General features: G+C 65.5%; 42 protein-coding genes (2 of these 42 cut by a window edge). 20 read left to right on the top strand and 22 right to left on the bottom strand.

Features of this window, described 5'->3' with window-relative positions; all coding sequences use genetic code 11:
• Positions 1–465, top strand: partial view of a hypothetical protein gene (locus O9280_RS13050; RefSeq protein WP_298343503.1) — the 3' portion only. 63 nt of this gene lie to the left of the window's left edge; the window shows 465 of its 528 coding nt (coding positions 64–528); its start codon lies off the left edge, out of view; it ends in the stop codon at positions 463–465.
• Between the two features lie 418 nt (positions 466–883).
• Here the strand turns inward: O9280_RS13050 and O9280_RS13055 are convergent, their stop codons facing one another.
• Positions 884–1,222: a hypothetical protein gene (locus O9280_RS13055; protein WP_298343506.1), complete on the bottom strand. Its 339-nt coding sequence runs from the start codon at positions 1,220–1,222 to the stop codon at positions 884–886.
• A 1,708-nt stretch (positions 1,223–2,930) separates the two neighbouring features.
• Here O9280_RS13055 and O9280_RS13060 point away from each other — a divergent pair.
• Positions 2,931–6,833, top strand: coding sequence for a DUF4365 domain-containing protein (locus O9280_RS13060; RefSeq protein ID WP_298343508.1), 3,903 nt, complete (start codon positions 2,931–2,933; stop codon positions 6,831–6,833).
• A gap of 221 nt (positions 6,834–7,054) precedes the next feature.
• On the top strand, positions 7,055–7,675 hold the full coding sequence (locus O9280_RS13065; protein WP_298343510.1) for a tyrosine-type recombinase/integrase: 621 nt from the start codon (positions 7,055–7,057) through the stop codon (positions 7,673–7,675).
• Between the two features lie 208 nt (positions 7,676–7,883).
• Here the strand turns inward: O9280_RS13065 and O9280_RS13070 are convergent, their stop codons facing one another.
• The 7 genes from O9280_RS13070 to O9280_RS13100 form a co-directional block, all read right to left on the bottom strand.
• On the bottom strand, positions 7,884–8,840 hold the full coding sequence (locus tag O9280_RS13070; protein WP_298343513.1) for a hypothetical protein: 957 nt from the start codon (positions 8,838–8,840) through the stop codon (positions 7,884–7,886).
• A 62-nt stretch (positions 8,841–8,902) separates the two neighbouring features.
• A complete protein-coding gene (locus O9280_RS13075; protein ID WP_298343515.1) occupies positions 8,903–9,088 on the bottom strand; it encodes a hypothetical protein in 186 nt (61 codons plus the stop codon).
• Position 9,089: 1 nt separating this feature from the next.
• Positions 9,090–9,248 carry a hypothetical protein gene (locus O9280_RS13080; protein ID WP_298343518.1) on the bottom strand — a complete coding sequence of 53 codons (159 nt, stop codon included), beginning with the start codon at positions 9,246–9,248 and terminating at the stop codon, positions 9,090–9,092.
• Positions 9,249–9,258: 10 nt separating this feature from the next.
• Positions 9,259–9,444 carry a hypothetical protein gene (locus O9280_RS13085; RefSeq protein ID WP_298343521.1) on the bottom strand — a complete coding sequence of 62 codons (186 nt, stop codon included), beginning with the start codon at positions 9,442–9,444 and terminating at the stop codon, positions 9,259–9,261.
• 132 nt (positions 9,445–9,576) lie between these two features.
• Entirely contained in the window at positions 9,577–10,062 is a 486-nt protein-coding gene (locus tag O9280_RS13090; protein ID WP_298343523.1) for a helix-turn-helix domain-containing protein, read from the bottom strand.
• 84 nt (positions 10,063–10,146) lie between these two features.
• A complete protein-coding gene (locus tag O9280_RS13095; RefSeq protein ID WP_298343526.1) occupies positions 10,147–10,338 on the bottom strand; it encodes a hypothetical protein in 192 nt (63 codons plus the stop codon).
• Between the two features lie 197 nt (positions 10,339–10,535).
• Positions 10,536–10,772: a hypothetical protein gene (locus tag O9280_RS13100; protein WP_298343529.1), complete on the bottom strand. Its 237-nt coding sequence runs from the start codon at positions 10,770–10,772 to the stop codon at positions 10,536–10,538.
• Between the two features lie 835 nt (positions 10,773–11,607).
• On the opposite strand from O9280_RS13100, the gene O9280_RS13105 reads away from it, so the two are divergent.
• Entirely contained in the window at positions 11,608–16,515 is a 4,908-nt protein-coding gene (locus tag O9280_RS13105) for a type ISP restriction/modification enzyme (protein ID WP_298343536.1), read from the top strand.
• 123 nt (positions 16,516–16,638) lie between these two features.
• Here the strand turns inward: O9280_RS13105 and O9280_RS13110 are convergent, their stop codons facing one another.
• The 8 genes from O9280_RS13110 to O9280_RS13145 form a co-directional block, all read right to left on the bottom strand.
• Complete coding sequence (locus tag O9280_RS13110; RefSeq protein ID WP_298343538.1) at positions 16,639–17,094, bottom strand: hypothetical protein; 456 nt, start codon at positions 17,092–17,094, stop codon at positions 16,639–16,641.
• Positions 17,078–19,090 (bottom strand): hypothetical protein, encoded by a 2,013-nt coding sequence (locus O9280_RS13115; protein WP_298343540.1) that lies wholly within the window; start codon positions 19,088–19,090, stop codon positions 17,078–17,080. The genes O9280_RS13110 and O9280_RS13115 overlap by 17 nt, the downstream gene beginning before the upstream one ends.
• Positions 19,087–20,796, bottom strand: a complete 1,710-nt coding sequence (locus O9280_RS13120; protein WP_298343543.1) for a hypothetical protein — start codon at positions 20,794–20,796, stop codon at positions 19,087–19,089. Before O9280_RS13120 ends, O9280_RS13115 begins: the two co-directional genes overlap by 4 nt.
• The gene (locus O9280_RS13125; RefSeq protein WP_298343546.1) at positions 20,789–22,159 is read right to left on the bottom strand and encodes a site-specific integrase; all 1,371 of its coding nucleotides are present in this window, start codon (positions 22,157–22,159) and stop codon (positions 20,789–20,791) included. The genes O9280_RS13120 and O9280_RS13125 overlap by 8 nt, the downstream gene beginning before the upstream one ends.
• Complete coding sequence (locus O9280_RS13130) at positions 22,159–22,566, bottom strand: hypothetical protein (protein ID WP_298343549.1); 408 nt, start codon at positions 22,564–22,566, stop codon at positions 22,159–22,161. Before O9280_RS13130 ends, O9280_RS13125 begins: the two co-directional genes overlap by 1 nt.
• A 791-nt stretch (positions 22,567–23,357) precedes the next feature.
• Positions 23,358–23,477 carry a beta-eliminating lyase-related protein gene (locus O9280_RS13135; RefSeq protein WP_298343551.1) on the bottom strand — a complete coding sequence of 40 codons (120 nt, stop codon included), beginning with the start codon at positions 23,475–23,477 and terminating at the stop codon, positions 23,358–23,360.
• A gap of 19 nt (positions 23,478–23,496) precedes the next feature.
• Positions 23,497–24,027, bottom strand: a complete 531-nt coding sequence (locus O9280_RS13140) for a cytochrome b (RefSeq protein ID WP_298343557.1) — start codon at positions 24,025–24,027, stop codon at positions 23,497–23,499.
• Positions 24,028–24,100: 73 nt separating this feature from the next.
• Complete coding sequence (locus tag O9280_RS13145) at positions 24,101–25,846, bottom strand: hypothetical protein (protein ID WP_298343560.1); 1,746 nt, start codon at positions 25,844–25,846, stop codon at positions 24,101–24,103.
• Positions 25,847–26,204: 358 nt separating this feature from the next.
• Here O9280_RS13145 and O9280_RS13150 point away from each other — a divergent pair, with 358 nt between their 5' ends.
• The 6 genes from O9280_RS13150 (at position 26,205) to O9280_RS13175 (ending at position 36,575) form a co-directional block, all read left to right on the top strand.
• A complete protein-coding gene (locus O9280_RS13150; protein WP_298343563.1) occupies positions 26,205–29,015 on the top strand; it encodes a TonB-dependent receptor in 2,811 nt (936 codons plus the stop codon).
• A gap of 130 nt (positions 29,016–29,145) precedes the next feature.
• Positions 29,146–30,573: a putative basic amino acid antiporter YfcC gene (gene yfcC / locus O9280_RS13155; protein ID WP_298343566.1), complete on the top strand. Its 1,428-nt coding sequence runs from the start codon at positions 29,146–29,148 to the stop codon at positions 30,571–30,573.
• On the top strand, positions 30,566–31,702 hold the full coding sequence (gene iadA / locus O9280_RS13160; protein WP_298343569.1) for a beta-aspartyl-peptidase: 1,137 nt from the start codon (positions 30,566–30,568) through the stop codon (positions 31,700–31,702). Before yfcC ends, iadA begins: the two co-directional genes overlap by 8 nt.
• 109 nt (positions 31,703–31,811) lie before the next feature.
• A complete protein-coding gene (locus tag O9280_RS13165; protein WP_298343571.1) occupies positions 31,812–32,906 on the top strand; it encodes a hypothetical protein in 1,095 nt (364 codons plus the stop codon).
• 58 nt (positions 32,907–32,964) lie between these two features.
• Entirely contained in the window at positions 32,965–36,183 is a 3,219-nt protein-coding gene (locus O9280_RS13170; protein WP_298343573.1) for an ATP-binding protein, read from the top strand.
• Positions 36,180–36,575: a response regulator gene (locus O9280_RS13175; RefSeq protein WP_298343575.1), complete on the top strand. Its 396-nt coding sequence runs from the start codon at positions 36,180–36,182 to the stop codon at positions 36,573–36,575. The genes O9280_RS13170 and O9280_RS13175 overlap by 4 nt, the downstream gene beginning before the upstream one ends.
• 232 nt (positions 36,576–36,807) lie before the next feature.
• Here O9280_RS13175 and O9280_RS13180 read toward each other — a convergent pair whose 3' ends face one another.
• The 4 genes from O9280_RS13180 to O9280_RS13195 form a co-directional block, all read right to left on the bottom strand.
• Complete coding sequence (locus O9280_RS13180) at positions 36,808–39,423, bottom strand: methyl-accepting chemotaxis protein (RefSeq protein WP_298343577.1); 2,616 nt, start codon at positions 39,421–39,423, stop codon at positions 36,808–36,810.
• A gap of 160 nt (positions 39,424–39,583) precedes the next feature.
• Entirely contained in the window at positions 39,584–42,061 is a 2,478-nt protein-coding gene (locus tag O9280_RS13185) for a methyl-accepting chemotaxis protein (RefSeq protein WP_298343582.1), read from the bottom strand.
• Positions 42,062–42,118: 57 nt separating this feature from the next.
• A complete protein-coding gene (locus O9280_RS13190) occupies positions 42,119–42,511 on the bottom strand; it encodes a hypothetical protein (protein WP_298343727.1) in 393 nt (130 codons plus the stop codon).
• 188 nt (positions 42,512–42,699) lie between these two features.
• Positions 42,700–43,089, bottom strand: coding sequence for a hypothetical protein (locus tag O9280_RS13195; protein ID WP_298343585.1), 390 nt, complete (start codon positions 43,087–43,089; stop codon positions 42,700–42,702).
• Positions 43,090–43,245: 156 nt separating this feature from the next.
• Here O9280_RS13195 and O9280_RS13200 point away from each other — a divergent pair, with 156 nt between their 5' ends.
• From O9280_RS13200 to O9280_RS13225, 6 genes are read left to right on the top strand one after another with little or no spacing between them, the layout of a single operon-like run.
• Positions 43,246–44,592, top strand: coding sequence for a hypothetical protein (locus O9280_RS13200; protein ID WP_298343587.1), 1,347 nt, complete (start codon positions 43,246–43,248; stop codon positions 44,590–44,592).
• A gap of 47 nt (positions 44,593–44,639) precedes the next feature.
• Positions 44,640–45,281 (top strand): SCP2 sterol-binding domain-containing protein, encoded by a 642-nt coding sequence (locus O9280_RS13205; RefSeq protein ID WP_298343590.1) that lies wholly within the window; start codon positions 44,640–44,642, stop codon positions 45,279–45,281.
• Positions 45,281–46,945, top strand: coding sequence for a ubiquinone biosynthesis regulatory protein kinase UbiB (gene ubiB / locus O9280_RS13210; RefSeq protein WP_298343729.1), 1,665 nt, complete (start codon positions 45,281–45,283; stop codon positions 46,943–46,945). Before O9280_RS13205 ends, ubiB begins: the two co-directional genes overlap by 1 nt.
• Entirely contained in the window at positions 46,942–47,727 is a 786-nt protein-coding gene (locus O9280_RS13215) for a pseudouridine synthase (RefSeq protein WP_298343593.1), read from the top strand. Before ubiB ends, O9280_RS13215 begins: the two co-directional genes overlap by 4 nt.
• Positions 47,728–47,736: 9 nt before the next feature.
• Positions 47,737–48,678 (top strand): hypothetical protein, encoded by a 942-nt coding sequence (locus tag O9280_RS13220; RefSeq protein ID WP_298343595.1) that lies wholly within the window; start codon positions 47,737–47,739, stop codon positions 48,676–48,678.
• 5 nt (positions 48,679–48,683) lie between these two features.
• Positions 48,684–49,616, top strand: a complete 933-nt coding sequence (locus O9280_RS13225) for a hypothetical protein (RefSeq protein WP_298343596.1) — start codon at positions 48,684–48,686, stop codon at positions 49,614–49,616.
• Here O9280_RS13225 and O9280_RS13230 read toward each other — a convergent pair.
• Entirely contained in the window at positions 49,600–50,892 is a 1,293-nt protein-coding gene (locus O9280_RS13230; RefSeq protein ID WP_298343600.1) for an acetyl-CoA C-acetyltransferase, read from the bottom strand. The genes O9280_RS13225 and O9280_RS13230 overlap by 17 nt on opposite strands.
• 16 nt (positions 50,893–50,908) lie before the next feature.
• Positions 50,909–51,892, bottom strand: a complete 984-nt coding sequence (locus O9280_RS13235; RefSeq protein WP_298343604.1) for a class I SAM-dependent methyltransferase — start codon at positions 51,890–51,892, stop codon at positions 50,909–50,911.
• A gap of 63 nt (positions 51,893–51,955) precedes the next feature.
• Between O9280_RS13235 and O9280_RS13240 the strand changes: the two genes are divergently transcribed.
• From O9280_RS13240 to O9280_RS13255, 4 genes are all read left to right on the top strand, one after another.
• On the top strand, positions 51,956–52,858 hold the full coding sequence (locus tag O9280_RS13240) for a hypothetical protein (RefSeq protein WP_298343607.1): 903 nt from the start codon (positions 51,956–51,958) through the stop codon (positions 52,856–52,858).
• Positions 52,859–53,049: 191 nt separating this feature from the next.
• A complete protein-coding gene (locus O9280_RS13245) occupies positions 53,050–53,937 on the top strand; it encodes an ABC transporter substrate-binding protein (protein ID WP_343228760.1) in 888 nt (295 codons plus the stop codon).
• Complete coding sequence (locus tag O9280_RS13250; protein WP_298343612.1) at positions 53,934–56,750, top strand: ATP-binding protein; 2,817 nt, start codon at positions 53,934–53,936, stop codon at positions 56,748–56,750. Before O9280_RS13245 ends, O9280_RS13250 begins: the two co-directional genes overlap by 4 nt.
• Positions 56,747–57,671 carry the beginning of an EAL domain-containing protein gene (locus tag O9280_RS13255; RefSeq protein WP_298343615.1) on the top strand. 1,277 nt of this gene lie beyond the right edge of the window, so only the first 925 of its 2,202 coding nucleotides appear in the window; it begins with the start codon at positions 56,747–56,749; its stop codon lies beyond the right edge, outside the window. Before O9280_RS13250 ends, O9280_RS13255 begins: the two co-directional genes overlap by 4 nt.

Raw genomic sequence — 57,671 nt, forward strand, 5'->3', positions numbered from 1 at the left:
GTTGCTAGCGAAGTTCGAGCCGAGATCTTCGGCATCGCACTCGGAGGCCCCAAAGCCGAAGTAATCGAATTGCTTCGTTCACGAGGAGCCAATCCCCGGCGCATTGGTCGAGGCGAAGTTCCGCCTGGCGAGATTTACGGCGTGGATTCTTCGAAGCTTGATCTCGTTGGTTTGCGCGAAACGATTGTCCTCTTCGATAATCGGGGCAGCCTAGTCGGCGCCCTCCTCATCGTGGACAAGACGTCGTTCGACGCCGTTCTTGCTGACCTTTCAGGCAAGTACGGTCGCCCGAGGGGAGAGCGGTCCTCGGCCGACGAGTATCGATTTACCTTCTCTGTTGGCACTGACTCGATCTCGATCGACGCTAATCCGACCTCTCCTTCTCCGACCATGTCGATCTTCTGGCGCACGGCGGAGTACCAAGAGGGCCTTGACGCAAACCGGATGAGCCGACGGGGGCAGTGACTCGCTCAGCGAGTATCGAATCCAGGCACATGCTCCACCGTGCGGTGGTACTGTTCCGATGAGCAGTGCCTTTAGATGGAGCCAAGTGACGACTCGACATCTCCGTTGAACGGCCGCCAAGACCATTCGGCCTGACGACAAGACGACTTAACTCGACCAGAAGCGACTACTCGCCCCTTGCGTCTAGCTTTAAGTCCTTGCCCTGATCAAGACGTGGGCGCGGATCCCGATGTCCCCACGGTTCTGAATAGCAGGTCTGTTTGAAGGCCGATCGCTCAGTCGAATGACCGGTGTGGGTCGGCTTGAGCCAACCAGCCGTCGGGCCGAGTTCGGCCAGAAGTGGACGTTCGACACGCGGCACATGCTGCAAAGAGATTCCGCAGCCGGCATGCCATCCTCTACTTTGAAGAGCCGGGCTTCACTTGACCGCAATGGCCTCAAGTTGCTCGTAGTAGCCGCTAATTGCGTCAACGAAGCCCTTCGCTGCCACGCTCTTCCTCTCCAGCGCTTCATGCGAAATTCTACGGCTATCAAGCTTTATCCAATCCCCGACCAAGTCATACATGTGGATCTCGTATATCGCCAGTATCCCCGCGAGGTTGTTTGCGATGTGATCCTGCGTCTCACGGATGAAAGGATTGAAAGAACGGAGGTCGCTGACGTTCCAGGAGTCTTGCATTTCCGCTAGCGAGTCAAAAACATTGTGATCAATCTTGAATGCCAATTCTGACCGCTCGCCAAAGATGTAAGCGAACACGCGCGAGTAGTTGCGCAAGTACTTTCGTACGAGCTCGACTTCATCGTCGGAATAATCGCACGAGGCATATTTTTGGTAGAGCTTGTCGCGATATGTCCTTAGTTCAATTTGCGTGTAGTTCTTGGTCTGACTAGTCCTCGAGTCGAACTTGTCATGATGCTCAAGGCATAGCCACGCGAGGTTTTCAAGGCGACTGTCTGAGTGATTCCCGTTCAGATGGGCTATCTGCCCAGGGCGCTCGGATTCATTGCCGTCAAGAAAAACGCAGAGTGGGCACCTTCTTCTACTCTTGATGGCTACGTCGGCTTGCACGGCAGCGTGTATGGGCTTTCTTGCCAAGGTTAATGTCCTTCTAAACGAGCCACTTCAGAGGCGTAGAAGCTAACGATTGATCTAAGTGGTTGCATCAATCTTGGGGCGATTGGTCGACCCACTTGAGCGAGCAGTTGGGCGGATTGTCTAACGCCCTACAAACGTATCACCCCACCAAATCGACGAACTGGAAGTCGCGCCAGGTCAAGATCGTACTTGGCTCGTACGTACTCGAGAACGGCATCGCAATCACTCCTAGGTAAGTCGCAGTCCGCTATCAAGCACTCCAGGGCGGCCTCTTCTGCCTCAACGTCAACTACTGCATTTGGCCCAATGCTCGCGACAAGCGAAGAGGCTTTCAGTCTGCCATTTCGCGATGAATGGGGGTTGATGAGGAGGGAGTAGTTGATATTGTCGCGGTCGACTTGCCGCGAGACGATGGCAGCATCTAACTCGGCCCGATATCGCCAAAAGTCGCTTTCACCGAAAAAGTGACATAGGTAAGACCTTCCGCCTGAGCCGCGATCAATTAGGTACTCAGAACCAAGCAGAGAATTCTGAACCTGCATTTGGTCAGATTCATCGTCGAAGCCCTCGCATTGAACCCACACGACTCGAAACGTCGTCTCCAGCTCCAGTCGCAGTTGGTGGGCGGCGTCGCGAACTACGGACTGGATTGCTGCGTCCCTAGTCAAGCCGAACGGAACGAGCTGGTGAATTGCACGCGGCCCGGATTCTGTGATGGCGTGAAGCACACGATCACTGTCCCGCTGCTTCAGCTCAATGGCATACGTTTCTGAGCCCCCGACGCTGCGCAAGTCGGGCGTTCTCGCGTTCGCCTGTGTAGGAACTCGTTCAACTTCTAAGCCAAATTGATGGAGAAGATGAATGGCACAACGTGTAAATTCTTCCTCTGGCATCGGCATCTTGAAACCTCGCAGGAACTTCGAATCTCTGCTTCAAAGAACTGAACCACCTTTCTGCCCGCTGAGAGGCGAGGCGAGCCTGCCGCCTGGCGTCGGCCTCGTCAATGGCGAGGAGAGCGACGTCGCCAAACGAGGATTCGATTGGGTTTTGCCGCATCACCCGGCCAAAAGCGAGGAAATCGCATCGTGTGTGCATATCCAGTGCCGACTTGCCGGTAGATGCCAGGGCAGCGAGCTCGCCTCGCACACAATCGGACAATGAGGCGACCGCAAGTCTTCTCATGACATATAGGCGTGCCCAGCAGGTTTGAGCCAGCGCTCTTCGTCCCGGCTTGAAACGAGCGGCTCCGTCAGGTCGGATTGCGGCACGGCATTGTTATGTCATCACCTGCCACCAGGGGTAGTACGCTATCCCCTAGCTCTGGATCAACTAATCACGTTTTCCTCCCACTACAAGCCGGGGATTTTAGATGCGAAAGCCGGGTTACTCCGTTTCCCAGAAAATTGGGACACTCGGAAAGCGCGTATTTGTTGGGGGTCACCCCGACTCCTGGCTCACAGAAAGTGAGCCTGCCCAGAACTCTGACTTCGGCTTCGACATGAGCATGTGGCTAGAGGCGCTCGGCGAGATTCGTGGTCGGTTTTCGGTCCAGATCAAGTCCGGCGCAAGCACGCAGTTTGCTGGCCCCGAGACCGAGCACTACATCCAAGTCGAACTGACCCCGGAGACATGCAACCTTTACCTTCAGGATGGGCAGCCGGTTCTCTTGGTCTTTGTGGCGCTTCAGGACGAAACAAGCACTTCCGGCGCGCAGATGTACTACCTCTGGATTGAAGAAGAGCTGCGGAAGCGGTTAGGAGGCCGCCTACAGTTCGACGAATCAGATCCAGACAACATGACCTTGCGCGTGCCCGTGGCTAACCGACTGACAAAAGACTTGGATGTTTCCGCCCATCTTGATGCCTACTGGACGCATACAAGAATCTCAAATCAGCTTAGAAGCCCGGAAGGAATCGGAGCGCTGAGAACGGTCTCTTCGCTGAGCCCTCGCGCACAGTCCGCCTTGACGGCTACTGACCACAAGAGTTTGGATCGTTGGCTCACACATGAAACCATGACGGGAGACAACCTCTGGCCGACTCCAAAATCAGGAACAGCCGTTGCAAAGATTAAGCAGCTGAATGATGCCCTGAATAACGGCAGCGCAACTGAAGCCGACCGGTTCATCGAAGAGCTTAACCGAGAACAGTTGGAAGACGTCGAAGTACTGGCGGAATTCAGATATCAAGAGGGTAGGCGTGCCTTCCTCGAGGGGAGGCCGGAGCACGCGCTAGATCGTTTTGCTGCCGCGGGAGCGCTTCAGCCAGAGAGCGCGAAGTTCTACGCCGCTGAGCTCGAGGCTGCGGTCGCTTCTAACTTGGGATCCACGCCGCGAATTCCGCCCGAACTTCTGTCAAGAGCAGGCCGCTTTGAGTCAGAAGAAGAAGTTCGATTTCAACTCGTCCGAGTTTTCGCCCTTGAGGAGAACTATGGTAAAGCGGAGGAGCTGCTCTCAAGCCTAACGGGGCCGAACAGAGCCAAGGCGGAGACTCTCTATTTCGCAATCAAAGACGACTGGTCGGCGGCACTGTCTTCTGCAGATCGCGGTCTTTCCATGTATGCGGACACGCGTACCACCAAGTTTCTGAAGATATTGCGGCTTCGGGCCCTGCTCAACATCGTCACCGACGGACAAGGCAGCATTCCTATTGGGGGCCGACCAGACCTCAAGGTCTCGGACGCCTTAGCTCTTCGCGATTCCACTCTAGAATCACTGCGTGAAGCCCAAGAGTCTGGGTGGCCAGCAAACTCCGAGATGATCCTGGACTGCGCATCTGCGGTTTGCGTGACGTTCGGACCAGATCGAGAGCTGTTGAATCTGTTGTCTGACTTTGCGCAGAAAAGGCCAAGTTTGCGATATGCGCAAGAGGCATTGGCGCGTATTGCGACCTTCATTGATGAACCGTCAACTGCAATCGCTGCGCTCAAAAGGATCGAAGACCCCGATCCTGCAGATCTGGCTAGGCTTGTTCTTCTGTACAGCGAGTTCGGTTCGCACACAGAGGCTGTTGATCTAGCACTTGCGCATTTAATCGACAAGCCGCACGAAACTCTCGTAGATGTGGCTGTCGCAACGGCAGCCGTATCTGCTTACCGTCTCGGCTCTACCGCAGAGGAAACAAAGCTTCGCGCGTTTGTTGCAAAGGGCGACATCGCCTCACAGTCGCTACTTCAGTTCATTACGAACTCGCTCAAGGATCCCGAAGCTCGCGAACAAAACTTAGACCGCCTCTGGGAGGATGCGATGCGAGGCGGCGGCAACGAGACATTACAGGACAATTTGCTCCAGTATCTAAGGCCAGATCGCGAAGTTGACATCGATCGGATCCTGCAGATCTGCACTAGCACCTTGTGCAGGAGAAATCTCACGGAAATGGAGTCTGCAAAGTTCTCCGCCGCTCTCCTGAGGCGCGAGCGGTTCCAAGACCTAATCGACTTCACCGCCCGCGCGCAAGAGTTCTACCCAAAAAACGAGAATGTAGGGCTTGCCAGAGCCATTGCCTTAGAGAAAATTGGCCAGCCGTCCGCGGCGGAACGGGTTCTTCGGCGATTTGATCAGTCGTTTCGCACGGATCTTGTCAGCGCACGCACGCAGCTTCTGCTTCGAATCGGAGATGTAGACGCGCTCATTTCCCTAACGAAGCGCGCCCTCGCGGCGGCAACTGATCGTGCAGATCGATTCCACTACCACCGCACACTTGCAACTCTGTATTCGAGAGGAGACCGCTCGCAATACCTAGAGTCAGTGTGGCGTCTCGGCGAGGCCGCAGACAAGGAGGTCGAAACAGAGGAAGGTACTTTCCTTCTGCACTTCTTGATGGCGACAGCCGACGCTAGTGTTGAGGTCTCACAGCATAGAGTTCAAGAGTTCCAGGAGAGGGTTAATCGCTTCACAGAGAAGTTCCCCAGCTCATCAATGATTCGCGTTGGTCACATCTCGGAAGATGCGAGCCCGGAAGATCTCTTGTCGCAGCTGCAGCGAATGGCGGGCATTTCCGAAGAGCGCGCGAGGACGCTACAGAAGGCGCGAGCGTTCGGTGCGCGGAGCGGATCACATATTCCGTTCGCGTTCCGACCCCGCACTTACGCCCCATACGCTTCCAATGTACCGGACTTGCTACGTATATCCATGAATTCCTGGCATACGGGTGAGTCGTCAAGAATCATCGTCGGAGACGCTGCATTTCCTCGAACTAAACCGTCGTTGCCGCCGATCTTGGATCTCGTTTCCCTGTTTCTTCTGGTAGATCTTGGCCTTTTCGAAAAGCTGTTAGCGGTTTGGACGGCCGTAGCTATTCCGAAGGAGTCGCTTGCACATCTATCGGAGCTTATGTTCGGCCCGCTCGATGCAGGAAGTTCAGATCTGATAGACAAAGTCACCGAAGCTATCCGCCGGAATCACTCTGCAATAGTGCAACCGGGACCACTCATTGGGGAGGAGCGCCAATACCCTCAGGGCGAATTGGCGACCATAAAGGCCGAGGTCGAATCTAGGCGCCACGAATATTTGGCCGTGGACCTTGCGATGGCCGCAATCCTTAGCGCCGACGAGAGCATCACCGGACGCTGCCGCACCCTCTGGGACTTCCTCGAGTTCGCTGAGGGAAAAGGCTCACTCAGCAGAACGGATGCCACGCTGGTGCGCCTTCGAGTCGCCTCATGGAATACACAAGGCACGCCGCTGGAGCCAGCAGATATTGTCGCGGCGGCACTTGGAGCCGTCGACTCCCCAAATGCGGGAGACGATGCGCCCGCCGCGCGCGCCGCTATCAAGTTCTTTGCCTCAGGCAGCCAGCATCAATCCCTTGAAGGCTCTGCGGCTGTTCTCGCCGGCTTAGCGGGCCGATCTGATCCAACACGCGGAGATGCCGCCGCGTGGTTCGTGCGCCTTTTCTTTAGGGAAGCAACACTCGCTCGATCTATTGGCTTCAATGGTAACGCCGACGATCTAACGGCGCAGCTTGCCGTCTTGTCCGTCGCCCAGATTTACGCGGATCTCAACGCTCATGCAATGATGGAGTTCGTCTGGCGCGTGCTTGAGAGTGCGCGTGTCACGTTCGGCGGGAGCCAGGACCGCGACAACTTCTTCAAGCTAGTCGGGAAGCGCGCCGCAAGACTTTTTGATGGCATCGTCAAGAAGCACGGTATAGGAGCCATGTCAGTTGAGGGGAAGATAACCGATCTCCTCTTCTCACTTACTGCGCCCGGGACCCAAGGCCGCACGGTGCTTGAAAATGCGTACTTTGGGGAGACGAAAACCCTTCAGATGTGAGCGCCGGCTCGAGCGTCCCTAACCCTCATCCGCCCGGTGCGCCGCAAGTGTCGCTTTCGTATATGTGCCAGTTGTCCGACAGACACCGAGTATCGCCCTCAGAAGGAAGTTCGTAGTGAATGACCGCCATGGGTCGAACACGGGCCTGCGGTTTTGCTCACGTTGCGCGACTTGCTGGACTTAGGCGCAAGCTGGGTATCCCTTGATCAATGGGGAACCCCATGAACGTCTCAAACCAAAAGCAAAGCGTCCCGTGGAACAAAGGAAAACTGACCGGGCAGAAGGCGCCTCTCCGACTATGTGACATCTGGGCAATCCGCGTGCGCCTTCAGCTCGGCCACGAGGTGCGAGACCTCGCACTGTTCAACCTTGCGATCGACTCGAAACTCCGCGCCTGTGACCTGGTAAAGCTGAAGGTCCGCGAGATCTCGCACGGCAGCCAGATTTCGAGTCGGGCGATCGTCATGCAGCAAAAGACCAAGCGACCGGTTCAGTTCGAGATCACCGAGCTAACCCGAAAGGCAGTGCGTGCTTGGATCGATCAGGCCAAGCTCGGGCCAGAAGACGCGCTGTTTCCCAGCCGCCTGCATGACTCCGCTCATCTCTCGACCCGGCAATACGCTCGGATCGTTCACAAGTGGGTATGCAGCATCGGCTTGGACGACTCGGCGTACGGCACCCACACGATGCGCCGAACGAAAGCGTCGCTGATTTATCGCAGGACGAAGAACCTCCGTGCGGTCCAGCTCCTGCTCGGTCACACGAAGCTGGAAAGCACAGTGCGATACCTTGGAATTGAGGTCGATGACGCGCTGGAAATGGCAGAGCAAACCGAGGTGTAGAACGACGCTACCCGAAGGCGCCCGCCAAGCGGGCGCTGTTCGGCCAGAAACGGACATTCGTCAGAATCGGCAGGGCAGCCTCCGTCGGCTTCAAGTCGATCGGCTCCTGACTATGCCAGGCACATCGCCGCCACCATGACAGTCATGCGTCTTCAAGACGGGAAGGAGCTTCCAAAATCATTGAAGCGATTCTCCACGACCTCGCGCTCTAGCTCTGCTCTCGCTCGATTTCCTGCATGACCGCGAAAAGGGAACTGCGCGATCTGAAGAAGAACTTCTTTGTTGACCTCCCGTTGGCGCACAAGTCAGCAGCTCTCTGCTTGTGCTGTTCAACGAGCGTGTTGGCTCGATCCATGAGGGACGTGGCCTCATTCGACAACCGCTTGTGCTCCGAGTTGTTCATGGCCGCGCAAGATATGAGTGCGACTACTCCAGCAACACCAAGAGCGGTGAACATATGCCCTCCTGGGATGACGCCAAGACCAAATGGCTCGCCCAAGGCCAGTACGAAAAGCAAGAAGAACGCAAGGTGGAACTTGAGGCCCGAAAAGAGGTGCGGCCTAGAATCCAAGCTTCGCGACGCATCCGCCCGCAAGTCGTTAGCATCTCTTTCGTAGTCGTTAAAGACCTCGTTCGGCCTGAGTATCTTTTTCGGTGAATTGTGACTGGTAACGATGGACTCGATCGCTTGGTATTCGATGTCCGTTAGCCATCGAAACTCCGTGCTTCCGCCAACGCGCCCTACATCGGCAGGTCTGCCGAACTTCAATGCAGCGCGTTCAAGTTGTCTGGCGCTTGCGCTGTCAGTTAGTGCCTCAAGCAGAAGAACAGCACGCAGGCCTGCGCCTTCGGAAACCTCGGCGACCCTCTCCCAGCCTCGGTCATTCTTGGTCAGGCCAATCTTGTAAAGGTATTGCCCGGAAAAGCGAACCTCATCAGCCTTCCAGATATAGAGCCTGGTGTCCTTAGACTGGGGTTTCCTGACCATCAGCTTATCTCGTGAGTCAAGTGGCTCAAGGAGCGAAGGTCCGCTTGGGGTCGCCATGAGCCGATCATCGTTCCGCTGGTCTTGGGCTATTGGCTTACTGGCCACGGTCAGGATTGCTGGCCACGTTGTCCATTCACGCTGGCAGTGGCCGGTCAACCGACTGGCATTACGCCGCATGGCGCGATTTCAAAGACATTGCCGCATTCGTAGCAGCCAATCGGGGCCGCTTGCTGCAGTCCTCACGGACGCGCCGTTTTTCGCTCCAAGTACGCCTTGATCTCCGGTTCGTCATCGAGCGAGATCTCGGGCAGCACCGGCGGTGGCTGGAACGGTGTGAAAAGCCAGCGGACGAAGTTCAGGAACCCCGGCTCCCAGCGGGCCACGGTGAGGTCCATCTCGCGGATGTAAATCGTCGTGCGGCGCATCTCAATTGTCCCGCTCGGAGAAATTCACCAAAAGTCGGATCGGGAGCGGAGACAGCTTCCGCCAGACCCAACGGGCGGGCACGGTCACCGGGTCGAAGTAGTGCCGCAGGCACCGCTCGACTTCCTCGCGGGCAACCTGCCAGAACGTGGTCCAGGTCATGTTCATCCGGCTAGAGCCGACCCTCGCGATCGATCAAGGCCCGGTAGCGAGCACGGTCTTCGCTCGTCACGATCGGACGCTTCGGATAGACCCGCTTCGGCGGGCCGACCAGCCACTTCAAGAACGCCCACATGCCCGAGCCCTTGGCAGGGGGGCCCTCGAGGTAACGACCGGTCGCTCGGTGGTACATGATCATTCGCGGATCGTACCGGCCCCCACGTGACTTCACCCTCACGTCCTGCCGCTCCTCGGCGGGCGTGCCTCCATGCACGGCGGCCGGCGTCGTGCCGGCCGGTGGCCTGCACACCCATCAACCTGTCGACGCGGGCTAGCGTCTCGGCGCCTCGGTGAAGCGCTTCGCGTGTCGCACGGTCGCCGGGAGCCGCATCTCGAGCAAAGCCCGCGTCGTGCGTTCCGACTCCACCATGTCGCAGAGCACGGGCAGGAGGTCGGGATCGATCACGGCCATAACCTCGGCGAACGCGGCCAGTGATGGGGTCCCCGTGCCCGCCTCGAGGGCCATCACCGCTTTCCGGCCAATCCCGGCCCGCTTGGCGACTTGTGCCTGGGTGAGCCGCCTCGCCTTGCGGGCGATCCGAAGGCCATTGCCCAGCCGCCGCAGGGCTCGCGCTGCGTCCAGTGACACGCTGTCCGCGTTCTTCGCGGGCCCGCGTCGCTTCGGGGGGCTCGAGACCACCGCCGCCGGGTCAGGCACTGCCGACGGCCCGTCTAGGCCTGCATTCTCGCGGACGCGCTTGAGGATGCGCGAGGCAAGCCGGCCGGGCTTAGCCTCCTTCGCTTTCTTGGCGATCACATTGACCCCTGTCAGGCGCACGAAAGGGCCTAGAAGTGCCCATTAGGGTACATGGAACGAAAGGCTAAGGGCGCGGTCCAGCCGTTAGCGCGCCGGATCGTTCACGGCGAGCGATTCTTCCTTCCACGCCCCCACGTCCACGCCGCCGTCGAGGAGCGTGAGGACCAGCTCCTCGGCAATGTCCCGATGCTCCTCCGGTCGCATCGGGCGCACTGGCGAACCGCGCCCGCCCTGGGCCACATCCATGACCATGATCGCGTGCGGGGCGGTCTTCATGAGAACAGCCTAGCCGGTCGTCGGTAGAGGTCGAAATCGAAGCGTCAGGGCATAGCTTGCTGCGCGCTTTCGGCCCGGCGCAGAGGTTCCGAGGGCTTCCCTGACGCGCCCATTGTCGAGCAGCGCACGGTGGCGTTCTGTAGGAATTTCCAGCGGTCAGGCGTCATCCGCTGCAGCGGAATCGGTCAGCGGAACCCTCAGGGCGCCTTTTGGCAGCAGCAGCAGCACCCCGAAAGTGTTGCTGATGCGCGCTCTGCGTTGATCTTTTCGACCTGACGACGAAGTCTTTCGATTTGCTCTGGGGTGCGGTGCGGCCGCTTCGGGTAGTACTGCTTCGGCGGGCCAAAGAGCCATTTCAGGAAGGCCCAAGCCCCCGATCCCTTCGGCGGCGGGCCTTCAAGGTAGCCGCCCGTGGTGCTGTCGTAGATGAGCATGCGGTCCTCGGCACTAAGCCATTGATTCTATTGCTTGGCCCCTGAGAGGTTTGCGGCACCACCCGGGAACTTTACGGCACCCTCAGGGGCGCCCAGGGGGCGCCTCAGCGCCCCGATTTGGCCCTGAGAGGCGGTTTCAGGGGTCTTTTTCGTCCCCCAGACCCCTCCAAGGGGCGATTGCTCGCCCCAAACAGGGGCCAGAAGCGCCTGAGAGGGTTGCGGCACCGCCCGAGAAGTTTACGGCACCCTCAGCGGCTCCCGAGGGGCGCCTCAGCGCCCCGATTTGGCGCTGAGGGGCGGTTTCAGGGGTCTTTTCCGCCATCTATCCCCCTCCGAGGAGCGATCCTTCACACCAAAGAGGGGCCAAGAGCTCTTGAGCGATTTGTGGCACCTGCCCGAGAACTTTGCGGCACTCTTTCGAAAGGCTGCCATAAACGCGCGCGATCCGCCCTTGCTCGACAGCCAGCTTCACCAACTGGTTGACCGATTTTTCCACTAAGCGGCGATCGATCGGCCCACGTCGGCCGATTCTGTTGAACAACCCTGTCCGCAAATACGACGCTAAACCGCCGCCGCTTATGCGGAGGCACGATTTAAGAGTGATGTACGGTTGGCCCCCCGAAGGGCATCAGCGGAGGAGGGGAGTGTCAATCTCGATTCCAAGATCGCCGAGGCCGCTGAGGCGCCTGAGTCGTGACCATGCACGACGCCTCTTGCGATGGCGTGCGGCGCACCACGCCAATTGCGCCGGAAAAACCGATGCCTGATCCTAGCTAGGTGTCGGCTGTCTGCCGGAACGAGGCTGACGAGCCTCATGGTATGAAAGGGAATTGTCGTGACCGGATTTCAGAATCTTCTTGACGCATACCGCAGTGCCGCTGCCAGCGAGCGCGAGAAGGGGACCTACTTCGAGGAGCTGATCCTCTGTTACCTCAAAAACGAAGCCACGTATCGGGATCTCTACTCCACGGTCGAGACTTGGGCGGACTGGGCTCCGAAGCATGGGTTCTCGGCGAAGGACGACGGCATCGATCTCGTTGCTGAGGTCGCTAGAACCGGCGAGATCCATGCCATCCAGTGCAAGTTCTACGCGGCGGACTACAAGCTCCAGAAGAAGGACATTGATAGCTTCTTCACCGCCTCGGGGCGGAAGCCGTTCGCCCATCGCATCATCGTCAGCACGACGGACCATTGGTCCGAGCATGCCGAGAACGCCCTTGTTGACCAGCAGCCACCGGTCAGCAAGATCACGCTCCGCGATCTCGAAGAAAGCCAGGTCGATTGGTCGAAGTACCAACCGAAGTCTTCCGTCGTTCTGAGGCCGAAGAAGAAACTCCGGCCGCATCAGGAGAGCGCACTCAAGGCGGTAATGGCTGGCCTGAGTCAGGCAGAGCGCGGCAAGCTGATAATGGCCTGCGGAACAGGCAAGACGTTCACGAGCCTCAAGATCGCAGAGGCCGTTGCAGGACGAGGAAAGCGCGTTCTCTTCCTCGTTCCCAGCCTTTCACTGCTCTCGCAAACGCTCACGGAATGGACGCAGGAAAGCGCCGTCCCGCTTCACAGCTTTGCCGTGTGCTCTGACAGCGACGTGGGCAAGAAGAAAGGCCGCAAGGAAGACGACGCCGTCCAGACCTTCGCTCATGAGCTGCGGTACCCCGCCACCACAGACGCGAAGCGCCTCGCTCAGGGTGTGGCGGTGCGAAGCGATGCGGATCACATGACTGTGGTGTTCAGCACATACCACTCCATTGAGGTGATTCACGACGCCCAGGCAAACCATGGGCTCGATGATTTCGACCTGATCGTCTGCGATGAGGCGCATCGAACCACGGGTGCAGTTTTCGACGGTGAGGACGAGAGCGCCTTCGTCCGCGTCCACGACTCAGCCTACATCCGGGCGGCGAAGCGCCTGTACATGACGGCGACGCCTCGCATCTACGGTGACAGCGCCAAGGCGATGGCCGAACGCGACAGCGTCTCCCTCTACTCGATGGACAACGAGGATTGGTACGGCAAGCAGCTGTTCGTCATCACGTTCTCCGAGGCCGTGAAGCGCGGCCTACTGGTCGATTACAAGGTGATCGTCCTTGCTGTTGAGGAGAGCCACATTAATCGTCGCCTTCAGACGCTGCTGAAGGACGAGAACAACACGCTGCGGGTGGATGACGCTGCGAAGATCGTGGGTTGCTGGAAGGCTCTGGCGAAGCTGGGGATTCACGAGGATGGGTCCGAGACCCCCGAGCCCATGCGCCGGGCAGTCGCGTTCTGCCAAGTTATCGAGCCCGGGAAGGGTGGCAAGACCCACAAGGTCAGTTCGAAAGAGATCGCGGGAATGTTCCAGGCCGTGGTTGAGGCCTATCAGGATGCCGAGGATATCGAAGACGCTGCTCGCCTGACCTGCGAAGCCCAGCACGTCGACGGGGGCATGAACGCCAGCGAGAAGGAGGCAAAGCTCGATTGGCTCAAGGCGCCGACGCCTCCCGATACTTGCCGAGTTCTGAGTAACGTCCGATGCCTTTCCGAGGGCGTGGATGTGCCTGCCTTGGATGCGGTGCTTTTCCTCACGCCTCGGAACTCCCAAGTGGATGTTGTGCAGTCCGTTGGGCGGGTCATGCGCAACGCGCCGGGCAAGAAACGTGGCTACGTAGTACTGCCGGTGGTCATCCCCGCAGGGGTTGAGCCCCACGAGGCCCTCAACGACAACCAGACGTATAAGGTGGTTTGGCAGGTGCTGCAGGCGCTCCGGTCTCACGACGACCGGTTTGACGCGATGGTGAACAAGCTCGACCTGGTCGGCCCTGATCGCAGCAAAATGGAAGTCATTGCGATTACGGATTCCGTACAGCGGAAGCCATCAACCCCCAAAGATGGCAATGCCAAGAAGGCCGCCAAGGCCAAGGGTAAGTTCGGCATTGGCGAGGACCCGGGCGACTACGGGAAGAAGCCCGAGCAGGTCCAGATCGAGTTTGAAGTCGGTGAGATCGAGCGCGCCCTGTACGCCAAGGTTGTCGAGAAGTGCGGCAATCGCCACCACTGGGAAGACTGGGCGAACGACATTGCGCGTATCGCACGCACGCACATCGACCGAATCACCGCGATCTTGGAAGATCCGGCCAACTCGCGGGAGCAGGAGGCGTTCGCTAGCTTCGCTGCCGAGCTTCGAGACGATCTCAACGACAGCATCTCAGACGGCGAGATCGTCGAGATGTTGGCGCAGCACCTGATCACCAAGCCGGTCTTCGACGCGCTGTTCGAGGATTACAGCTTCGCCAAGCACAACCCCATGAGCCAAGCCATGCAGGGGGTGCTCGATGTGCTTCAGGAACACCGGCTGGAGAAAGAGGCGGACACGCTGCAGGCCTTCTATGCCAGTGTGAAATTGCGCGCCGAAGGCATCGATAGCGCGGCTGGAAAGCAGAAGATCGTGGTCGAGCTGTACGACAAGTTCTTCCGCAATGCCTTCCCGAAGATGACGGAGCGCCTCGGCATCGTCTACACGCCCGTCGAGGTCGTGGATTTCATCATCCACAGCGTCGCTCACCTACTCCAGGCGGAGTTCGGCCAGACGCTGGGAAGCAAGGGGGTGCACATCATCGATCCCTTTACGGGAACGGGAACCTTCGTCACACGCCTTCTGCAGAGTGGCCTGATCAAACCGGAGGAGCTGCCGCACAAGTACCAGCATGAGATCCACGCCAACGAGATTGTGCTCTTGGCTTACTACATCGCCGCCATCAACATCGAGGCGGTCTACCACAGCTTGGTGGGCGGGGCGTACCAGCCTTTTGAGGGCATCTGCCTGACCGACACCTTTCAGATGTACGAGAAGGAAGACTTGATCGATGCCCTGCTGGTCGACAACAGCAAACGGCGGAAGCGGCAGAAGAAGCTGGATATCCGGGTGATCGTAGGCAACCCGCCGTATTCCGCGGGTCAAACAAGTGCAAACGATAACAATGCAAACGTGTCCTATCCGTCGCTAGATGGGCGCATTCGCGACACCTATGCGGCACGATCAGCGGCGACACTTAAGAACGCTTTGTACGACAGCTATGTCCGAGCCATTCGCTGGGCGAGTGACCGCATTGGCGACGCGGGGATCATCGGCTTCGTAACGAATGCCGGATTCGTGGACGCCAACACCGCGGACGGTCTTCGTAAGTGCTTGGCTGATGAGTTTGCGAGTCTGTACATCTTCCATCTGCGTGGTAATCAGCGGACGAGTGGTGAGACGTCAAGGAAGGAGGGTGGAAAGATCTTCGGCAGCGGGAGTCGTGCGCCGATTGCCATCTCACTTCTGGTCAAGAACCCAAAGTCGTCGGAGCGAGGTCGAGTCTACTTCCACGACATCGGCGATTATCTGACTCGAGAGCAGAAGCTGGAACGGATCGCCGAGTTCAAGAGTGTTGCTGGAATCGATGGATGGCGAGCGATTGAGCCTGACGCGCACGGTGATTGGCTCAAGCAGCGAGATGATGGGTTTGGGCGCTTCATAGCCATAGGTAGAAAGGGCGATGAGGCGGAGTTGACGTTGTTCGAAAACTTCTCCAACGGCGTCAAGACAAATCGAGATGCTTGGGCCTACAACCCATCTAGGAAGAAGCTCGCAAAGACGATGGGTGAAATGATCGCCTTCTACAATAGCGAAGTGGATCGCTATGCCCAGGCGTGCGCAGGACTGGGTAAAGGAGCATGGCCTGACCCGGACGCATTTATCGATTTCGATTCGAGCAAGATGAGTTGGACTCGAGAGGTCAAGCAGGATTTGTCTCGCCAAAATCGACGAGAGTTTCGTGAGGAAGGTCTTGTTAGGGCTCTTTATCGGCCCTTTTATCGAACCTGGATGTATTTCGACAAGCACTTCAATAACTGCGTCTATCAAATGCCGCGAATCTTTCCTCGCGCGGATTCGGAAAACCTTGTGATTCAGATCAGCGGGGCTGGTTCAGAGGTTCCAAGCGCAATGATTTCGAGTGTTATCCCCGATGTTCAGGTTCAGTTTAACGGGCAATGCTTCCCGCTATTTCTCTACGACGCAGGCCCGCAGCAGCGAAATTCTGCTGACTTTTTCTCGGCGCCCGCCGCGGCAGAACGTGGCCGGCGCGATGCAATCACTGATGCAGGGCTAGCTCACTTCAAAGCGGCTTTTCCTGACGAACCCATTTCCAAGGAAGACCTCTTTTACTACGTTTACGGCATCTTGAATTCTCCAGATTATCTTGAGCGTTACTCGGACAATCTGGCCAAGGAGCTACCTCGCATTCCGCGGGTAAAGTCTGCTGCAGACTTCTGGCTGTTCAGTCGCGCTGGCCGTGATTTGGCAGCGTTGCATCTGAATTACGAATCCGTATCGATGTTCGCTGGCGCGAAGATCGATAGCGGCGGCAAGCCCCTAGCGGACGCCGATTACCGTGTCGAGAAGATGCGCTTCGGGAAGTCCGGGAAGGACAAGGACCGGACGGCGATCCAGTACAACAACAGGATCACCGTCACGGGCATCCCCCTTGAGGCCTACGACTACGTCGTCAACGGTAAGCCGGCCATCGAGTGGGTGATGGAGCGTCAGTGCGTTAAGACCGACAAGGACAGCGGCATCGTCAACGACGCCAACGATTGGGCCATCGAGACGATGGGCAATCCGCGCTACCCGCTCGAGCTGCTGCTGCGTGTCGTCACCGTAAGCCTTGAGACGATGAAGATTGTTCGTGCACTGCCGGCCTTGGACATTCGGGAGGACGGTTGAACGCCAACAACGTTCGCCGTCCCTACAAACCACTTTGCATCCCAACGACACCAATCCCCACCCGGGCGAAGGACCCAGAGAGAGGAGGAGTCGTTCAAGGGCCTTGCTAAAGCGTGTTGCTAGCTACTTGGCCGCCTTCTCTGTAGCTTTGAATGGCAACACGTTGTCAGAAATGCCTAACCGTGTTTTTAGGTCTTGCAGTTGCCGGTGCAGATCCAGAATCGACTCCTCGGCGATGACCAGTCGCGCCATTGCGCGATCGCGCTGCTGCGTCAGCTCATTGATGCGAGCTTTCAAGTCGCGATTGGCCTCTCGCGCCCCCTTGATCAATGAGGCCGAGGAATGGCGCTTGCGTGGGGAGCTCCCGTTGTCCTCGATCCACTTCTGAATTTCACGGATCAGGCGGGGATAGCGGCTCTTGCGAAGGGCGCTGGGATCTCGCCCCGCCTCTTTGGCGACGTTGTTCTGGGTGACCGGCGTACCGGGCGGAAGGCGGGTTGGCTTGCTCCTCTTGAGCCTCTCAAAGGCGTCGCGGAAAGCCATCTCCGCATCGCCGACGTAATCAGGCTGCTGTGACATGCATGAACTCCTCAACTGCCTCGAGTCTGCGCTCGAGCGCGGCGCGTAGCGGCGTGCCTGCCGGGACATCGACCAGGCGGGCAGCAATCGTGCGCCCTTCCTTCCCCATGACCGGACGCTTGCGTTTGTCCATCAATCCATCCACGCAGTGCGTGCAGTGGGCATAGTTGTCGAATCCGCCGTACTCACACCGGCGCGCCGTGCAGATGCCGACCACCGTCTGCCTGACCGTGAGCTGCCCCTGCTTCTGTGCCTTCTCGATCTCATCGCGGCTTGATACCTTAAAGAAGCGCAGCAGCGCATCCTTGCGGGCTTGGCCGTGCGGCGATACATACTCCGGCCCGTTGAGCAGGCCCGCATCCACAGCAACCAGCTCGTAGCGCACCGAGACAAGCTCATGTGAAAACCTGCGATTGAGGCGCAGGTTCTCGTGGCCATGGGCGTAGTACGCGCTCTGGCTGCTCGTAAGGTGCTTTAGTTGCTGCTGGCGGGACGGAAGGCTCACGCCTGATGCAGCCATGTAAACCTGAATGCTTCGGCGGTACTGATGTGACTGAAAGTGCCAGATACAGCCCTCTCCGTACTTCTTCAGATCGGCTTCATGGCTGAAGCGGCGGAGATATAGTTCGTCTTCGGCCGTAATCCGGAGTGCCTCTTTCTCGAAGAGGCCGGGAGCCGCATCCATCAATTCCGCGGTTCTTGGCGGCCGGACCTTTGATATACCCCGTTCCTTGTGCGCACTAGGCATCCATGGCTCGTAGGCTCGCTGCACGAGGCGTGGGTTCACGCGATCCTCTTCTTTCAGCAGGGCCGCGCCCACCTCGACTGCGATGGACATCCGCCATTTAGCGACCGCACTCATCGCCTCCACAGCCAAGGAGGCAGTGGGCGCCGCCATCCAGCGCGCATCGGGGTCCTGGGCGGTCTTGGTGGTCTCGCCGCTCAGGATGCAGATGTCACCCAGCACGGAATCATGCTCAACACTGAGACAGGTGCTGCGCAGGGATAATGCCTCTTTGATCCGCATGCCGCTTAGACATTGGAGGTAGGCAATGCCGACCCGCGCTACCGCAGAAAAGTACTTCCCGAGAAGCAGAGGCGACGCATTGGATGCGCGCAGGCTATCCATGGACTGATTGTGGTCAAGCATCCAGCGCCCAATGACCTCCGCCACGCCGTGGCGGTGCGCTAGGTCAGCGAATGGGCCGAGATAGATGCACCCAGCAACCCTCTTGCCCTGGTGGCAGGGAGTTCGAGCGGGGCTGGCTACGCGGGAGGCCGCTGAGAGTGAGCCGTAATTGAACCGGTACGCATCCGCGATTTCCAGAAACAGCGCTTCAAACTGCGCCTTTTTCGCAATGAAGTCCTGGAGGAAGGTTTGCATTCGATGTGCCTGATAGGCCCAAATGCGAGGCGGAATGAAGAGCTTCTGTTGCGCGCCATGATCGACGACTAGCTCGCGCAGGCGCGCAATCTGCGCGGGCGCTAGCACCTCAAACCCCAGCCAATCGCGGGCCTGCCAAAGCTCATGCAGCAAGCCAACCAAAACATCCCTATTGCTTGGGAGAGTCCCCTCCGCCAAATCTAGCTCGATGGTGTCAAAGAACCGCCCAATTTCCGAAGCGCGGACAGGCACTGTCAATGCGCTGCATGTCGCGAACAGGCGCTTCAGAAGGGCGTGATAGCAGTGAATCGTACTAACTGTAATGGGGCGTCGCGCCCCCCAAACGAACCAAGCGAGGCATCGCTTCAGTAGCTCGCCATTGATTGCAGTCAGCTCCAAAGTCTGCCCTGGAGTCGGCTCATAACCGAAATTGAAGGACATATCTCCAATGACCCATCGCGCATCCCGCCACCGGTAGGTCTGGCCTTGCTCGTCCACATGGACAATGAAGTCATCGGGTGGCGGCAGGCAGGGAAGCTCATAGCAGGGGCTAGCTGCAGTGATGTGCTGCATGTCCTTGCCCTTGACCACCCAGGTCATCCGCGTGCTCATGCGCCCCGCTCCAGAGACTCAAACTTGTGGGTGTAGTGTGGGTGATAGCGAGCCTCTTGCACCCTTAGGCGTGCCTCCGCGACCCATGCAGCGCACTCGTCATCCTCGCGCTCCATGGCGTCCAGCTTTGCCGCTGCGCGCTCGGCAGTGACCAAGCTGGGGTGATCCGCCTTGAGGCTAAGGTCCGTGTGATCAGCGTTGAACTGGAGCAGTGTGAGGTGCTGAAGCGAGGCCAAGTTCCAGGCATGGTCGAAGCTGCGCAGATCTCGGTTCTTGGGGCAGAACAGGCAGCCCGCAGCGCCCTCGCAGTCAGGCTTGGGCGCACCCCTCGGGGCATTCAGCACTTGCTCTGGCAGCGGCTCATGCTCGGTCCTTTGGCATCCGCCTGGACCGACCGCATCGCGCACCATGGCTTCCATAAGGTCCCAGAAGTTCACCAGCTCCGCGGCGGCCTTCTGGTGATTTGGCTCCTCGTAGTGCTGCTGGAAGGTCTTGCCGTCATGGCTCAGCAGTTCCGCCGCTGTCTGTAGATCTGCGTTGCGATTGACGAAGTTGCCGGGGGTATCCCGATGCTGGCTCGCAGGCACGAATCGCTTGCCAAGTGCCTTGCACAGCCTCCGAACCTGCTTGAACGGCCAATCAGTGCGCTGCATGGCCTTGTCGCCATCGCAGGCAACAAATGGGAAGGTCAGACCGTCGGGGTCGCCAGGGAAGATTGCCTCACGCCACTTGAGGAAGGCCTCAAAGTGCGGGCGATAGCCCTTCTCGATGCGGAACTCGACGTTATGTTTGGCGCGATCCTTCCAAGGACGCACATAGACGTAGTCCCCTTTGGACTGGTAGCGGAAGTTGCCCGTGAGCTGCAAAACCTGCGTCAGATTTGCACTGGTCTGATTGATAAAGACAAGCATTTCCGCTTCGAGGCGGAGGTTGATCAGCATGGCGCGCTTGGTGTTGGAGACGTCCTGTGTGGCGCGAGCGCGGCTCGCTTCTCTCCTAGAGCGTTGAAGGGAGCTGAGGCTGTCAATCGGCTTCCAATCCCTAGATCCGCAACTTATCTGATACTCAAAGAGCCGACCGTCTTCACAGCTGTACCGCAGCATGACCGGCAGCGGACCGCGAATCACGGGAACTGGCAGCTGCCGAATAGTTCCCATCATCAGCTGAATAAAGGATGCCGTCTCATCCAAGTTTTCCTTGGCAGATGCGGTGCCAAGGGTCTTCGGCTGAACAATCCTCGTTCTCCACTGGAGCACCTTGGCGTCCATGTGCAGCACTGGGGCGAGCAAGCGAGCTGCCGAGAACGAATATTGGTGCTTTGTGTCCTGCGTCAAGTTGCCATCAGCGGCCATGCGAGCCGCCCACGCAAGGTAAAGATTCAGAACGTTACTCTGAATAAAGGGCACCTTCGCTTCTTCGGAGAAGGCCACAAGGCGCTTTAGAGACGACCACAGAGTCTTAACGCTATCGCCTGACAAGCTCTTGCTTTTGACTGCCGTCTGCAATGGCTCGTGGATGGCTTTCAGAAGAGGCAGTCGTTCCAACAGAGGGCGTCCTAACTTGCCGCCCTCAATCATCGACAGGGCGATGCTACGACGACGTAGCGCAGCACCTTTGTACAGGAGAATCCCCATATCAATAGCGCAGCCCAGCGGCCCGACCGCCAGCCCCTCGACCTTCAGGTTCGGAATCACCGCATCAAGCATCCTTTGCTCCCATGGCGTCGTAGAACGGCCCGAACATCACCCTCGTGAACTCATCCATCACGGCGGAGCGAACTCCCGCCTTTTCCACCCAGCGGATATAGCGCCAGGTGGTGCGGTCATGCTTGTGGGCCAGCATCCGCTTCAAAGTTGGGAAGAATTCGTGGAGGCGGCCCGCGTCACGCGCCACCTCGGCCCACATGGTCGCGAACGTGGCTCGTGACCAGTGGAAGGTGAAGTCATCGATCTTCAAGCCCTCCTCGCGAGCCGCCCGCTTGAGTCGCGACATTTCCGCGTTCACGGTTGCGCTGCGGTCAGAGCCAGAGCGCCCGTAGGGATTTCCGTGCTTGGTAAGGATGAGCAAGTGCTTGTGCTGGGGCTTGGCCAGCTTGACCCGCTTGCCCCGATCCAACCCCACCGCATAGTCCAGCAACTCTTCGAGAAGCTGGGTCGGGATCACAATCCCTGAGCTGTTCTGATTGAGCTTCATCTGCACAGGCGGATTGGCCTGCGGGCCGATGCTCAGGAACCTCAGCGCAGGGTTGTTGTGGATCGGCAACGCGTTCTCCAGCGTTTGAATCTTCAAATCGCAGACGGTACCCAGACGCAGCCCGCTCCAGAAGCCGAGCGACAGCATGAAAAAGAGTTCGCGGCTGGCTCGCCGATTCGCCAGCTCCAGAATCGCATTACGGACATCCAACGAAACGGGCTGCAAACCTTCCTCAAGCCCATCCTCGTTCTGACGCCTCGACACCTTGATGTCTAGCGAGGTCTGAACTGCCTCGATGTGCCTGCGAAAGCCAAAGGCGTCCTCGTAGGGAATGCGGATCTTCTTCTCGGTCCACAGCTGGAACCCGGGACTCAGAATCTCCTCCTTGAGCAGCCACTTGTAGAGCGCTTTTACGGTGGACATGCGCCGGGATGCCAGCAACGGCGATAGCACGCTGGGGCGAGGCCCTTTGCCTGTCTGTGCGCTGCTTTCCGGGGTCTCGGAACCCGCACTGGCTACCAAGAAGCCCCGATACAGGTTCAAGGGCCTTTCGTCGTCCCTGATCGGGCATTGCCACCACTCTTTGCCCGCATCCTCAAGCCACTGCGCATACGCCAAGAGGTCCTTGCCGTTCGCGCCAATCGTTTCTTCTTTGAGTTGCCCGCTTAGAAGGAGCCTGGCGCGACTCAACAGCCACAGATTGGCCTCGCCCCAGAACTCGCCACTCTCCCAAACGATCTGCGGCACACGCTCCGCCGTTACAGGCATCCGCAGGCGCGTTCGCGGGTCCACCACCTCCTGCCGCTCAAAGCGCACAGCGCCGTTCTCAACGACGGCCCGCTCCAACGGCAGCCGGATGTACTCAAGGCGCGCCATTAAAGACCAACCTTGCTAGCTATGGTCGCCGCCACGCGGACAACAGGAGAAGGCTCACAACGCTGGGGCACTTCGACTTCGGCAGGCAGTCGTTTCGGCGGCCAACCGCGGGTCGGAGCCTCCACCACAATTCGCATCGACGGCTTCAGCAGGCCGCCAAGCGTCATCTCCAACTGACTTTCACTACCCGACACCATCTCTGCAACGAGTAAAGAAATCTCGACGGCGAATGCGTTGCGAAGATGCGCGGCGACGTATACGCCATCGCTAAAGTTCGACGTTAACCCCGCGTTTAGGCGTGAGAGAAAGAACGCGCCCTGTGCAAAAAAAGTGTTAATCCCGTTGCTGCATCGAACGAAAACGTTGATGCCGAATTTGCAGATTTGGTTGGCGTAGATCACAAACATCTCGGGCTCCTAGTAACAACACACCACCTCCAATGCATTTGGGGTGGGAACAGGAACCGAGGTCTGCCGGCAAACTAACGCTATCACACGCCTCCGCGCATCGGAAATACTTTGTCATCAGCATGCACCCGCCTCCCGCCTGCGCCCGCTCGACCAGCCCGCACCAACGGCCTTGAGCAATCACAGGAAGGGCCTAAGGTCTCGTAAGCGTCACTCGTTAATCCTCTTCGGATTGAATGACCACTGAAGTTGATTCTTAGGCTTGGACGAGGACCTGATGTTCGGCGACAACAGCGATACGGGTGCATGGACCCACGAGGAGTCAGGATGCGTAAACCCCAGGCTCTTATCGCGGCGGAGCCCTAAACGATCAATGTGATCGAGATGAAACGTAGCCAAAACAGGTGAAAGCGCTCGAGACTTCGGATAGGGAGCGTACGCTCGGGGTGTGCCAATCGTTCCGAGTGCCAAAGTTTCGAGTGCCAAGGCGAAAGTCTTTCCACGCGAAACCTGGCGGTCGTTGAACTGCGAGCATTGGGGCGAAAACGCCAACTCTGCCCCCTTTCGCGCATCTATCGATGCCGCCCCGAAGCTTGATGCTAGGGGCAAAACGGGTGCAGCCGTTAGACGCGAAGACTCCCCGACGATGCGAAGAAGCAGGCAGCTTCGCTTGAACCAACTTCATTTAGGGCAGAAAGCCATTGACTCATCGGAGGTCAGCATGCGACTCAGGCGATCTCTTGAGCCGTGTCCATAGCGGGGGATGTCACGAGGTGTGCGTCAATGCCCCCCTACCTACCGGTGTCCCCGTACACGTCGTCGCCGACCTCGGCGCGGGCCATCGCTTCGCGCATGGCAGCGGTGGGGCGGGTAACAGTGTCGCTGCGGAAATCGGCGGTCGGCAGGGTCATGGTCGGCGGAGGGTCGGCGTCAGAGCATCCGCTGCATGACGTCGTCGCGGCGGAGCCAGCGATGATAGACGGCAGCGAGCATGTGCAGGCCGATGACGCCGTAGAACACGCTCGCCAGCAACTCGTGCGCGTCCTCCGCGACGTCCTCGATGGCCGCGCCTGGCGCGAACAGCGGCGGGATGGCGAGGCTCGTGAATGGCACCGGGATGCCGCGACCTTCGCTCCACAGGATCAGCACGCCGAGCATCGGCTGCGCCAGCAGGAAGGCGTAGAGCGCGACGTGGGTGAGGCTGCCCAGCATCGTTTCCCAGCGCGGCAGCGGCGGCGTGACCGGCGGCACGCCGTGGCGGGCGCGCAGCGCGAAGCGCGGCAGCAACAGGAGCATGACGATGATGCCGGCCCAGAAATGCAGGGGCATCATCGCGCTGCGGATCGGCGTGCCGCGCGGGAACCAGCCGCGGAACTCCGCCAGCGCGTAGGCCGCGGCGACGAGGCCCGCGACGGCCCAGTGGATCCAGCGTTGCGAAGCGGCATAGCGGATCGTGCTCATGTCAGGCGTCCATCGACGGGAACCGGGGTGGAACGAAGGATGGGGCCTTGGAACACGACCGGCTTGCGCTGGATCAACGCGGAACCGCAATGCCTTCGCGAACGAAACGCAGACGCAAGGGACCGACGCCTTGCACGCCGCCCGCTCCCTTCCAGCCCCGCGCGGAATCCGCGCAGCGCAGTTCGGCTACACCCGGCGCCGCGGGCAACTGCACGCTGGCTCCGCAACGCCAGGCCAGGCGCTGCGCGACCGTGCGCAAGGCCCCGGCGTCGAAGGCGCTCTCGGGCAGCGGTGCGCGCTGGCGAGTGGCGCGCGAGGCCTCGGCGTCGAGGACGAGGCTGACGCGTTCACCGCCCTCGGCCGACGCCTCGGGCTCGACCACCAGCGCGGCGCCCGGCACGAGGTACCAGGCCTCGACCTCGTCGCGCATCGCCGCATCGCGGCGCATCACCCATCCGCCCGATTCACCGACCGCGCGGATCTCGCGACGACCGTCCTGCTCGCGGACCAGCAGCGCCGACGTCTCGTCCGCGCCATAGCCCCAGCGCGCATCGGCCGCCTGCATCGCCATCATCAGGCGCAACTCGCGCGCGCGCTCCGAGAAGTGCGTGTCGACGATCGCGCCTTCCGCCAGCCGCAGCCCTCCGGCCGGCCACAGCGTCAGCGTGTCCTCGGGTAGGCCGCCGCAGCGCCCGCCACGCGCGCAGCCCGGCTCGGGCGGCGGCGCCACGCGCGCGGCACGCGACACGGCGGCTTCGACATCGCCATTGCCCAGCATCCACGACCCGCTCTGCACCGCCGCGCCCGCGCTGGTGCCGCCGACGACCACGCGGCCTTCCGCATGCGCCTGCCGCAGTTCCAGCAGCCAGTCATTCGGCGAATCGTCGGCCCGCACGAAGGACTGCCGATGCCGCCACTGGTCGCCACCGGCGAAGAACACGCCCTGCACCTGCAGCATCAGCGCCGGCTGCGACGCGCAGTGCGCGCGCTGGTAATCGGCGAGGTCGGGGTACACGGCCTCGCGGTTGGGGAGACGGAGGCGCTCGACGCGAAGTCGCGGCAGCGCCGCGCAATCCCCCGACTCGAAGCGCGCCGCGGCCGCGGCCGCATCCACCGGCCACCACACCGCGTCGGCGCCGAGTTCGCGGAACACATCGACGTAGAAATCCACCGCATCCATCGGGTCGAAGCCGGAGGCCGTGACCACGGCGATCTTCGGCCGTCCCGTGGTTCGCGCCTGCGCTTCCGCGACGAACGCACGCAGCACCTCGACACCGCCGCGAACGCGGCTGCGCGATGGCAGTGCGCGTTCGAGCGGGCGCGCGCCACCGTCCGTGCGCTGGGGCACTTCCATGGCGGCCAGAACCGCCGCGCGTTCGACATCCAGCAGCACCGACCACGGCCGGCGGCGGTCCGTTTCAGCGCAACCATCACCGAGGCAGGCCCGGGCGAATGCCGATTCCAGACGCGATGCATCGAACGCGCCGCCCTCATCCCGACCCGTCGCGGCCAAAGCGCGCTGCGCCTGCGCGAGCATCGCCGCTACGTCATCGCGCGAAGGCGCGCCGGGCAAGGACCACAGGGCCGGATCGAGCGCGCGGGCGATGCCCGCGTCGTCGATGCGGAACCTCGCCGGGCCGCGTGTCGCGTCGGTCGGCGCCGTCGCGCACGACCGTGGCGAGAGGTCGGAACAGATCGCCAGCGCACCGCCCGCCAGCATCAGGCTGCGCGTCGGCCCGTCGGCCGGGGCGGACGCCCAGGCGACGCTGCCGATCCCCGTGAAGGCCATCAATGCCGCGCGCAAAAACAGTGAATCCATGTCCGAAACGACCCCGATCAACGACGGAAGGCGCCGATGTTTAGCAGGTTTCATCCGTCGGCACTTGACGGCGTGGAAATGAACAAAGTATGAAAGTGGCACGTTTCCGGTCCACCGAAATGCCCAAGCCACGCAACCACATCCGGCACATCGCCCGGACTTTCTATCTCAGCGAGTGGTGGGACGAGTAGATCCCATCGGCTGAGCCCCTTCGTGCCGCAATGGCGCGAAGCGAGGTTGCGTTCGCGTTGCCGTCGCTCGATGGCGGCGCCGTGCATCGGGGCCATCCGCGCCCCACGACCAGACCCTGACGACTGCGCCTCCGGCGTGGCCGCCTGTCGACCCTGAGGAAACCGCCATGCTGTCCAAGAAGCCCCTCAGCGCGATGATCGCGCTGCTCCTCGCCACGTCCGTCGCCGCCCAGGCCCCAGCGCCGGCGGCCGAAACCGACGACGCCAAGACCCTCGACGCCGTCACCGTCACCGGTACCAACCTGCGCGGCGTCGATCTCGCCGAAGCGCAGCCGGTGCAGGTCATCGACGCCGCCAAGATCGAACGCCTCGGCCTCGCCTCGATGGGTGATGTCCTGAAGCTGATCTCGGAGACCGGCGGCGGCACCGGCAACTTCAGCACCGCCACCTCCGGAGTGCTGCAGGCCGAGTCGCCGGCCGGCATGGCCGGCGCCTCGCTACGCGGCCTCGGCGCCGGCTCCACGCTGACGCTGGTCAACGGCCGTCGCGTCGCCGCCAGCTCGTTCTCGAACGGCGTGCGATCCGAGAACTTCGTCGACATCAACGCCATCCCGATGGCCGCCATCGAGCGCATCGAGGTGCTGTCCGCGGGCGCCTCGGCCATCTACGGCGCCGACGCCGTTGCTGGCGTGATCAACGTGGTGCTGCGCCGCAGTTTCGACGGCATCCGCGCGGCGGTGAGTGTGGGCGATTCCAGCGCCGACAGCGATGAGGCCAAGCTCAACGCGAACTTCCTGTTCGGTTTCGGCAACGACACCGTCGACGGACTGCTAGTCATCGACGCCTTCAAGCGCAACGGCTTCTACAACCGCGACCGCGCGATCACCGAGAACGAGCGCGTGCCCTCGCAGCAGGGCATCTTCCCGAGCTTCAACGGCCGCGGATTCCCGCTGATCCGGGACCTCGTCGAAGCCGCCTGTCCAGACTCTCAACGTTTCGACGGCCGCCCGGGGTTCCCGGCGGCGTCCGCTTACCAGTACTGCTCGGTGGACCGCGCCGATTACACCGCGTTCGACCCCGAGCTCGAGCAGCTCGGCGCCTACGGCACGATTACTGCTCGCCTCGGCGAAAGCCTCGAGGCCTTCGGTGAACTGCAGGCACAGCGCAACAAGAGCTTCGCGACTGGCTCGCCGGCCGCCTGGGGCGGATCGGCCGGTGCGCGCATCGCTTTCAACCATCCGAATACGCCGGCCGAGCTACGCGCCCGCCTGCTCGCCGGCGGCCTCGGCGCCACGACCGATCTGCTCGGCTTCGGCCGCTTTCCGGATACGCGCCAGATTGAAGTCGAGACGAAGAACTGGCGCGCACTCGCCGGCCTGCGCGGCGATCTCAACGACGACTGGAGCTGGGAAGCCGCGGCCGGCTTCGGTCGCAGCGAGTCCGAACAGGTCGCCAGCGGCGGCATCTACAACGAGGCGCGCTTCCTCGCCGGCCTACGTGGCTTCCTTTGCGCCGACGGAACCACCACGTGCTCACCGACCTCGGGTGGCCTCTGGTACAACCCGTTCGGCGGGCAGGGCTCGCAAGATCCGCGCGTCCTCGCACTGGTGCGCGAGACGGTGCCGCGCAACGGTGAATCCACCACGACCAGCGCCGACTTCAAGATCAACGGCACGGCTGGCGCCATCGGCGGCCGCGACATCGCTTGGGCCCTGGGTGTGGAAGGCCGTCGCGAAAAGATCGCGGACCGCCCCTCGCCGCTTGCCGCGGTGAATCGCCTCACCGGCCGTCCAGGCGTGATCGGCTTCGGCTCGAAGTCGGCCGAGGCCGAGCGCGATGCGTCGGCCGTGTTCGTCGAATCGCTGCTCCCGTTCACGGAGACGTTCGACCTTCGCCTCGCCGGTCGCTACGACCACTACTCCGACTTCGGCGGCGACTTCAATCCGTCGGTTGGGCTGCGCTTCCGTCCGAGCGATACGCTGGTCTTCCGCGCTGGCTGGAACACCGGCTTCCGCGCGCCTTCGCTTGCGCAGGCCGGCAGCGGCACCACCGCGGCCTCGTTCACCCTGCCCTGCGGTACCGGCAGCGAGTTCTTCAACAACTTCTGCTCGCAGGGCACGCGTCCACAGAACATCCTCAGTCAGATCTTCGCCAACGAGGACCTGCAGCCGGAGAGCTCGGAAGCCTGGAACGCCGGTGCAGTGTGGTCTCCGGCCGAGCGCACCTCGTTCAGCGTCGACTACTGGAACTTCGACCAGAAGAACACGGTCGACGTCGATTACCTGCGCCTGCTTCGCCAGTCTCTCACCACGCCGTCGCTGATCTACACTTACTCCGACGGCACGCGACCGCGCCCGGTCGACGCCATCGGCATTGAGACCCGCACCGGCACTGCTTCGGGCCTCTCGACGGGCGAAGTGTTCGTCACGCTGCAGAACATCGGCGTGCAGCGCACCAACGGCTGGGACCTCGCCATCGACCACGGCCTGGCCGAGGACTTCCTCGGCGGCCGGCTCGACCTGTCGATCGACGCCACCCGCGTGCTCTCGTTCGAGCGCTCGGAATCGTGCTCGCCGCAGGTCGCGCCGCTGCGCGGCGACGGTGCTTGCGTCGGCGGCCAGCGCCTCGTCGAGCTGAATGGCGAGTACCGCTATCCGAAGTGGCGCGGCACCGTGGCGCTGGACTGGACCAGCGAGGACTTCGACGCCGCCGTGTGGGCCAGCTACACCGGCTCGTACTACGACGATTTCCGCTTCGACCCGGCGGCGATCTCGACCACCGCGCGCGTGGCTTCGTGGACGACCTTCAACGCCTCGTGGGGCTGGAACATCAACGAAACGCACCGCGTCTCGCTGCAGGTGAAGAACCTCACCGACCGCGATCCGCCGCGTGCCCTCGGCGCCAGCGCGTGGGTCGACACGTTCAACCACGACGCGATGGGCCGCTTCGTCACGCTGAACTGGATCGGCCGCTTCTGATCCTATGACCGGAACCCACCGGCTTGCCGGTGGGTTCCGGGGCAAGGACGCCCCACCTCTCCTGCGCTACCGTGGCCGCCCAACGCGGCCACGGCGCGTCGCGCTTCGCCCCTTCGTCCCGGACTTGCGAATGACTTCCACCGCCGCGCCGTCGCGCGCGCCCGACACGCTGCTGGTGCTTCTCGCCGTCGCCCTCGTGCTGGCGGCGATCGTGCCCTTCGTGCCTGCCGGCTTCTTCGCGCCCGGGCAGCCGATGTCGCTGGCGAGCTTCCAGCCCGGCGAGTCCGCCCTCGGCCTCACCCTGTTCTCGAGCGAGGCCGACACGCGCGGCCTGCTCAACCTGTTCTTCGACGGCTTCACCTCCGGCAGCCGCAACGGCGCTGCGATCGGCGTGATCGCCTTCGTGCTCACCGTCGGCGGCGCCTTCGGCCTCGTGCAGGCCAGCGGCGCCGTCGACAACGGCTTGAAGCGCCTCGTCGCGCGCTTCGGCCACCATCCGCGACTGCTGCTCGCCGTGCTGTTCGTCGCTTTCTCCACCGGCGGCGCGGTGTTCGGCATGGGCGAGGAGACCATCGCCTTCCTCGCCCTGCTGCTGCCGCTGATCCGGCGTCTGGGCTATCCGCCGGAAGTCGGCGTGATGGTCACCTACATGGCCAGCCAGATCGGCTTCGGCACCTCGTGGATGAACCCCTTCAGCGTCGCCGTGGCGCAGGGTATCGCCGGATTGCCGCTGCTGTCGGGCGCGCCGTTCCGGATGGCGATGTGGGCGGCCTTCACCGCGGTGGGGCTGGCCTTCGTCCTTCGCTACGCGACGGCACATCGCCGCGCACCGGAGGCGACGGATACGGACGACGGGACGGCCACCGCCGGCCCCGCGAGCGCGCCCCTCGGCTGGGTCGACCACGCCGTGCTGTGGGCGACGCTGGCCACGGTCACGTGGATCGTCTGGGGCGTCACCGTCGCCGGCTACTACATCGCCGAGATCGCCACGCAATTCTTCGCGCTCGGCCTGTTCGCCGGTGTCGCCGCGGTGATTGGCGGCCGCATCAGCGCCAACGCGGCAGTGCAGGCTTTCACCGATGGCGTGCGCGCGCTCGTGCCGGTCGTGCTGGTGATCGCCGTGGCCAAGGGCATGCTCGGCATCCTCGGCGGCAGCGACCCGCACGCGCCGTCCGTGCTCAACACCGCGCTCTACACCATGGGCAGCGCCATCGCCGGCATGCCCGAACTGGTCGCCGCGTGGGGCATGCTGGCGGCGCAGTCGGTGTTCAACTTCTTCGTCAGCTCCGGCAGCGCGCAAGCCACGATCACCATGCCGCTGATGGCGGGCCTCGGCGAACTCGTCGGCGTCAGCAAGCAGGTCAGCGTGCTGTGCTTCCAACTCGGCGACGGGTTCACCAACCTGGTGATCCCCACCTCCGCCGCCATGATGGGTGCCATCGGCGTGGCCGGCCTCGGCTGGCTCCAGTGGGTGCGCATCATCTTCCGCTTCATGCTGCTGCTGATGGCGCTCTCCGCCCTCACCGTGGCCCTTGCCGTCGGGATCGGTTATGTCTGAATTGCTGTGGATCCGCGACGCGGAGTTGATGACGCCGGCACCCGCCGGACGTGGCGATGTGCTGGTCGCGAACGGCCGCGTGCTGGCGATGGGCACGGGGCTCGACCCGCGCGGTTGCGGCGTGCCGGTGCGGACCATCGATGCCGGCGGGCACTGGCTCTGCCCCGGCCTCGTCGATGGCCTCGTGCACTTCGGCGGCGGCGGCGGCGAAGGGGGCTTCGCCACGCGCATGCCGCCGCTCGCCGCGGCGACCGCGCTCGCCGCGGGCGTCACCACGATGATCGGCGCACTCGGCACCGACGACGTCACCCGCAGCCACGCCGACCTGTTGGCCTGCGCGCGGGCGCTGGCCGCCAGCGGGCTCTCGGCATACACGCTCACTGGGTCCTATCAGGTACCGCCGGTCACGCTCACCGGCAGCGTCCGCGGCGACGTCGCCTTCATCCCGGAAATGATCGGCCTCGGCGAGATCGCCATCGCCGACCACCGCGGCTCGCAGCCCAGCGCCGCGGAACTGGCGCGCCTCGCGTCGGACGCGCGCGTGGGCGGCATGCTCGCCGGCAAGTCGGGCACGGTGCTCGTGCACTGCGGCGAAGCGCCCGAAGGGCTCGCGTTGCTGCGCGAGGCGAGCTCGCGCTGGCCGGTGCCGATCAAGCAGTGGCATCCCACCCATGTGAACCGCCATGCCGCGCTGCTCGCCGACGGCTTCGAGTTCGTGCGCGAAGGCGGCAGCATCGACTTCACCACCAGCAGCACGCCGGATTTCGTCGCCGCGGGCGAAGTTCCCGCCGCGCTCGCCTTGGCCGACGCCCTCGCCGCCGGCTTGCCGATCGAACGATTGACGATGAGCTCCGACGGCCAGGCCAGCCTGCCGCACTTCGATGCGCAGGGACGGCTGGTCTCGCTTGAGGTCGCGCCGATCGGCAGCCTGCTGTCCAGCGTCCGCGAGGCCGTGGAGCTGCACCGGCTGCCGCTCGCCACCGCGCTCGCCGCGGCCACGTCCTCGCCCGCGGCGGTTTGGGGACTGGCGACGAAGGGCCGCATCGCCCCGGGCATGGATGCCGACCTCGTCCTGCTCGACCGCGACACCTTGGGGCTGCGTTGGACGATGGCCGGCGGCAGGCTCTGATTGCCGCCTCGTGCGACGGCCGCTGAACGACGGCGTCGCAACGGGGAACCTTAAGTACGCATTCACTCCGGCGGCGGATGATGGATTGGCCCACCCGGAGACCGCCCCCATGCTGCGCCGCACCGCGTTCCTTGCCTTGTCGTCGCTGGTCCTGAGCGGCTGCGTCACCTACGAAGTCGTCGAGCGGCGCGTGTACCGCGAGGACGGCAGTTACACGCGCACGTACGATCCCTACGACGACGGTCGCCGCTACGAGGAGCGTTCGTACGATCGCTACGACGATCGCTACGACGATCGCTACGACCGTGACGGACGGGTCCGGCGCTACGAGTACGACGCGCCGCGCTACGGCGGCTACGACGACGATCCCTACGACCGCTGGTTCTACGGCTACCGCGGTTACGGCTCGGCGTGGGCGCTCGATCCGTACTTCGGCTACAGCGGTTCGTCGGTGCGCATCGTCTACGGCCATCGCGGCTACCGACCCACGTGGTACTGGTCCTCGTGGTATTCGCCGTCATGGTCGAACCGGTGGATCTGGTCGCCCTCCTGGAACAGCGGTTACCGGCCGTGGGGCGGCGGCTACTACCTCCATGGTTACGGTTATAGGTACGGCCGTGGCCGCGGCTACACGCCGTCAAGGCCGCACGTGCCGCGCCCGCAGGAGCCGCGCCCGGTGGAAGCGCGGCCGATGCCGAAGCCGGCCGTGCGCAGTGTCGGGCCCGACGTCTCGCTCCCGGTGATGACCGGCCCGAGCATTGGCGGCGAAGCGTTGCGCCCCGCGGCGCGCGAACAACACTGGGAACAACCCGACCAGCCCGCGGCGATGCCGGAGGCCATGCCACGGGCGAAGCCGCAGCCCGTGTTCGTCGACGCGCCGACGCAAGAGACGCCGATGCCGCGCTTCGAGCGCAAGCCGCACGAGGAACCGCCGCGCTTCGATGAACCCCGCTTCGAACCCCGCGAGGAGCCCCGCTTCGAACCCCGCGAGGAGCCCCGCTTCGAACCCCGCGAGGAGCCCCGCTTCGAACCCCGCGAGGAGCCCCGCTTCGAACCCCGCGAGGAGCCCCGTTTCGAACCCCGCGAGGAGCCCCGTTTCGAACCCCGCGAGGAGCCGCGTTTCGAACCCCGCGAGGAGCCCCGCTTCGAGCCGCGCGAGGAACCCCGCGAGGAGCAGCCCGTCGTCGAGGATCACCTCCAGTAGTCGACGGCCGGCGCCGCCCTGATATCGTCCGCAGATCGCAGGCTGCGGACGACCGACGTTGCCGAACCCTCTCCCGGAAACCGCCGCCGACCCGGCCTCCGTGACGCCGGGAGCCCGTAGCGTCGACTGGCGCGGGCGCAGCCTCGTCCTGCTTCAGTTCACCCTGCTGGCCTGCATCGCCAACAGCCTCGCGATGCAGCTGCCGGGCAGCACCCCGTTCCTCGTCGGGAACATGGCGGCGGTCGCCGTCGCGATGCGCTTCGGACTGCGCATGGGTTTGCCGGTGGCGCTGGTTGCCAGCGGCATCACGGGGAACCCGCTGTGGGTCTCGCTCGCCGTGCTCGAGTGCATTCTCGTCGCCCGATGGCGGCTGCAGCCATGGAGCCCGTTCACGCTGTGGTGGCGCGTCTGGCTGCCGCTGTCGCCCGTGGTCGCGTGGATCACCCTGCCCGCCGGCATCAACGATCCCTGGCTCTGGCTGGGCGGGTTCGCCGTGGTGCTGACGACCGGCGCCACGTCCATCGTCGGTGGCCGCCAGCTCGCCAGCGTCACGCGCTCGAGGCGGCAGCGCGCGGGCCAGCCCATGGCCCTGCAGCTTTCCGTCCAGCTCTCCACCCTGATGGCCGCTCCGGCGACAGTCGTCATCGCGATGCTGGTGCAATGGGGACACCAGGTCGACGTGCAACGCACGGCGCTGTTCATCGACGGCAAGGCCGAACAGCTGGCCGTCGGCACGTCGGAGGAAGTCCGCCGCCACCGCGATGCCGTGGCGCAGGCCGCGCTTTCCTTGCCCATCCTCGGCGCGCCGACCCTGCTGCGGCAGGTGTCGTCGGTGCACCCCGGATTCCTGTCACTGCTCAGCGCCGACGGCCTCGGCCAGGTCCAGTACTCGATGCTCCGGGGCGAAGCACCTCGCCAACGCGCCAGCGACGTCTCCGACCGCGCCTACTTCCGCGAAACCGTCGCCCGCGGCGAGCCCACCGTTTCGCCAGTGTTCCAGGGCCGCGGAATCGGCAGCGACCTGATCGTCGCCGTGGCCGCGCCCGTCCGGGCGAGCGATGGCCGCATCGATGGCGTATTGCAGGGCTCTCTCTCACTCGGCCAGCTGGTGCTGGAAGAACGCAACCGCCTCGATACCGCGGCCCTGCGCTATGCCGTCAGCGATGCCATCGGGCAGATCGTCATGTCCAGCCTCCCCGACCTGCCGGTGAAGACCAGCTCGGTGATCGCCCGCGGGCGCCTTGACGGCCACGCGGCCCAGCCGTGGTGGGCGCAGCGCCTCTACGCGGCACCAAGGCTGGTGTTCGATGCCAAGCAACAGTTCCTGGTGGCCGTGCACGACGTCGATGGCATCGCTTGGCAGGTGCGCGTGCTGCAGCCATTGCGCCCCCTCGAACGCCGGCAGACCCTGCGCTCCCTGCTGGCGGCCCTCCTCGTTCTGGCACTGATCGTCGGACTGCAGCGGCTCGCGCGGCGCTTCGCCGAGAGCCACGCGCGCGGGCTGGCGCAAGTGGTGGATCGCCTGCGGGGGCTCGACCCCTCGCGGAACGGCTCCCGGTTCGCCGGCGTGATGGAAGCGAGCAGTGCCGAACTGTCGGAACTCATCCACGATTTCGAGGCGGCCGAGTCGCGGCTGCAAGCGATGCATGCGGCGCTCCGCGACGCCGCCGAACAGCAGCAGGCGCTGAACCGCGAACTGGAGGCGCGCGTCGAAGAGCGCACCATCGAACTCCGCCAGGCTTTGTCGCGCGCCGAGCATCTGGCCGCGGCGAAATCCAGCTTCCTCGCCAACATGAGCCACGAGCTGCGGACGCCGTTGGCGGCGATTCTCGGTTACTCGGAACAGGGCCTTCGCGACGAGGCAGGGCCTGGCGAGATGCGTCGCAGCCTGCAGACGGTCGTGCGCAACGGCCGCCACCTGCTCGAGATCGTCAACGACGTGCTCGATGCCAGCAAGATCGAAGCCGGCCAACTGCGCGTACAACAGCAACCGGTCGCGCCGCTGCCGTTGCTGGGCGAGGCCATCGAGCTGCTGCGTCCACGCGCCCTGGAGAAGAACCTGCAGCTCGTGCTCTCGGCCCACTGGCCGCTGCCGGCGAAGGTGCTGGCCGACCCGCTGCGCCTGAAGCAGGTGCTGCTGAACCTGCTCAGCAATGCCATCAAGTTCACGCCGCACGGCTTCGTCGCGGTACGCGTCCGTGCCGACGCCGCCACCCGCCATTGGTCAATCGAAGTCGAGGACACCGGCATCGGGATGGACGCGGCGCAGTGCGAGCGCGTGTTCCAACGCTTCGAGCAGGCCGACGACTCGACCACCCGGAGCTACGGTGGCACCGGGCTCGGCCTGTACATCTCGCGCCAGCTCGCGCGGCAGATGGGCGGCGACCTGACGGCCACCAGCACGCCGGGCACCGGCAGCCGGTTCCTGCTGGCACTGCCGATCGGCCTCGATGCGCCCTGGCTCGAAGACGGCGAGGACCTACCGGCGACCGAAACACCGCTGCAGCGCGAGACGCCGCGCCTGCGCGGCCGCGTGCTGCTGGCGGACGACGTCGACGACCTGCGCGCGCTGCTGCGCGCCCGGATCGAGGCCACGGGCGCCGAGGTCATCGAGGCCGTGAACGGTCGCGAGGCCCTGGACCGCCTCGCCGCCGCGGCGCCGGATCTCGTCCTGATGGACATGCACATGCCGGTGATGGACGGCCGCGACGCGGTGGCGCAGCTCCGCCGCGAGGGCCACGCGATGCCGGTCTACGCCTGCAGTGCCGATGTGATGGAGGACGACGTCGCGGCATTCATCGCGCTCGGCTGCAACGGCGCACTCGCCAAGCCGGTCGACATCGATGCGCTGCATGCCGTGCTGGCACGCCACCTGCTGGCGGCCGACATGACGGCACCGATGGTGCCTGCGCCCTCCCCCATTCCAGTGGCCCCCAGCACCCCGGCGGCGGCGCCCGACCCCCTGGCCGCGGCACTGGCCCAGATCCGCCAGCGCTTCAGCGCCAAGGTGCCCGAGGAGCGCGCGGCCTTGGCCGAAGCCCTCCAGCTCGTTTCGGCAGGCCAAGGCCGGGAGGCCCTCGTGCAGCTCGCCCATCGCCTCAAGGGCAGCGCCGGCACCTTCGGCTTCGACGAGGTGAGCAGCGCAGCGGGCGCCCTCGAACGAGCGGCCAAGGTCCCCTCGGAGCCCATCGAGGGGCTCGCGACGACGCTCGACCATGAACTCGCCGCCCTACAATCCGACGGGCCCTCGACCCGTCCGAAGGACGCCCCACCGTGAACCTGCGCCCCCTGCAGCACATCCTCTGCGCCGATGACGACGCCGACATGCGGATGATCCTCGAGGTCGCGCTCGGCACCCTGGGCGGCTGGCGGGTCACTCTCGCCGCCGACGGGGAAGAGGCCATCGCCGCCGCGCGCAGCGACCGGCCCGACCTGATCCTTCTCGACGCCTCGATGGCCGGTGGCATGGGTGGCGCGCAAGCCCTCGGCGTGCTCCGTTCCGACCCCGAACTGGCCGCGATCCCGGTGGTCTTCGTCACGGGCTTGGCGACGGACGCCGATCGCGCCTCGTTCCAACGCTTCGGTGCCGTCGACCTGATTGCCAAGCCGTTCGACCCGCTGACCCTCGCGGCGCGCGTGCGGGCCATCTGGCAGGACTTGCCGGGCTAAGCCCGGATTCCGGGCAAAAAAAAGCCAGGAGCTCCCCCCGGAACTCCTGGCTTGTGTTCCGGCCCTCCTGGCTGCGACGCTCTCGCGCGGCTGCCACGCCCCCCGGCGCTGGAATATGGCTGGAACATTTCCATGATGCCTCAACCACAACGATTGCGCATCATGAATTTGTCAATCGGCGTCAAACCGTGCCGGCCATCCCACCCCGGGCCGGGCGGCGCCGGGGGCCGAACTAGCGGCCGCCGCCGGGCAGCACGAAGCGCGAGGCGATTTCCGAAAGCTGGTGGGCCTGGTCGCTCATGGACTGCGCCGAGGCGGCCATCTCCTCCACGAGGGCGGAGTTGGCCTGCGTCGACTGGTCCATCTGGGTGACGGCGTTGTTGACCTCGCCGAGCCCCTTGGCCTGCTCGATGCTCGCTGCGGTGATCTCGCCGATGATGTCGGCCACCTTCTGCGACGAGCCGACGATCTCGCTCATGGTGCGACCAGCGCGCTGGGCGACGTTGGCACCTTCGGCGATCTTGGTCACCGATTCGTTGATGAGCTGGGCGATCTCCTTCGCGGCGGTCGCGGAGCGCTGCGCCAGCGCGCGCACCTCGGCGGCGACCACGGCGAAGCCACGGCCCTGCTCGCCAGCGCGTGCGGCTTCGACGGCGGCGTTCAGCGCGAGGATGTTGGTCTGGAAGGCGATCCCGTCGATGGTGGTGGTGATGTCCGCCATGCGCCGCGAGCTGTCCTCGATGTCGCGCATCACGCGCACCACGGCCTCGACGGTCTGGCCGCCGTCGCCGGCCACTTCGGCGGCGCGCGTCGCGATCTGCTTGGCCTGCTGCGCGTGCTCGGCGCTCTGCTTGATCGTCGCCGTCATCTCCTCCATCGCCGCGGCGGTCTCTTCGATGCTGGCCGCGGCCTGCTCGGTGCGCTTGGAGAGATCCATGTTGCCGGAGGCGATCTCGGCCGCCGCATCGTTGATGGCGCCGACGGCCTGCTGCACCTCCCCGATCGCTTGGGCGAGGGCTTCAGCGGTGGCGTTGGCGTTGCTGTTGAGCTCGCCGAAGCTGCCCATCATCTGGGCGGTCGAACGCACGGTGAGGTTGCCCTCGGCGAGGGCGGCCATGGTGCGCTGCACCTCGTCGATAGCCTGCGCCGTGAGGTCCATCAGCGAGTTGAAGATGCGGCCCAGTTCGGCGTAGCGCTCCTCGCCGGTATTGACTTCGACACGCGCGGTGAGGATGCCGGCGGCGGCCTTCTGGGCCGCGTTGCGAAGCTGGTGGCGGAAGTTCGTGTCCGCGGTGCGGTCCTGCCACTCCACAGCAGTACCGATGCGCTGCCCATCGACATCGAACACCGGGGTCGCCGCCAGGTCGAAATGCATTGCGCCGAGCGAAAGGCGGGCGCGGTGCGTGGCCTTCAGGCCGACGATCAGATTGCGCTGCTGCCCGGGTTCGCCATCGAACGGGTCGAAGGCGCTTCCCATCACCCGGTCGGCGCGGAACTCGGGCTGGCGCTCGCGAACCACCGCTTCGCCGTCCCTGAGCACCTTGGCGACCGCCGGATTCATGTAGACGATCTTCCCGCCGGCGTCGGCAATCATCATGCCGCTGGTGGCCACGTCGAGCGCACTGCGCACGCGGGCGTTCTCGGTGGCGATCTCGCGCTCGCGCTCGATCTGCTCCCACAGCTTGGCCTGCATGGTGTTGAGGGCGCGCAGCAGGTCGCCCAGCTCGTCCTCCGACTGGATCTCGATCGGGTTGTCGAGCTGCAGGTTGGCGATGCGGCCCGCCACCTTGACGCTGTAGGCCACCGAGCGGGTCACCGCCGCGGCGATGCGCCAGAGGATCAGGGCCATCAGGCCCAGCAGCGCGACCAGCGACACCGACGTGAGCGCGAGGCTGCGCTTCGCATTCGCGAGGTTCTCCGTCGAGAGCGCCTCCATGTCCTTGGCCGCCAGGGCCACGAAGGCCCGCTGGGCCTCCATCGCCGCGGAGAACTGCTCGAAGTACGCCACCACATCGGCCGGCGGCGGCGCACCGTCCAGCTGCGCCTGCAGGGCCTCGCGGGCGGCGGCGCGGCGCGCTTCGACGTCCGCTTCGGCGGGCTCGTAACGGGCGGCGAGGTCCGTTCGCTGCGCGAGCACTTTGGCGAGCTCGCGATCGTTCACCGCCATCGCGCCGTCTTCCAGCGCCAGCAGCGAATGCAGGCGGCCCGCGAGCACCGGATCGGCGTTGCCGCCCATCGCATGGTGCATCGCACGGGTACGCATCTGGCCCTGCAGCTCCAGCACGTGCGGCGCGGTGACCGCAACGAGGTTCTGCAGGTGGTAGATGTCGACGAAAGGCGTGTAGGTGTAGGCGGACTCGTCGTGCAACACATCGAGCACCGCGTAATAGCGGGCGATCAGCGCGGTGAACTGCTCGAACGAGGCATTCGTGTCGAGACCACTGCTGGCGATCGCCTCGCGCAGGGCCGTTTCGTCGGCCGCAAGCGCTTCGAGGCCGGCCTGCGTGCCGGCGAAGCGGCCATCCGCTTCGCCCAGATGCTTCACCAGCGCCTCGCGCTGGGTCGTCGCCTTGCCCAGCGCCGCGTCGAGTGCCGCCTGCTGGTCGGCGAAACCGGCCAGCACCAGGGCGTGCCGGCCACGGGCTTCCTGCAGGGCCACCAGCACATCGAGCATTTCGACCAGCGGCCGGGCGCCGGCCACCTCGGATTCACTGATGTCGACGGCCGCCGACGTGCTGCGAATGTAGAGGCCAGCGGGAATGCCCGCGGCGATCAGGGCGAGCAGCGCGATCAACTGGAACTTCCGGGCGACCGAAAGCCGGCCAAGCATCGACGTCAACGACAGCATCGCGATTCCCCCCTGATGGACCGCCCAGCCCCGACGGCTGCGGTCCCGAGCATAAATCGATTGCCGAAGCCAGCAAGGCGTCGGCGATCTCGTTTTCACAGTTGTTGATGCCGCCCTTGATGCGATCGCCACGCCGTTACCGGCGTGGTGATTGAGTTCCTCAGAACTCGGTCCATTCGCCCTCGGACGCGCCGTCCGACTTGCCCCGCGAAGCCCCCGGTTTCGGCGTTTCGACGCGCGCCGCCGGACGCGCCGCCGGCTTTGCGGCGGCCTTCGGCGCGGGTGCTGCGGAAGCGGGCTTGGCCGGAGCGCGCGGTGCCGGGCTGGTGGCGCGCATGTTGCGCGTGCCGCCAGTGGACGGCGCGGCCATGGCGCTGCCGGCGGAGCGAGCCGACGAGCCCGCTGCGGCGGCCGGCGCGGCCGTGTCGGCGATCTTGAAGCGGCCCACGGCTTCGGCGAGCTGCTGGGCCTGGTCTTCCATCGAACGCGCGGCGGCGGTGGCTTCTTCAACCAACGCGGCGTTCTGCTGCGTGGTCTCGTCCATCTGCGTGATGGTCTGGTTGACCTGCTCGATGCCGGTGCTCTGCTCGGCCGAGGCCGCGCTGATCTCGGCCATGATGTCGGTGACGCGCTTCACCGAGCCGACGATCTCGGCCATGGTGGCGCCGGCCTGCTGCACGAGCCGCGAGCCCTCGCCGACGGTTTCCACCGAGGCTTCGATCAGCTCCTTGATCTCCTTCGCCGCCTGCGCCGAACGCCCGGCGAGGCTGCGGACCTCGCTCGCGACGACCGCGAAGCCGCGGCCCTGCTCGCCGGCACGCGCGGCTTCCACCGCGGCGTTCAGCGCGAGGATGTTGGTCTGGAAGGCGATGCCATCGATGGTGCTGATGATGTCGGCGACGCGCTTCGACGAATCCTCGATCTCGCGCATCGTGGTGACGACCTTGCCCACCACTTCGCCGCCCTGCTCGGCGACGCCGGCGGCGCCGCTGGCGAGCTGGTTGGCCTGGCGCGCGGAGTCGGCGTTCTGCTTCACCGTCGCGGTGAGCTCTTCCATCGAGGCGGCGGTCTCCTCGAGGTTGGCCGCCTGCTGCTCGGTGCGCGCGGAGAGGTCCTGGTTGCCGGCGGCGATCTCGGAGGCCGCGGTGTTGATCTGGCCGGCCGCCATCTGGATCTGCCCGATCAGCGAACGCAGCTGGGTGACGCTGCCCTCGATGCTGTCGCGGATCTCGGCGAACTGGCCCTCGTAGTGGCCGTCCATCCTTGCCGTCAGGTCGCCCTGCGCGACGAGGCCCATCACGCGACCGATCTCGGTGAGGGTGCCGCGGGTGCCGGCGAAACCGGCATTCAGGGCAGTCGCGAGCGTCAGGAAGAAGCCGCTCTTGCCCTCTTCGGCGATGGCCTTCGAGAAGTCGCCGCGGGCCGTGGCCTGCACCACGCCCTGCACTTCGGCTTCGACCGAAACTTCGTCGGTGCGGTCGCGCCAGTCGACGAGGGTGCCAAGGCGCTCGCCCTCGGCGTTGCGGATCGGCGTGGCGCTGAGCTGGAAGATGCGGCCGACGAATTCGCGCTCGACCACGTGGGTGTCGGTGATGGACGCGAGTGCATCGGCAGCGAGCACGTCGATGCCGGTCAGCTCGCCGAGCGAGGAACCGACGAGGTTCGCGGCGGTGAAGCCCGGCGAGCGCTGGGCGATGCGCTCCTCGAGGTCGGCAAAGCGGTGCGAGAGCGAGCCATTGGCGTAGATCACCTGCCCGCCGTCATCGGCGATCAACACCGCGGCGCTGGCACTGTCCAAGGCGTTCTTGATGCGCAGGTTGGCCTCGGCCACGAGGCGGTCGGCCTCGATGCGGCCATTGAGGTCGTTCTGCATGCGATTCAGCGCCGCGAACAGGTCGCCGATCTCGTCCTTGCGCTTGGTGTCGATGACGTTGTCGAGCTTGCCGCCGGCCACGGCGTTCGCGATGGTCACGGCCGAGTTGACGCCCTTCGAGATGGCGCGGGCGATCAGCAGGGCCAGCACGACGGCCAGCACGATGGCGACCAGCAGGCTGGTCCAGATCACGCCCTCCGCGGTCTCGTAGGCCTCTTCCGCGCCGGTGCGCGCAGCGGTGGAGCCCTGCAAGCCGTAGTCGACGCGCTCCTGGATCAGCGTGGCGACTTCCTCGTACTTGGCGCGGTTGTCGGCGAGGAACATGTCCAAGGCCTCGTCGACGAAGCCCATGTCATAGGCCGAGGTGACTTCGCCGGTGTTGGCCACGTAGGCCTCCCAGGCCGCCTTGATCGCAGCGACCTTGGCCTTGTCTTCCTCGTTGATGGCGGTGGATTCCAGCGAAACCAGCAGATCCTCGAAGTTGAACTTGTGATTCTCGATCTCACCGCGCGCCGACTCCTTGGCCTCCTCGGAGGTGCGCAGCACGAGTCGGAAGTTCTGCAGGCGGTAGGCCGCAGCTTCCGACTTGAGGTCCTGCGAGGTCGTCAGTTCGACCATCCAGCGCTGGGAGATCTCGGTCGTGGCGTCGTTGAGCGTATTGAGCCCGCGGAAGGCGCTGACGGCCAACACGATGATGAGAACGACGACCACGCCGAAGGCGAGCAGCAGTTTCGGGGCGATCTTGAGGTTGCGCAGCCAGTCCATTCGGAATCCTTGCACTCGAATGTGGCCCCCGGCCCGGAAGGGTCGGAGGAAAACGGATTACTTGACCTTGAGGTTGCGCGCGCCGCGCACGACGATCTCGGGGCGGCCATTCGATGTGCGGATCTCGCCGGTGACACAAACCGTCTTGCCGGTCAGCGTGTCGGGTGCCGGATTGAAATCGCCGCGATCGCGACCCCAGATGCGGGCCGAGAACTTGTGGCCGGGGAAGTTGCCGCCCATGAAGAGGAAGGTCGGCTGGCCTTCGGCATTCTCGGCAAAGCGGGCGCCGTCGACGACGCCACACACCGTGCCTTCCTTGCCAACGAACTGGGCGGCCTGCACGACGGGGATCTCACCGCGGATGCGGTTGCTGCCGGCCTGGGCCATGGCGGAAGGACTGGACGTCGCGCAGAACCACACGACGCAAAACGCAGCGACACCGGAACGCATGCTCACGAAGCACCCCCTGGTCGATTCGCCGGGACGGACCCGGACGGTCAATGCATGATGAACCTATCCAAGCCGTGATCGGCGGCGCCCGGACAGGCTTGAACGCGAATTGACGATTCCCCTCTTGGGGGATCGTGGCACAGCGCACGACGCGCCGCGAGGGGCACGTCGCCCTTCGGCCGATTCCGTCACGAGACCTTGAGGTTGCGGGCCCCGCGGACGACGATCTCGGGCCGGCCATTGGCCGTGCGGATATCACCGGTCACGCAGACCGTGCGGCCGGCCAGGGTCTCGGGCGCCGGGTCGAAGTCGCCGCGGTCGCGGCCCCAGATGCGGGCCGAGAACTTGTGGCCGGGAAAGTTGCCGCCCATGAAGAGGTAGGTCGGCTGGCCTTCGGCGTTCTCGGCGAAGCGCGCGCCATCGACGACGCCGCATACCGTGCCCTCCTTGCCGACGAACTGGGCGGCCTGGACGACGGGGATCTCACCGCGGATGCGGTTGCTTCCGGCCTGCGCGCTGGCGGACGAAGCGACGACGAGGCTGGCGACGGCGGCGGTGCAGAGCAGGAGGGTGCGCATGACGGTTTCCTTTCGGTCGAATGAGGTGGCACGGCGGGGTGGGCGGATGCTGGGCCGACGCGCCCCGCACTTGCCAGCGCCGAGCTCGCGTTCCGTGACGGGCTTGGCTCGGGCGTTGTTCATTCCGTGACGGAGTTCGACGCTTATGCTTCGCGCATGCCGGCCTACCCCCCTCTTGTCCTGCGCGCGACGCTGATCCTGCTCGCCCTGCTGCTCGGCGGCTGCGCCAGCCGCCAGGGCCCCGACCTCGAGACGCTCTACGCCCGGGCCGCCAGCGACCCGACCCAGCCGCCGGTCATCGTCATCCCCGGCCTGATGGGCTCGCGGCTCGTCGACCGCCGGACCGGCGAGGAGCAATGGCCCGGTTCGCTCTCGACCATGGCCTTCAGCGACTACGCGCGGCTCGCCCGCATCGGGCCGGACTGGGAGACGGACGACGGCCTCGTCGCCGGACCGCTGATCCGCGACTTCGGGCGTTACGACATCTACGGCCAGCTGCTCGGCACACTGGAGGGCGCCGGCCGCTTCGCCCCCGGCGAGCCGGGCCACCCGCCCACCAACGGCTGGCGACGGCGCTACTACACGCTGGCCTACGACTGGCGGCAGCCGAACATTGTTGCGGTGCGGCAGCTGCACGCGCTGATCGACCAGATCCGCAAGGATTTCGACGACCCGAACCTTCGGGTGGACATCCTCGCCCACAGCAACGGCGGGCTGATCGCGAACTATTACCTGCGCTATGGCCCGGAAGACGTGCTGGAGGCCGCCCAGCCGCAGCCCTGGGCGGAGGGCGGGAAGCGCGTCCGGCGGGTGGCCATGCTCGGCACGCCGAACCTCGGCTCGGTGTCCAGCCTGCGCCGGCTGCAGCAGGGCTTCCGCTTCGGGCTGCGCACGGTACCGATCGAGGCCCTGGCCAGCTTCTCGACCGTCTTCGAAACCCTGCCGCACCCGCACACGCAGGTGGTGTACGACCGCGGGGGCCGCGCCCTGCCGCTCGACCTCTACGACCCCACGATCTGGCGCGACAACCGCTGGTCGGTGTTTTCGCCCGAGGTGGAGGCGCGGGTGCGCGAGGCCTGGGGCGACGGCGCGGAAGGGCGGCTGGTGCTCTCGGTGATGCAGGCCAACTTCGAGCGCAACCTGCGCCGCGCGCGCCGATTCAACGAGGCCTTGGCCCGCCCCTTCCCGACGAAGGGGCTGCGCATGGCGGCCTTCGGCGGCGATTGCGAGCTGACGCTGTCCGGCGCGGTGCTGGAAACGGTGGGCGAACGCGCCGTGCTGGCCTTCGAGCCCGGCGAGGTCGATGCGCCGATCGACGGCGTCGACTACGAAGGGCTGATGCGCGCCGCCGGCGACGGGCTGGTGACGCGCGAATCGCAGGACGCCGGTGCGCACGGCTTCGTGCCGCTGCGGCAGAGTTTCTTCCTGTGCGAGAACCACGGCCGGCTGCTGGCGAACCGCTACTTCCAGAACAACCTGCTGAACTTCCTGCTGAGCCCCTGAGCACCGGCGGGCACGGTGCCGTGACGCCCGCCCGCTAGAATCGCCGCATGACCTCGCCCCGCTCCCCCTTCGACGCGCTGAAGCCGCTCGCCGGCCGCCTGCTCGAAACCGCGCTCAACCGCGCCCTGGCGCTCGACCCGGAAACGCGGGCCGCGCTGGCTCCGCTCGACGGACAGCGCCTGCAGCTGCACCTCGAATCCCCGCCGCTGGCGATGGAGCTGCGCGTCGACGGCGAGGCGCTGCGCGTCGGCCCGGCGCAGGGCGAAGAGCCCGACCTCGCGGTGCGCGCCGGCCTCGGCGCCCTGCTCGGCCAGCTGCCCTTCCTCAAGTCCTCGGGCGCGACCCCGGTGGGCAAGGTGCGGATCAGCGGCGACGCCGAACTGGCGCGCCAGCTGCAGCGCCTGGCCGAAGGCTTCGACCCCGACTGGGAGCAGCCCTTCGCCGACGCCCTCGGGCCGGTGATCGGCCCGCAGGTCGCGAAGGCCGTGCGTGCCGGATTGCGCGAGGCGCGGGTGCAGGGCGCCGCGTTCGCCAAGGCCGGTGCCGACTACCTCACCGAGGAATCGCGCGACCTCGTGCCGAAGGCCGAGCAGCAGGCCTTCTTCGATGACGTCGATGCGCTGCGCGACCGCGTGGAGCGGCTGGCCGCCCGCGTCGCGCGCCACCACGCTTCGGGGCCCGCCGGATGATCGCCGCGCCGCTGCGCGCGCTGCGCATCGTCCGCGTGCTGTTCAAGCACCGGCTCGACGCCCTGCTCGAAGGCACGCCGTTCGCCAAGCTGCGCTGGGTGCTGCGCCCGCTCGGCCGCGGCACGTCGGACACACCACGGGGCGAGCGCCTGCGCGCCGCGCTGGAGGAGCTGGGGCCGATCTTCGTGAAGTTCGGGCAGATCTTGAGCACGCGCCGCGACCTGCTGCCCGCCGACGTGGCCGACGCCCTGGCCCTGCTGCGCGACCGCGTGCAGCCTTTCGACGGTGCGGAGGCCCGGCGCATCATCGAGGCGCAGCTCGGTCAGCCCATCGATGTGCTTTACGCCGAATTCGACGAGACGCCGCTGGCCTCGGCCTCGATCGCGCAGGTTCATGCCGCACGCCTTCGGAACAGCGATGGCAGCGCCGGCCGCGCCGTGGTGGTGAAGGTGGTGCGTCCCGGCATCGACCGTCAGATCGACGCCGACCTCTCGCTGCTGAAGGCGCTGGCCGAGGTGGCCGCGAAGACGCACCCGCGCGCCGACAAGATCCGCCCGCACGAGGTCGTGGCCGAGATCGAGACCACGCTGCGCGGCGAACTCGACCTGCAGCGCGAAGGCGCCAACGCCTCGGTGCTGCGCCGGTTCTGGCTCGACAGCGACGACCTCTACGTGCCCGAGGTGTTCTGGACGCATTCGCACGAGCGCGTGCTGACGCTCGAGCGCGTCACCGGCATTCCGTCGGACGACATCGCGGCCCTTGAGGCCGCCGGCATCTCGCGCGAGAAACTCGCCGCCAAGGGCGTGCGGGTGTTCTACACGCAGGTGTTCCGCGACAACTTCTTCCACGCCGACGCGCATGCCGGGAACATCTGGGTCGACGACGACCCCGCGCGACGCGACAACCCGCGCTTCATCGCGCTGGACTTCGGGATCATGGGCCAGCTCTCGGCCAACGATCAGTACTACCTCGCCGAGAACTTCATGGCGATCTTCCAGCGTGACTACCGCCGGATCGCCGAGCTGCACGTCGAAGCCGGCTGGATGCCGGCGCACCTTCGCCTCGACGATCTGGAGGCGGCGACGCGCGCCGTGTGCGAGCCCTACTTCACCCGCCCGCTCGCCGAGATCTCGCTGGGCGAGGTGCTAGTGAAGCTGTTCAAGACCGCGCAGCAGTACGAACTCACGCTGCAGCCGCAGCTGATCCTGTTGCAGAAGACCCTGCTGAACATCGAAGGCGTGGCCCGCCACCTCGACCCGAAGCTCGACATCTGGGCGGTGGCGCAGCCGGTGCTCACCGAGATCCTGAAGAAGCGCTACAGCGCGGCGTGGCTGGCCGAGGAATTCAAGAAGCGCCTGCCCGAGATCATCACCCGCGCGCCGGAGTTCCCGCGCCTGATCCACGGCTTCCTCGCGCAGCAGGTGGAAGGCCGGCACCGCATCCGCATCGACTCCACCGACATCGCCGACCTGGCGCGGATTTCGGCGATCAACCAGCACGCCGCGGTCTACGCCATCCTCGGTGCCGGCCTGATGATCACTGCGGCCGTGCTGTTCGGCTTCGATGCCGGCGGCCCGGCCTGGGGCGGCGTGCGCGCGGCGACCTGGATCGCCGGCGCCGGCGCGCTGGCCTGCTTCGTCGCCGCCTGGCCGCGGCGGCGATGAGCGGCACCGACGCCGAACACACGCCGGAAGACCTCGCCGTCCCGGTCCTGTACGCCGACGCGCAGCTCGCCGTCGTCGACAAGCCCGCGCGCCTGATGGCGCACGACAGCGGCCTCGCCCGCGGCGAGAACGACTTCCTCGCCGACCGCCTGCGCGCGCAGTTCGGCCGGCCCGTGCACCTGATCCACCGGCTGGATCGCGCCACCTCGGGCTGCCTGCTGCTGGCCTTCGACAAGGACACGGCCCGCGCCTTGGGCGAGCAGTTCATGACCCGCGCCGTCGAGAAGACCTACCTCGCCGTGTGCCGGGGTTGGCCCGAGCCCGCGGAAGACGTGATCGACCACCCGCTCGACGGTGGGCCCGGCAAGCCGGAGAAGAAGCCGGCGCAGACGGCGTACCGGGTGCTGGCCACCGGCGCGATGCCCTGGGCCTACGGCGAGCACGCCGAGTCGCGTTTCGCGCTTTTGGAGTGCACGCCACACACCGGGCGCTTCCGGCAGATCCGCCGGCACCTGAAGCACCGGCATCACCACCTGATGGGCGACACCAGCCACGGCGACGGCGCGCGCAACCGCATGTTCCGCATGCACCTCGGCGTGCACCGGATGCTGTTGCATGCGTGGCGACTCGCCTTCACGCACCCGGTCGACGGCCGGCGCGTGGTCGTGGAGGCGCCGCTGGATGCCGAATTCGTGAAGGCCTTGGCCGCGCTGGGCTGGGCTGGACGACCGCCGCCGCCTCGTGACGCGGGGCAGCTTGAATCGTCGTGGGCCGCGCCCTAGCCTCGGCCCATGGTCCGCTTCCCCGCCCTCGCCGCCGCCGTCCTGAGCACGCTGCTGCTCGGTGGCGGCGTGTCGCCGGTCGAGGCGCAGACGCTGGCGCAACGCGTGGCGGAAAAGACGGTCCGCTACCCCGGTCGCGCCGAGGAACCCGGCGACGTGCGCGGTGCGTTCGCCGCCGACCTGCTGGCGCTGGTGCTGGCGAAGTCGGACGAGGGGTTCCGCCTCGAGATCGTCGGCGGCATGAACCAGCCACGGCGCATCCAAGCGGCGCACGACGGACTCGTCGACGTCGTGGTGCTGCCGCACCAGGCGTCGGCGAAGTCGCGATTGGTCCCCGTCCGCCATCCGCTGCAGCGCGGCCTGCTCGGGGTCCGCGTGCTGCTGGCCCGCCCGGAGATGGCCGAGCGCCTGATGACCATCGGGTCGCTCGAGGAGCTCAAGCGCGGCTACGTGATGGGCTACGGCGCGAACTGGCTCGATCGCGACGTGATGGCCGGCCTCGGTTTCCGCATGGAGTACGGCAGCCGCTACACCGACCTGTTCGAAATGCTGCGTGCCGGGCGCTTCGACTACCTGACCCGCGGCGTTGGCGAACTGCACGCGGAACGCCAGCAGCCGCAGCTCGCGGGCTCCGACTTGGTCGTCGTGCCGGGCATCGCCCTGTACTACCCGCTGGATCACTATTTCCACGTGTCGCCCCAACGCCCGGCGCTGGCGCGGTCGATCGAGCGCGGCTTCCAGCGCGCGCTGGCGGACGGCAGCTATGCCGCGTTGTTCGAACGCCACTACGGCGAGGCCATGCGTGAGATCGGCCTGAGCGAGCGCAGCATCGTCCATGTGCTCGGCTACCCGGTGCCGTCCGAAACGCCGCTCGAGGAGTTCGACGTGCTCGGGTTGGTGCGCTCGCGGGGCGTCTTCCAGCCCTTGGGCGAGCCCGTGGGCGCGGAGTAGCAGCGATGCGGCGGCCGTGGCTCGCGCTTCCGATGCTGCTCGCCGCATTGGCGCTTTGCCCATCCCTGCCCGTCGCCGCGCAGTCCGCGACGGCGGCGCCCGCGACCCGCGAGGTGCGCTTCCCCGGCCGCGGCGAGCCGGGCGACCAGCGCTTCGACTTCAGCGCCGAGCTGCTCGTGCTGGTCCTGCAACGCGCCGGCGGCGGGTGGAAGGTCGAGATCATCGATGCCATGAAGCAGCCGCGTGCGCTGCAGGCGGCGCGACAGGGCGACGTCGACGTCGTGGCCCTGCCCAACCTGGCCTCGGACCGCAGCCGGCTGATCGTCGTTCGGAAGCCCCTGCGCCGCGGCCTGCTGGGCATGCGGCTGCTGCTGGCGCGCCCCGCGGATGCCGAACGCATGATGCGGATCGAGAACCTCGAAACGCTCAAGCGCGACTTCGTGATGGGCTATGGCGACACCTGGATGGATCGCGAGGCCTTGGCCGACCTCGGCTTCCGCCTGTCGACCGGCAACAACTACCCGGGCCTGTTCGACATGCTGCGGGCCGGCCGCTTCGACTACCTCAATCGCGGCGTCAACGAGTTGGGCCCCGAATTGGCCGACCCTCGGCTGGCCGGTAGCGGCCTCGTGGTGGTGCCGGGCATCGCCCTCTACTACCCGCTGGACGATTACTTCCACGTCACGCCGCGGCGCCCTGACCTGGCGCGCGCCATCGAGCGCGGCTTCCAGCGCGCACTGGCCGACGGCAGCTACTCCGCCCTGTTCCAGAAGCACTTCGAAGCCGCCATGCGCGAGGCGAGGCTGCAGGAGCGCAGCATCATCCACGTGAGCGGCTACCCGGTGCCGCCGGGCACGCCGCTCGAGGACTTCGACGTGCTCGGCCTGGTGCGGTCGACGGCGGTGTTCAACCCGCCGTCGGTCAACGCTCCACGATAGCGACGACGCCCATCCCGCCGGCGGTGCAGACCGAGATCAGCGCACGGCCCGAACCCTTCTGCTTCAAAAGCTTCGCCGCCGTCGCCACGATGCGCGCGCCGGTGGCGGCGAACGGGTGGCCCAGTGCCAGCGAGCTGCCGACCACGTTGAGCTTGCTGCGGTCGATGCTGCCGAGCGGCGCGTCGAGGCCGAGCTTTTCCTTGCAGAACTCGGCCGATTCCCAGGCCTTCAGCGTGCACAGCACCTGCGCGGCGAAGGCTTCGTGGATCTCGTAGAAGTCGAAGTCCTGCAGGGTGAGGTTGTTGCGCTTGAGCATCTGCGCCACGGCCCAGGCCGGCGCCATCAGCAGGCCGTCGCCGTGGACGAAATCCACCGCGGCCACCTGCGCGTCGCGCAGGTAGGCCTGCACTTCGAGGCCGCGCGCCGCCGCCCACTCTTCCGAAGCCAGCAGGCAGGCCGAGGCGCCGTCGGTCAGCGGCGTGGAGTTGCCGGCCGTGAGCGTGCCCTTGCCCGAGGTCTTGTCGAAGGCGGGCTTCAGCGTGGCGAGCTTCTCGGCGGTGGTCTCCGGGCGAAGGATGTTGTCGCGGTCGACGCCGCGGAACGGCACCACGAGATCGGCGTAGAAGCCGTCGGCGTAGGCCTTGGCGGCCTTGCTGTGCGATTCGAAGGCCAGCTGGTCCTGGTCGGCGCGGGTGATGCCCCACTCCTTGGCCATGATCTCGCAGCTCTCGCCCATGCTTTTTCCCGTGCGCGGCTCGGCGACGCCGGGGAACTCGGGCGCGAGCTCCTTGAACGAGAAGCCCTTCAGCAGCGCGCCGATGCGCGCGCCCGCGGTCTTCGCCATGTTCATGTTCAGCAGGCGGCGACGGAAGCCCTTGCTGTGCACGATCGGCACGTCCGACGTGGTGTCGGAGCCGCCACCGATGCCGGCGTCGATCTGGCCGAGCGCGATCTTGTTCGCCACCGTGATGACGGTATCGAGCGAGGTGCCGCAGGCGCGCTGCATGGTGATGCCTGGCGTGTACGGCGAAAGCCCCGAAGACAGCGCGGCCTCTCGGCCGATGTTCCAGTCGCTGGAATGCTTGAGCACGGCGCCCATGGCCACTTCGCCGAGCTGCACGCCATGCAGGCCGAACTTCTCGACCACGGCGCCGACCGCCTTGATCGACAGGCCGAGGTTGCCGACGTCGTAGTAGGCGGTGTTGTTGCGGCAGAACGGGATGCGTTGGCCACCAAGGATGGCGACGCGGCGGGCGGGGCGGGGATTCATGGACACGGGACTCCGGGAGACATCAGGCCGCGACGGGCGGCCAGAGATGGGGGTGACGGTGCCAGATCGCGTCGAGCCATGCGATATGGATGGCCACTTCGGGCGGCGGGCCGGGCTCGGCGCGCCAACGGTCGAGCATGGTGGCGGGGTGCAGGCCGCCGATCAGCACTTCGCAGGCCTCGGCGAAGCACTGCACCCAGCGCGGCGAGAAGCCGATGTCGGCGCGGGCGGCCTCGAGGCGCTCCGCGACGGCAGCGGAACCGGCGGTGAGCGTCGAGCGGTCGAGGGGCAGGGGCGACGGCGCCACGGCCGGCAGCGGATGCTCCGGCTTGCGCGCCACCATGCCGACGAGATGCGCGTCGGTGTGCTCGAACACGAGCTCGAGGCCGGCGGCACGCACGTAAAGGCGCAGCTCCTCCGGCGTGCAGAACTGGTTGCGGGCGACGTCCTTGCGTTCGGCCGCGTCGCCGCGCGCCACCTGGTCGACCTCGTAGGCGAAACGCTGCCAGCCGACGGGGTTCGAGAGGTTCCAGTGGTCGAAGTAGAACAGGCCGCCGGGCTTGAGTACCCGCGCGACGTCGCGCAGGTAGAGGACCATGTCCTCCTTGTCCATGTGGATGAACACGGCCACGCAATAGCCCTTGTCCATCGACGCATCGGCGAAGGGCTTGAGGTGCGGGCCGTCCACCGCGGTGGCGGTGGCGCCCGGGTGCGAGTCGACGCGCGCGCGGGCGAGGGCCGCCATGTTCTCGGCGATGTCGATGCCGTGCCAGACGGCGACGTGCCCGGCGAGCTGGGCGCCGATGCGGCCGACCCCGCAGCCGATCTCGAACACCCGATCGGCGGGCACGAGTTCCAGGGCGGCATGGACCTGCGACGCGGTGAACGCACCGGTGGCGGCGAGCACCGACTCGTCGGCGCTGCCATCGACGGCGGCCATGCCGTCGGATAGCGTGGCCGAACGCGCGTTCCACGCGGCTTTGTAGCTTTCGGGGGAGGAGGACAAGGCGCAGGGCCGGTGACTTTGGACCACAATAGGTTAGACCGCCCCGCCGAGCCGCCCAAGCCCATGAGCCGAATGCCGACCCCGGAAGTGCTGACCACCCTGGGCGTGATCGCCATCGAGCTGGCCGGCGAGGCGCCGGTCGGGCGCAACGCGCTGCCGCAGGCCGAAGCCGGCGACTGGGCGGCCGGTATCGCCGCCGACCTCGCCCGCGTGGTGGCCGAAACCGCCTCGCTCGACCTCGTCGTGGCCGCGGCGCTCTACGACCCGTCGGAAATCCTCCGGCCGAACGTGCCGCGCCACGCGCTGCTGGAGGCCTACGCGGCTCGCGTGCCGGGCGAGGCCGGTGGCCGAGTGATCGCCTTCGGCGCAGGCACCGACGGCCTGCCCGCCGACCTTGCACCGCAAACCGACCTCGCCGGCGGCCCGCTTCGCGTGCTGCCCTTCCTGCTGCGTGGGCCGGCCGACGCCGTGAAGCGCGTCGGGGAAGCGCTGGAGGAGCGCCTGCTCGACACCGGGATGGCCAACGCCGGCACGGCGCTGGCGACGCAGTCGGCCTTCGGCCTGCGCGTCGAGCACATGCGTTACCTCACCCTGCACGACCTGATGGCGATGATGGCCATGCAGTACGAGCACGCGGGCCTCGCCGGCCTGTGGCCGATGATCGAGGCCGCGCTGTTCGGCGATGACGAGGAGCTGTGGCTCGATGCCCCGCCCGAGCCGCTGGTGCGCTACGCCAACGGCGCGGCGCAGATCGCGCTGATCGATGCCGACGCCTGGGCGCTCGGCGGCTTCGTGCCGCCCGGCGTGGACGCCGGCAAGCTCGGCGCCGAGGGCATGGAGCGCCTGTTCGAGCACTTCGAAGCCCGGCAGCGGCAGATCGCCGCGGTACTGGGCGCCCATGGCCTCGAGGTGACCTTCGCCCACTGCCCGGTCGGGAAGGACGCGCGCGCCATCCTGCGCGGCTGAGCCCTGACGCGCTGCGTCACCAACTCCGGCCTCGCCCGAGGCTATAGTCGAAGCTCGGAAGCCTCACGCAGGAACCGGGCATGCGTACGGCGGTGGCGACGCAAGGCAAGTCGGGCTGGCGCGCAATAGCGCTCTTGACGGCGTTTTTGTGCGCGTGCGGAACCGCCGACGCCCCCAGTGCACCCACGCCGATGCGCCTGGGCATGGACCTTTGGGCCGGGTACTTCCCCGCGGTCATCGCCGAGCACGAAGGCCTGATGGCCGCGGAAGGCGTCGACCTCGAGGTGGTGGCCACGCGCGACACCAATGGCCTGATCGCCGAGTTCGCCGCCGGCCATTACGACCTCATCGCGGTGTCGCTGGGCGACGCCATCACCCTCTCGCGAAGCCGACCCGACCTCGTGGTGCTGCTGGTCGCGGACGAGTCGTCCGGTGGCGACCAGCTGCTGCGCGCACCCACCGTCGGCGCCGACCCCGCGGCCCCGCCGCGCTTGGGCACCAACCTTGGCGGTTTCGGTGAGCTGTTCATCCGGGCTTGGCTGGAGCGCGAGGGCATCGCCCCCGGCGACGTGCTCTGGTCGAACGTCGACGCGTCCGAGGTGCCCGCGGCGCTGGCCGAGGGCCGCATCGATTTCGGCCACACCTGGCAGCCCTACGCAGATCAAGCCGCGGCAGCCGGCGCGACCCCGGTGTTCAGCAGCGCGGACACGCCCGGCCTCATCCTCGACGTGGTGCTGGCCACGCGTGCCGGGTTGGAACGCCAGCCCGAGGCACACCAGGGCTTCGTGCGGGCCTGGTTCGAAGCGGAACGCCGTTGGCGCGCCGACCCGGCGGCCGGCAACGCCGCGGCCGCCGCCGCCCTCGGGCTGGACGCCGCGACCGTCTCGCTGGCCGGAGTGAAGCTGTATTCGCTCGACGACAACCGTCATGCCATGGCGGGCGGCGCCGATTCCCCGCTGGCCTCGCTGATCGAGCGCTACACCGCGTTCTTCATCGAACGCGGCAGCCTGAGCACGCCGCCAGACCCGGCGGCGATGTTCGACCCGGCGGTGCTGCCCGAGGCCGCGCCCACGCCATGAAGGCCCGCACCCGCGTCGCCGCGGCGATCCTCGCTTTCGCCGCGCTTCCACTCATCCTCGTGAACGCGGGCAGCCTCGCCGACCGCCGCGACGATGCCGCGCGCAACGGCGACCTGCTGCTCTCCGGCAATGCCGACGAGCTCGCGGCCCTGCTCGCCGCCACGCGGACGCGCTGGCTGGAGAGCGTGCGCGCCGATGCCCGCCTGCCGATCTTCGAGGAGATGCTGTCGGGCAGCGCGCCGCCGTCGCCGCTGCGCCTGAGCCGCTTCTTCGCCGCCATGACCAGCCGCGACACGGTAAACATCGGCGCCATCGGCGTGCTCGACCTCGAGGGCCGCGTGGTGCAGGACTCGCAGGCGGTGAACCTCGGCCGCGACGAGTCACTGGAGCCCTGGTTCCTGCGGGTGGTGGCCTCCGGCCATCCGCAGATGGTCGGCCCCTACACCGCAGCGGGCGAACGCCGGCCGGCGCTCTACTTCACCGCACTCGTGCGCGATGCGGACGAAAAGCGTCGCGGCGTCCTGCGGATGCGCATGGAGCCGGCCGTGCTCGGCCAGGTGATGGCCGCGGCCCTCGTCGCGACGCCCGGCCTGTCGGCCACGCTCATGGACGAGGAGGGCCGCACGCTGGCCAGCGTCGGCGCCCTCGGCAATGCCGAACTTGCCTTGGGTGCGAACGCCGACGGCAGCAGGGCGGAGCGCGTGCTTACGGTCGGCAACGAACGCGTGGCCATCAAGCCGGTGCCGAATGCGCCCTGGCGCGTGGTGGTGCGCCAGCCCTTGCCGGAATGGGTCGCACCGCAGGACCAGTTGAATCGCCAATGGGTGCTGGAGACCGTGCTGCTGTTGGTGCTGCTGCTCGGCGCCTCCCTGCTGCTGGGTCGCCGCATCGCGGCTCCGCTCGCCGGGTTCAGCGATGTTGCCCGACGGTTGGCCGAAGGCGACTACAGCCCGGTGCCGCGTTGGCCCGGCGCCGAGGAGGCCCGCCGACTTGGCGAGGCGCTCGATGCGCTCGCGGCGCGGCTGCGCGAAACCATCGGCACGCTCTCCAAAGAGTTGCATCAACGCCGCGACGCCGAGACGGCGCTGAGGGCCAGCAAGGAGCAGTACCTCGATCTCGTCGAACAGTTGCCCGCGGCGGTGTATCGCTGCGGCAACGCCCCCGGTTGGCCGATGGAGTTCCTGAGCCCGCAAATCGTGGCCCTCACCGGCTTCACGGCCTCCGACCTGCTGGCCGGTGACGGCCAGCACTTCGCCCGGCTGATCCACCCCGACGACATGGCGCACTGCGAGGCGGCGATTTCAGACGCCACGATCCGCCTGGGCAAGTACCAGCTGAACTACCGGATCCGCGACCGGGACGGTGAGACGCGCTGGGTTTGGGAACTGGGCAGCGTGCATACCGACGCCGCGGGTCGCCCCACCCAACTCACTGGCGTGATGTTCGACGTGACCGAGCGGGAGACGGCCAACCAGGCCATGGCCCTGCTGCGAGGACGGATCGAAGCGCGGGTCGGCGGCGACTTCTTCCTCGCCCTCGCCACCGGCCTTGCGCGCTTGCTGGACGTCGAACGGGTGATGATCGGCCGCTACCAGGGAATGCCGCCGACGCGACTGACGTCGCTGGCGCTGGCTCACCGCGACGGACCCAGCGAGCGGGCGGACTTCGCCATCACCGGCACCCCCAGCGCGGCCGTGCTGGCGGAGGGCCAGATCGAGGTGCTGGACGGCGTCACCCAGCGATTCCCTGACGATGCGACACTCGCGGCCCGCGGCTTGCGGTCCTACATCGGTCGCCGGCTGGATGACAGCCATGGCCGGCCGATCGGCGTGCTGGCCGTGCTGCATGGTCAGCCCCTGGGCGCGGACAGCGCCGCGGCGCGGCTTCTGGACCTGTTCCAGCCGCGCGTGGCCGCCGAGCTGGAGCGCGTCATCGCCGAGGAGGACCTGCAGCGGCTCGCCGACACCCTCGAGAACCGCGTGGCGGAGCGCACGCGCGAGCTCGAAGCGGCGAACGCCTCGCTCTCGCAGGCCATGGAACAGCTGGTGCAGCGCGAGAAGCTGGCCTCGCTGGGCAGCCTGGTCGCCGGCGTCGCGCACGAGCTGAACACGCCGATCGGCAACGCGCTGACGGTCTCGACCGCCCTCAACGACATCCATCGCCAATTCGCCGACGTGCTGGCCAAGGGCGCGGTGAGGCGTTCGGCGCTCGATCGCTTCGTGGCCGAGAACAGCGAGGCCACCGAGCTCATCGAACGCAACCTGCAGCGCGCCGCCGCCCTGATCAGCCACTTCAAGCAGGTGGCGGTGGACCAGGCCAGCGTGCGGCGCCGGGAGTTCGACCTCGCCGCCCTGGTGGAGGACGTGCTCTCCACGCTCAGCCCACGGCTGAAGCGCTCCCCGCACCGGGTCGAGGTCGAGATCCCGGCCGGGCTGCTGCTCGAGAGCTATCCCGGCCCCCTGGAGCAGGTGCTCACCAACCTCATCGAAAACAGCCTCGTGCACGGCTTCGAGGCTGGGCGCGCCGGCGTGATCCGAATCTCGGCCGAGGCGGCGGGGCCCCGCATCCGCCTGCGCTACGCCGATGACGGGCTGGGCATTCCCCCGGCGCTCCGGCATCGGGTTTTCGACCCCTTCTTCACCACCAAACTCGGGCAGGGCGGCAGCGGACTCGGCCTGTACCTGGTGTACAACCTCGTGCACGGCCGGCTGGGCGGCAGCATCGAGTTGCTGGACGGCGCTGGACCGGGAGCCAGCTTCATCGTGGAATTGCCGGTGGTCGCCCCGGCCGCCGGAGAGGAGACGCGCGGATGAACGACGAGTGGATCAGCTTCGCCAAGGAAGCGGAGGAAGGCGTCGATAGCGCGGTGCCCGGTTGGTGCATCGTGGTGGTCGACGACGACGAGGAAGTGCACGAGGCCACGCGCTTCGCGCTGCGCCATGTGCACGTACACGGCCGGCCCCTCGAACTGGTGCACCTGTTCTCCGCCACCGAGGCCCGGCGCGTTCTGCCCACCCTCGACATCCCGGCGGTGATCCTGCTCGACGTCGTGATGGAAACCGAGAACGCCGGGCTCGACCTCGTCGACTTCATCCGCAACGACTGCGAACTCGCCGCCACGCGCATCGTGCTGCGCACCGGCCAGCCCGGCTACGCGCCCGAGCTCAGCGTGTTCGCGCGCTACGACATCAACGACTACTTCACCAAGGCCGAGCTTTCGCGCACGCGCCTGATCACCGCCATCACTTCGGCGGTAAAGAGCCACGAGCAGATCCGCACCATCGACGAGAGCCGCCGTGGCCTCGAGTTGATCGTGCGCTCCTCGCCGAGCCTGCTGCAGCCGCAAGGGCTGGCCAATTTCGCCGAGGGCGTGCTCACGCAGGCCAAGGCCCTGCTGCGCGGTCCGATCGACGGCATCGTCTGCGCCCAGCGCGGCTCGCCGCTCGACCCGAACGACAACCGCCTGTACGTGGTTGGTGCCGCCGGCGCCCTCGCCGGCGCGGTGTGGCACCCGCTCTCCGACCTCCATGCCGAACCGGTGGTGGCGGCCATCGCCCGGGCACTGCGCGAACGCCGCAACGTCCACGGTGACGACTACAGCGTGCTCTACCTCTCGACGCGCGAGCGCGAGGCGGCGATCTACGTCGCCACGCCGACGCGCCTCAACGACGTCGACCACCAGCTGCTCGAAGTGTTCGCCTCGAACCTCTCGGCCTGCTTCAGCAACCTGCAGC

Origin of the sequence: Silanimonas sp., from assembly GCF_027531545.1 — a bacterium.
Lineage (GTDB): Bacteria > Pseudomonadota > Gammaproteobacteria > Xanthomonadales > Xanthomonadaceae > Silanimonas.

Coding starts and splice junctions, on each gene's coding strand:
- O9280_RS13205 (WP_298343590.1), top strand. CDS start 44,640: ATGACCTCGCCCCGCTCCCCCTTCGACGCGCTGAAGCCGCTCGCCGGC.
- O9280_RS13195 (WP_298343585.1), bottom strand. CDS start 43,089: ATGCGCACCCTCCTGCTCTGCACCGCCGCCGTCGCCAGCCTCGTCGTC.
- O9280_RS13190 (WP_298343727.1), bottom strand. CDS start 42,511: ATGCGTTCCGGTGTCGCTGCGTTTTGCGTCGTGTGGTTCTGCGCGACG.
- O9280_RS13240 (WP_298343607.1), top strand. CDS start 51,956: ATGAGCCGAATGCCGACCCCGGAAGTGCTGACCACCCTGGGCGTGATC.
- O9280_RS13100 (WP_298343529.1), bottom strand. CDS start 10,772: ATGCTCATCTACGACAGCACCACGGGCGGCTACCTTGAAGGCCCGCCG.
- O9280_RS13250 (WP_298343612.1), top strand. CDS start 53,934: ATGAAGGCCCGCACCCGCGTCGCCGCGGCGATCCTCGCTTTCGCCGCG.
- yfcC (WP_298343566.1), top strand. CDS start 29,146: ATGACTTCCACCGCCGCGCCGTCGCGCGCGCCCGACACGCTGCTGGTG.
- O9280_RS13075 (WP_298343515.1), bottom strand. CDS start 9,088: ATGCGCCGCACGACGATTTACATCCGCGAGATGGACCTCACCGTGGCC.
- O9280_RS13125 (WP_298343546.1), bottom strand. CDS start 22,159: ATGGCGCGCCTTGAGTACATCCGGCTGCCGTTGGAGCGGGCCGTCGTT.
- O9280_RS13145 (WP_298343560.1), bottom strand. CDS start 25,846: ATGGATTCACTGTTTTTGCGCGCGGCATTGATGGCCTTCACGGGGATC.
- O9280_RS13180 (WP_298343577.1), bottom strand. CDS start 39,423: ATGCTGTCGTTGACGTCGATGCTTGGCCGGCTTTCGGTCGCCCGGAAG.
- O9280_RS13245 (WP_343228760.1), top strand. CDS start 53,050: ATGCGCCTGGGCATGGACCTTTGGGCCGGGTACTTCCCCGCGGTCATC.
- O9280_RS13120 (WP_298343543.1), bottom strand. CDS start 20,796: ATGCTTGATGCGGTGATTCCGAACCTGAAGGTCGAGGGGCTGGCGGTC.
- O9280_RS13115 (WP_298343540.1), bottom strand. CDS start 19,090: ATGAGCACGCGGATGACCTGGGTGGTCAAGGGCAAGGACATGCAGCAC.
- O9280_RS13130 (WP_298343549.1), bottom strand. CDS start 22,566: ATGTTTGTGATCTACGCCAACCAAATCTGCAAATTCGGCATCAACGTT.
- O9280_RS13225 (WP_298343596.1), top strand. CDS start 48,684: ATGCGGCGGCCGTGGCTCGCGCTTCCGATGCTGCTCGCCGCATTGGCG.
- O9280_RS13070 (WP_298343513.1), bottom strand. CDS start 8,840: ATGCGGCGTAATGCCAGTCGGTTGACCGGCCACTGCCAGCGTGAATGG.
- O9280_RS13060 (WP_298343508.1), top strand. CDS start 2,931: ATGCGAAAGCCGGGTTACTCCGTTTCCCAGAAAATTGGGACACTCGGA.
- O9280_RS13220 (WP_298343595.1), top strand. CDS start 47,737: ATGGTCCGCTTCCCCGCCCTCGCCGCCGCCGTCCTGAGCACGCTGCTG.
- O9280_RS13080 (WP_298343518.1), bottom strand. CDS start 9,248: ATGACCTGGACCACGTTCTGGCAGGTTGCCCGCGAGGAAGTCGAGCGG.
- O9280_RS13185 (WP_298343582.1), bottom strand. CDS start 42,061: ATGGACTGGCTGCGCAACCTCAAGATCGCCCCGAAACTGCTGCTCGCC.
- O9280_RS13085 (WP_298343521.1), bottom strand. CDS start 9,444: ATGATCATGTACCACCGAGCGACCGGTCGTTACCTCGAGGGCCCCCCT.
- O9280_RS13150 (WP_298343563.1), top strand. CDS start 26,205: ATGCTGTCCAAGAAGCCCCTCAGCGCGATGATCGCGCTGCTCCTCGCC.
- O9280_RS13140 (WP_298343557.1), bottom strand. CDS start 24,027: ATGAGCACGATCCGCTATGCCGCTTCGCAACGCTGGATCCACTGGGCC.
- O9280_RS13135 (WP_298343551.1), bottom strand. CDS start 23,477: ATGACCCTGCCGACCGCCGATTTCCGCAGCGACACTGTTACCCGCCCC.
- O9280_RS13095 (WP_298343526.1), bottom strand. CDS start 10,338: ATGAAGACCGCCCCGCACGCGATCATGGTCATGGATGTGGCCCAGGGC.
- O9280_RS13200 (WP_298343587.1), top strand. CDS start 43,246: ATGCCGGCCTACCCCCCTCTTGTCCTGCGCGCGACGCTGATCCTGCTC.
- O9280_RS13215 (WP_298343593.1), top strand. CDS start 46,942: ATGAGCGGCACCGACGCCGAACACACGCCGGAAGACCTCGCCGTCCCG.
- O9280_RS13110 (WP_298343538.1), bottom strand. CDS start 17,094: ATGTCACAGCAGCCTGATTACGTCGGCGATGCGGAGATGGCTTTCCGC.
- O9280_RS13065 (WP_298343510.1), top strand. CDS start 7,055: ATGAACGTCTCAAACCAAAAGCAAAGCGTCCCGTGGAACAAAGGAAAA.
- O9280_RS13165 (WP_298343571.1), top strand. CDS start 31,812: ATGCTGCGCCGCACCGCGTTCCTTGCCTTGTCGTCGCTGGTCCTGAGC.
- iadA (WP_298343569.1), top strand. CDS start 30,566: ATGTCTGAATTGCTGTGGATCCGCGACGCGGAGTTGATGACGCCGGCA.